Source organism: Luteibacter sp. OK325, from assembly GCF_003050935.1.
GTDB lineage: Bacteria > Pseudomonadota > Gammaproteobacteria > Xanthomonadales > Rhodanobacteraceae > Luteibacter.
On record NZ_QAOX01000006.1, the window covers coordinates 1 to 57,671 of the forward strand.

The 57,671-nt window shown below is 64.6% G+C and carries 40 protein-coding genes (1 of these 40 running past the window's edge); 11 read left to right on the top strand and 29 right to left on the bottom strand.

Annotated features, from left to right (window positions below; all coding sequences use genetic code 11):
* Window positions 1–235: 235 nt before the first annotated feature.
* From C8J98_RS13575 to C8J98_RS13590, 4 genes are all read right to left on the bottom strand, one after another.
* The gene (locus C8J98_RS13575) at window positions 236–3,247 is read right to left on the bottom strand and encodes a ligand-binding sensor domain-containing diguanylate cyclase (protein ID WP_158272705.1); all 3,012 of its coding nucleotides are present in this window, start codon (window positions 3,245–3,247) and stop codon (window positions 236–238) included.
* Between the two features lie 217 nt (window positions 3,248–3,464).
* The gene (locus C8J98_RS22535) at window positions 3,465–5,012 is read right to left on the bottom strand and encodes an EAL domain-containing protein (RefSeq protein WP_107913747.1); all 1,548 of its coding nucleotides are present in this window, start codon (window positions 5,010–5,012) and stop codon (window positions 3,465–3,467) included.
* A 117-nt stretch (window positions 5,013–5,129) separates the two neighbouring features.
* Entirely contained in the window at window positions 5,130–7,208 is a 2,079-nt protein-coding gene (locus C8J98_RS13585; protein ID WP_107913748.1) for a S9 family peptidase, read from the bottom strand.
* 262 nt (window positions 7,209–7,470) lie between these two features.
* A complete protein-coding gene (locus tag C8J98_RS13590) occupies window positions 7,471–7,770 on the bottom strand; it encodes a GNAT family N-acetyltransferase (RefSeq protein ID WP_107913749.1) in 300 nt (99 codons plus the stop codon).
* 116 nt (window positions 7,771–7,886) lie between these two features.
* Here C8J98_RS13590 and C8J98_RS13595 point away from each other — a divergent pair, with 116 nt between their 5' ends.
* The 4 genes from C8J98_RS13595 (at window position 7,887) to C8J98_RS13610 (ending at window position 11,541) form a co-directional block, all read left to right on the top strand.
* Window positions 7,887–8,312 carry an OsmC family protein gene (locus C8J98_RS13595; RefSeq protein WP_107913992.1) on the top strand — a complete coding sequence of 142 codons (426 nt, stop codon included), beginning with the start codon at window positions 7,887–7,889 and terminating at the stop codon, window positions 8,310–8,312.
* Between the two features lie 60 nt (window positions 8,313–8,372).
* The gene (locus tag C8J98_RS13600) at window positions 8,373–9,335 is read left to right on the top strand and encodes a CorA family divalent cation transporter (RefSeq protein WP_107913750.1); all 963 of its coding nucleotides are present in this window, start codon (window positions 8,373–8,375) and stop codon (window positions 9,333–9,335) included.
* 7 nt (window positions 9,336–9,342) lie between these two features.
* Entirely contained in the window at window positions 9,343–10,266 is a 924-nt protein-coding gene (locus tag C8J98_RS13605) for an oxygenase MpaB family protein (protein WP_107913751.1), read from the top strand.
* A 201-nt stretch (window positions 10,267–10,467) separates the two neighbouring features.
* Window positions 10,468–11,541: a GGDEF domain-containing protein gene (locus C8J98_RS13610; protein ID WP_107913752.1), complete on the top strand. Its 1,074-nt coding sequence runs from the start codon at window positions 10,468–10,470 to the stop codon at window positions 11,539–11,541.
* Window positions 11,542–11,645: 104 nt separating this feature from the next.
* Here the strand turns inward: C8J98_RS13610 and sodC are convergent, their stop codons facing one another.
* The 4 genes from sodC to C8J98_RS13630 all read right to left on the bottom strand — a co-directional run bounded on the left by sodC (window position 11,646) and on the right by C8J98_RS13630 (window position 15,710).
* Window positions 11,646–12,185, bottom strand: a complete 540-nt coding sequence (gene sodC, locus C8J98_RS13615) for a superoxide dismutase family protein (protein WP_107913753.1) — start codon at window positions 12,183–12,185, stop codon at window positions 11,646–11,648.
* A 162-nt stretch (window positions 12,186–12,347) separates the two neighbouring features.
* The gene (locus C8J98_RS13620; RefSeq protein ID WP_107913754.1) at window positions 12,348–13,052 is read right to left on the bottom strand and encodes a 16S rRNA pseudouridine(516) synthase; all 705 of its coding nucleotides are present in this window, start codon (window positions 13,050–13,052) and stop codon (window positions 12,348–12,350) included.
* Window positions 13,049–14,107, bottom strand: coding sequence for a methyltransferase (locus tag C8J98_RS13625; protein WP_107913755.1), 1,059 nt, complete (start codon window positions 14,105–14,107; stop codon window positions 13,049–13,051). Before C8J98_RS13625 ends, C8J98_RS13620 begins: the two co-directional genes overlap by 4 nt.
* 49 nt (window positions 14,108–14,156) lie before the next feature.
* Complete coding sequence (locus C8J98_RS13630; RefSeq protein ID WP_107913756.1) at window positions 14,157–15,710, bottom strand: YdiU family protein; 1,554 nt, start codon at window positions 15,708–15,710, stop codon at window positions 14,157–14,159.
* Window positions 15,711–15,780: 70 nt separating this feature from the next.
* Between C8J98_RS13630 and C8J98_RS13635 the strand changes: the two genes are divergently transcribed.
* Window positions 15,781–16,452, top strand: a complete 672-nt coding sequence (locus C8J98_RS13635) for a hypothetical protein (protein WP_158272706.1) — start codon at window positions 15,781–15,783, stop codon at window positions 16,450–16,452.
* Here the strand turns inward: C8J98_RS13635 and C8J98_RS13640 are convergent.
* From C8J98_RS13640 to C8J98_RS13720, 17 genes are all read right to left on the bottom strand, one after another.
* The gene (locus C8J98_RS13640; RefSeq protein WP_107913758.1) at window positions 16,437–18,128 is read right to left on the bottom strand and encodes an EAL domain-containing protein; all 1,692 of its coding nucleotides are present in this window, start codon (window positions 18,126–18,128) and stop codon (window positions 16,437–16,439) included. The two genes, C8J98_RS13635 and C8J98_RS13640, sit on opposite strands and share 16 nt — an antisense overlap.
* Window positions 18,129–18,215: 87 nt before the next feature.
* Window positions 18,216–20,495 carry a type II secretion system secretin GspD gene (gspD, locus tag C8J98_RS13645; protein WP_107913759.1) on the bottom strand — a complete coding sequence of 760 codons (2,280 nt, stop codon included), beginning with the start codon at window positions 20,493–20,495 and terminating at the stop codon, window positions 18,216–18,218.
* A 104-nt stretch (window positions 20,496–20,599) separates the two neighbouring features.
* Window positions 20,600–21,541, bottom strand: a complete 942-nt coding sequence (locus tag C8J98_RS13650) for a type II secretion system protein GspK (protein ID WP_158272707.1) — start codon at window positions 21,539–21,541, stop codon at window positions 20,600–20,602.
* Window positions 21,538–22,185 (bottom strand): prepilin-type N-terminal cleavage/methylation domain-containing protein, encoded by a 648-nt coding sequence (locus tag C8J98_RS13655; protein ID WP_107913761.1) that lies wholly within the window; start codon window positions 22,183–22,185, stop codon window positions 21,538–21,540. Before C8J98_RS13655 ends, C8J98_RS13650 begins: the two co-directional genes overlap by 4 nt.
* Window positions 22,182–22,619, bottom strand: coding sequence for a hypothetical protein (locus tag C8J98_RS13660; RefSeq protein ID WP_107913762.1), 438 nt, complete (start codon window positions 22,617–22,619; stop codon window positions 22,182–22,184). The genes C8J98_RS13655 and C8J98_RS13660 overlap by 4 nt, the downstream gene beginning before the upstream one ends.
* A gap of 123 nt (window positions 22,620–22,742) precedes the next feature.
* Entirely contained in the window at window positions 22,743–23,981 is a 1,239-nt protein-coding gene (locus C8J98_RS13665) for a substrate-binding domain-containing protein (protein WP_158272708.1), read from the bottom strand.
* A gap of 260 nt (window positions 23,982–24,241) precedes the next feature.
* The gene (locus tag C8J98_RS13670) at window positions 24,242–37,132 is read right to left on the bottom strand and encodes a filamentous haemagglutinin family protein (RefSeq protein WP_107913764.1); all 12,891 of its coding nucleotides are present in this window, start codon (window positions 37,130–37,132) and stop codon (window positions 24,242–24,244) included.
* Window positions 37,129–37,506: a hypothetical protein gene (locus C8J98_RS13675; RefSeq protein WP_107913765.1), complete on the bottom strand. Its 378-nt coding sequence runs from the start codon at window positions 37,504–37,506 to the stop codon at window positions 37,129–37,131. The genes C8J98_RS13670 and C8J98_RS13675 overlap by 4 nt, the downstream gene beginning before the upstream one ends.
* A gap of 201 nt (window positions 37,507–37,707) precedes the next feature.
* A complete protein-coding gene (locus C8J98_RS13680) occupies window positions 37,708–38,331 on the bottom strand; it encodes a DNA repair protein (RefSeq protein WP_107913766.1) in 624 nt (207 codons plus the stop codon).
* 9 nt (window positions 38,332–38,340) lie between these two features.
* Window positions 38,341–40,047, bottom strand: coding sequence for a putative porin (locus C8J98_RS13685; protein WP_199229920.1), 1,707 nt, complete (start codon window positions 40,045–40,047; stop codon window positions 38,341–38,343).
* A 56-nt stretch (window positions 40,048–40,103) separates the two neighbouring features.
* Window positions 40,104–40,784, bottom strand: a complete 681-nt coding sequence (locus tag C8J98_RS13690) for an energy transducer TonB (RefSeq protein WP_158272709.1) — start codon at window positions 40,782–40,784, stop codon at window positions 40,104–40,106.
* A 4-nt stretch (window positions 40,785–40,788) separates the two neighbouring features.
* Entirely contained in the window at window positions 40,789–41,196 is a 408-nt protein-coding gene (locus tag C8J98_RS13695; RefSeq protein ID WP_107913768.1) for a biopolymer transporter ExbD, read from the bottom strand.
* Between the two features lie 10 nt (window positions 41,197–41,206).
* Window positions 41,207–42,982 (bottom strand): MotA/TolQ/ExbB proton channel family protein, encoded by a 1,776-nt coding sequence (locus tag C8J98_RS13700; protein ID WP_199229921.1) that lies wholly within the window; start codon window positions 42,980–42,982, stop codon window positions 41,207–41,209.
* A gap of 36 nt (window positions 42,983–43,018) precedes the next feature.
* Entirely contained in the window at window positions 43,019–44,632 is a 1,614-nt protein-coding gene (locus tag C8J98_RS13705) for a ShlB/FhaC/HecB family hemolysin secretion/activation protein (protein ID WP_199229922.1), read from the bottom strand.
* A gap of 111 nt (window positions 44,633–44,743) precedes the next feature.
* Window positions 44,744–45,712 (bottom strand): DUF4880 domain-containing protein, encoded by a 969-nt coding sequence (locus tag C8J98_RS13710; protein WP_107913771.1) that lies wholly within the window; start codon window positions 45,710–45,712, stop codon window positions 44,744–44,746.
* Window positions 45,713–45,717: 5 nt separating this feature from the next.
* Window positions 45,718–46,242: an RNA polymerase sigma factor gene (locus tag C8J98_RS13715; RefSeq protein WP_107913994.1), complete on the bottom strand. Its 525-nt coding sequence runs from the start codon at window positions 46,240–46,242 to the stop codon at window positions 45,718–45,720.
* A 14-nt stretch (window positions 46,243–46,256) separates the two neighbouring features.
* Window positions 46,257–46,985 carry an STN domain-containing protein gene (locus tag C8J98_RS13720; RefSeq protein WP_107913772.1) on the bottom strand — a complete coding sequence of 243 codons (729 nt, stop codon included), beginning with the start codon at window positions 46,983–46,985 and terminating at the stop codon, window positions 46,257–46,259.
* 169 nt (window positions 46,986–47,154) lie between these two features.
* Between C8J98_RS13720 and C8J98_RS13725 the strand changes: the two genes are divergently transcribed.
* Entirely contained in the window at window positions 47,155–47,523 is a 369-nt protein-coding gene (locus tag C8J98_RS13725; RefSeq protein ID WP_107913773.1) for a hypothetical protein, read from the top strand.
* Window positions 47,524–47,703: 180 nt separating this feature from the next.
* On the opposite strand, the gene gspD (C8J98_RS13730) is transcribed toward C8J98_RS13725, so the two are convergent.
* Window positions 47,704–50,040 carry a type II secretion system secretin GspD gene (gene gspD, locus C8J98_RS13730; RefSeq protein WP_107913774.1) on the bottom strand — a complete coding sequence of 779 codons (2,337 nt, stop codon included), beginning with the start codon at window positions 50,038–50,040 and terminating at the stop codon, window positions 47,704–47,706.
* 251 nt (window positions 50,041–50,291) lie between these two features.
* On the bottom strand, window positions 50,292–51,707 hold the full coding sequence (gene gndA, locus C8J98_RS13735; RefSeq protein ID WP_107913775.1) for an NADP-dependent phosphogluconate dehydrogenase: 1,416 nt from the start codon (window positions 51,705–51,707) through the stop codon (window positions 50,292–50,294).
* 165 nt (window positions 51,708–51,872) lie between these two features.
* Here gndA and C8J98_RS13740 point away from each other — a divergent pair, with 165 nt between their 5' ends.
* From C8J98_RS13740 to ykgO, 4 genes are all read left to right on the top strand, one after another.
* Window positions 51,873–52,601: a CoA transferase subunit A gene (locus tag C8J98_RS13740; RefSeq protein WP_107913776.1), complete on the top strand. Its 729-nt coding sequence runs from the start codon at window positions 51,873–51,875 to the stop codon at window positions 52,599–52,601.
* A gap of 2 nt (window positions 52,602–52,603) precedes the next feature.
* Window positions 52,604–53,239 carry a CoA transferase subunit B gene (locus C8J98_RS13745; RefSeq protein WP_107913777.1) on the top strand — a complete coding sequence of 212 codons (636 nt, stop codon included), beginning with the start codon at window positions 52,604–52,606 and terminating at the stop codon, window positions 53,237–53,239.
* Between the two features lie 351 nt (window positions 53,240–53,590).
* Entirely contained in the window at window positions 53,591–54,505 is a 915-nt protein-coding gene (locus C8J98_RS13750) for a LysR substrate-binding domain-containing protein (protein WP_107913778.1), read from the top strand.
* An 88-nt stretch (window positions 54,506–54,593) separates the two neighbouring features.
* Window positions 54,594–54,719: a type B 50S ribosomal protein L36 gene (ykgO, locus tag C8J98_RS13755; RefSeq protein ID WP_029213509.1), complete on the top strand. Its 126-nt coding sequence runs from the start codon at window positions 54,594–54,596 to the stop codon at window positions 54,717–54,719.
* A 223-nt stretch (window positions 54,720–54,942) separates the two neighbouring features.
* On the opposite strand, the gene C8J98_RS13760 is transcribed toward ykgO, so the two are convergent.
* Window positions 54,943–56,766 (bottom strand): GGDEF domain-containing protein, encoded by a 1,824-nt coding sequence (locus C8J98_RS13760; protein WP_107913779.1) that lies wholly within the window; start codon window positions 56,764–56,766, stop codon window positions 54,943–54,945.
* Window positions 56,767–56,770: 4 nt separating this feature from the next.
* Entirely contained in the window at window positions 56,771–57,061 is a 291-nt protein-coding gene (locus C8J98_RS13765) for a hypothetical protein (RefSeq protein WP_107913780.1), read from the bottom strand.
* 380 nt (window positions 57,062–57,441) lie between these two features.
* Between C8J98_RS13765 and C8J98_RS13770 the strand changes: the two genes are divergently transcribed.
* Window positions 57,442–57,671, top strand: the beginning of a protein-coding gene (locus tag C8J98_RS13770; RefSeq protein WP_158272710.1) for a beta-propeller fold lactonase family protein. It continues 730 nt past the right edge of the window; 230 of the gene's 960 nt are visible here — the first part of the coding sequence; its start codon is at window positions 57,442–57,444; the stop codon falls past the right edge of the window.

Consider the following 57,671-nt stretch of genomic DNA (forward strand, 5'->3'; position numbering starts at 1 on the left):
CTGCACTCGCGGCTAAACGACATCCCGCCAGCGCTCTTCGAGCGCCTGGCGGCTCAGGCTCCTACGCAGGTGTCCAGAAAAGCTTGACCACTGCAGTTCTCTGTAGGAGCCAGCTCTCTGTGGGAGCCAGCTCTCTGTAGGAGCCAGCTCTCTGTGGGAGCCGATTCATCGGCGATGCCCGCGCAGCGGGCTGGGAAGAGCGTCGCCGCTGAAGCGGCTCCCACATAAAGCGGCGTTACAACCCAGCAATACGACTACGATTACGCCCGTCGTTCTTCGCCTCGTACAGCGCCTCATCCGCGCGCCCCAGCAATGAGTTCAACGACTCCGGCGAACGCCACATCGCCACGCCCGCACTCACCGTGATGCGAATCCGGTAGTCACCATGCACGATCACCAATGCCGCCAGCGCATGGCGAACCCGTTCGGTGATATCCAGCGCGTGCTCGGCCAGCGCGCCGGGCAGGCAGAGGATGAATTCCTCGCCGCCGAAACGCCCTGCGAGATCGTCGGCGCGACACATCGACGAGATTACCCGCATGGTCTCGCGGATCACCGTGTCGCCGGCCAGGTGGCCGAAGGTGTCGTTGACGGTCTTGAAGTCGTCGATATCCAGCAGCACCAGGCTGAAGGGAATACCGTCGTTGGCCGCGCCCTGGCGCACGCGTTCGGCCTGCTCGAGGAAGCGGCGGCGGTTGAGCGAACCGGTGAGTTCGTCGGTGCCGGCAAGATGGTCGAGCCGCTCGTTGGCAGCCTTGAGGTCGCGCGTACGCGCATCGACCTGCGCCTGCAGGAGTTCCGCACGGCGACGCAGGTAGAGCGTGCGCAGCGACACCAGGCCGAAGAAGGCGGCGACGGCCAGTGCCACCGCGGCCAGCAGGGTCCATGGACTTTCATACCAGCGCGGGGTCACGTCCACACGCACCGAGGTTTCCACCGTGCGCGCATCGAGTCCACGCATCGTCGCGCGCAGCCGCAAGGTGTACGTGCCACTGGCGAGGTTGGTGTAAATGGCGCTGGGCGGAATGCCGTGCGCCACCTCGTTCCAACCCGTGTCGGCGTCGTCCATGCGGTAGGCGTAGTGCGTTTCCATCGGCGCGCGGTAATCCAGCAGCGCGAAATCCACGCGCAGGTTACGACCGTCACCATCGATCGTGATCCGGCCGCCGTCTTCGGGTATGTCGGCCAGCGGCAGCGGCTTGTCGTTGATGCTCACGTGCGTGACCGCCATGCGTGGCGGCACGATCTGCGGCGCCACCCAGTACGGACGAATCACGGTCAGGCCACCGAGGCCGCCGAACATGAGCTCGCCGCCCGGCGCTTCCGCGGCGGCGCGGTGGATATAACTGGGAATGCGCAGGCCGTCGCGAATGCCCAGGTCGGACACACGGTGGCTGGCGGTGTCCACCATCGCCACGCCGTTGGCCATCGATGCCCACACGCGGTCGTCGTGGTCGATCAGCAGCGCGTTGATTTTGCTGTTGACCAGTCCCTCGCGTGCGCCGATCAGGCCGAACTGGAAGGGACCATGCGGGTGGAACTGGTCCAGGTAGGCGATGCCGCCGAACGTGCCCAACCACAGGCGATGGTGTGAATCGAACGCCATCGAGCCGGTGTAATCCTGCGGCAGGCTGTTCGGGTCGGCGAGGTCGTGATGAAGATTCACGAAGCCCGACTGGCCGTCGTAGGCAATGCTGATGCCACTGATGGTGGCGAACCACCATGCGTCCGGCATGCGCACGATGTGGCGTACCTGGTCGCCGACCAGACTGGCCGGATCGGCCGGGTCGTGGCGCATCTGGATGAGTTTGCCGGTGACCGTGTCGTACTTGAACAGTCCGTCGTAGCCGCCGATCAGGATCTCGTTGCCATCGCGCTGCATCGCCAGGATGAGCCGGCCGTCAAGACTGGGAATCATCGAGCTGCGCAGGGCGAAGGTCTCCGGATCGATGCGCGAGATGCCCTGCGCACCGGCCCAGATCGAGCCGTCGGGCGCGACCACGAAGGCCTGCACATCGCGCTCGGCCTGCTCGCCGCCCAGTTGCAGGTGGCGCATCGTGCCCTTGCCGAGGTCGAGCACATCGATACGGCCCATGCCCAGGCCGAGCCACACCCGTCCACGCGGATCGACGAAAACCGAATGCACGTTGGCGTTGGACAGCGTGTGCGGCTGTAGCGGCGATGGCAGTACGGAAAACACCTTGCGGCCGTTCGGATCGTAATGCGCCGCGCCGAGTTCGGTGGCCACCCAGATGTTGCCGGTGCTGTCCTGGAAAACGTCTCGCGTGATGTCGCCGGGCAGCGACGATGGCATGGCCGCGTCGTGGCTCAGGATGCGCAACTGATGGGTATTCAGGTCATAGGTGACCACGCCGGCACCGTCCGTCGCGGCCCAGAGCACGTGCTGCGGCGTCTCGTGGAACGCGCGCACCGTGCGCCGGCGAGCCATGCCGTTCTTGCCGGAGAAGCCGGGCACGAGTTGCCCATGGCCCTGGCCGTCGATATAGATGGCGCCGGACTGCCCACTACCTACCCACAGGCGTGACTGGCTGTCTTCGAACAGCGCCCAGACCTGGTCATGCAGGATTTCGTTGACCGCGGGATCTTCGGAAACCACGCGCTGGAAGCGCCCACCCGGATGGCGCACGAACAGGCCGTTGTCTGCGCCCGCCCAGAGGTTGCCTGCCTTGTCTTCGGTCACCACGAAGGTACGCGCCAGCATGTCCTTGGCGTCGCCGGGCTGACCGGACTCATGGGTGATCTTGCCGGTACCCACATCGACGCGGTCGATGCCGCCCTCGGTGGCGATCCAGAACACGTTGCGTTCGCGGGCGCGCGCAATCGAGAAGATCTTGCCGTTCGAGGTGCCACCCGCGCCGACCGGGTAGACATGGAAGCGCGTCGTCACCGGATCGAAGCGGACCAGGCCGCCCGCATTGGTGCCGATCAGCAGGCCGCCGTCCGCCAGGGGCATGAGGTCGCGCACATAGGCGTCGGGAAGCACGGCGCCGGCGTAGGCGTCGGGTTCCTGGCCGAACACCTGCATGCGGTAACCGTCGTAACGGGCCAGGCCGCCGAAGGTGCCGATCCAGATCACGCCGCGCGTGTCCTGCACGATCGCGGTGGTGGTCGAGTGCGGCAGCCCGTCCGCGACGCCGACGGTGTCGAACCACGCGGTTTCGTAGACGGCCCAGGGGTCGAGGCCGATGGTCGGTGTTGGAGGTATCGCCGCTGAAGCGGCTCCCACAGAAGCCGGCTCCTTTGTGGGAGCCTGGTCTTTTGTGGGAGCCTGGTCTTTTGTGGGAGCCGGCTGTGCCGGCGATGGGGATTGAGGCGACCTGGCTATCGCCGCTGAAGCGGCTCCCACGGGGGTTATCGCTGCCGCAAAGGCAATCGCCGCTGAAGCGGCTCCCACAACGACACGAGCGCTCAAGCGCGAGAAGCGGGGGCGGCGCGGCCGTGCGTCAGCCTGCATAGACCAACGTCGGATCGAGATAACGGCTGAACGCGGCGGGGGTCATCGGGCGGGCGAAGAAGAAGCCCTGTCCCACGTCGCAACCGAGCTCGCGCAGCCAGTCGGCCTGGGCTTCGGTTTCGACGCCCTCGGCAATCGTGCGCATGTTGAGTTTCTTGGCCAGGCCGACGATCGCTTCGGTGATCTCGCGATCGACGAGGTTGGAGTCGCTGCCGCGCACGAACGACTGGTCGATCTTGATCGTCCCGACGGGCAGCTCGCGCAGGTGGCCGAGGTTCCAGTAGCCCGCACCGAAATCGTCGATAAGCAGGTCGAAACCGTACGAACGCAGCTTGACCAACTGACGCAGGGTTTCCTCCGGCTCACGCATGGCCGTGGATTCGGTGAGCTCGAAGCGGATGCGCGTGGGATCGACGCCGTAGGAGCGCACCGTGCGGGCCAGTGTCTCGACGAAGGCCGGTCGGCTGAGCTCGTGCATCGACAGATTGATGGCGACATAGTCGACGTTGGTGCCGGCGGCATCCCACAGCTTGACCTGCGTGAGCACGGAGCGCAGCACGTATTCGCCCAGGCCGTGGATGAGACCCGAGCGCTCGGCGATCGCCACGAAGACCGAGGGCGGCACGTCGCCGCGCGTCGGATGGTGCCAGCGCGCCAGCGCCTCGACACCGGCCAGCGTGCCGTCGCGCAGGTTGCGCTTGGGCTGGTATTCCACGTCCAGTTCGCCGCGTTGCAGGGCCTCGCGCAGTTCCACGGTGAGGGCGAGCCGCTCGCGCGCCTGTTCCAGCATGCCCTCTTCGTAGAAGCGGAAATCGGCCTTGCCGGTTTCCTTCACGGCGTACATCGCGGCGTCGGCGTTGCGGATGAGGGTTTCGGCCACGTCGCCGTCGCGCGGCGCCACGGCAATGCCGATGCTCGGGCTCACGGCGACGAACTGGCCGGCGACGTTCACCGGCTGCGATACCAGGTCGAGCACTTTGCGGCAGACGCGAATGAGGTTCTCGAGGCCGCCGTAGGACTGCACGACCACGACGAACTCGTCGCCGCCGAAGCGCGACACCACGTCACGCTCACGCACGCTGCTGCGTAGCGAGCTGGCCACGGCGCGCAGAAAGGCATCGCCAGCCTCGTGGCCGAGGGTGTCATTGATCGACTTGAAGCCGTCGAGGTCGATGAACAGCACCGCCAGCGACGGGGTCTCCGCCGCGGCGAGCGCCTGCTCCAGTTCCTGCATCAGGTAGGCGCGATTGGGCAGCCCGGTAAGCGTGTCGTGGTAGGCGTGGAAGGTGAGCGCGCGGCGCGCCTGCTCGCGGGGATCGGTCAGGCGTGCGTTGAGCCGCCGCCGCTGCGTATACAGCCAGCCGATGACCAGGCCGGCCAGGGCGCTGACGACGATAAGGGCGACCAGCCAGCCGAGGCCGGCACCCACCGTGCTGAATCCCGAGCAGCGGTCGCCCTCGCCGGGCCCGATGAGGGACCAGCGAGCGCACTTCGCCATCGCCAGGTTCAGACCGGCGTCGCTACGATTTGTCAGCACGCCACGCTCCGGCCCTGCACAAGACGCTTCCCTTGGGAGTATCGGCCACCATCGCCCCCGACTTTAGTGTCGAAACCAGCCCGAATGATGATGGGTCGGCGGAAAAACGCAATCTGCCTACTTGCCGGTCGCGGGAAGGTAACGGTCGAACCAGGCCAGGGCCCGGGCCAGCACGTCGCGACGGCTGGCATCGCGAGCGAAACCATGCCCCTCACCGGGGTAGACCACCAGCGAGGTCGGCACGTTCTGGGCACGCAGCGCGTGCCAGAACTCGAACGACTGCGGCGCCGGCGTTTCGGCGTCGCGCTCACCGACCACGATCAGGGTCGGAGTGCGCACTTCCTTGATGAAGTTGATCGCCGAACTCTTCCCGTACACGCCCGGATCGTCGTACACCGAGGCGCCGAAGTACGGCTTCATCCACTGGTCGATCAGGTTCTGGCCGTAATAACTCTGCCAGTTCGAGATACCGGCACCAGCCACGGCGGCGCTGAAGCGATGCGTCTGGGTAACGGCGAACATGGTCATGAAGCCGCCATAGCTCCAGCCGGTGAGGCCGAGGCGCTTGTCGTCGACCGCATGGCTTTTTTCGATGGCATCGACGCCGGCGAGCACGTCGCGCAGGTCGCCGTAGCCGAAGTCCTTGCGGTTGGCCTGGACGAACGCTTCGCCCTGGCCGTAGCTGCCGCGCGGGTTGGGCATGAAGACGAAGTAGCCCAGTGCGGAGAGCGGCGCACCGCCATAACCCGCACCCGGCCAGCGCGGCGTCACGGCTGCCGCCGGACCACCGTGGATCGAGACGATCATGCCGTAGTGCTTCTTCGGGTTGTAGTTGGCCGGGTACAACAGCCAGCCCTGCACGTCGTGCCCTTCGTTCGTCCAGGTGATGGACTCGGCCTTGCCCCACGACGGCTTCAGGCCGGCGTTGAACGAGGTGATGGCTTCGGGTGCGGCCTTGCCGTCGAGGCTGGCGAGGTGCACTTCGTATGGTTTGTCGTAGGAGCTGGCGGTGAACGCGGCTTTGCTGGCGTCGCTGTTGAGCGACACGGACATCGACAGGCGACCATCGCCGATCGTCATCGGCAGTTCGAACAGCGTCGTCGCGGAGGCTTCACCATTGGCCGAAAGCGCGTAATGCGACACGCGGCTGGCGCCGGCGGCGGCTTCGGAAACGAGGAGTTCATCCGCGCCCGTCCAGGCGATCCAGGCCGGCGTGGTGGTGATGCCCGGCGTGACGTCGACCGGTGCGGCGCCACCGTTGCTCGAGACCGTCCAGATGTCGCCACCGGTGGAACCCTGGTCGCTCATCAGGCCGCCGATAAAGGCGATCCGCGAACCGTCCGGCGAGAAGCGCGGCACGGCCATCTGCAGGTCCTTGAGCGGACCGCTGAGCGTGGCGGTGTCGACCACGGTCACCGGCTTGCCCTTGGCCGTCGGCGCGGCGGGCTGCACGTAGAGCTTGGCCACCCACCAGTTGTTGTCGCCCGGCGGTTCGGCTGCCACGTAGGCGATGCGGCGGCTGTCCGGGGCAAAGGTGAATTCGTAGACGTGCAGGCCAGCCGGGCTCAGCGTGGTGACTGCGCCACCACTGGCCTCGACCATGGCCACCTGCTGGATCTCGATGCCTTCGACGCCGACTTCGCCGGTCTGTACTTTCGCCGCGGCCGTGGCGCTGGCCCGGCGGGTGGCATTGGGCACATAGAGGAAGGCGAGCGCCTTGCCGTCCGGACGCCACTCCAGGCCGTCGATGTAACCGGTGAGGTGGGTCAGGCGCTGCGGCGCGGCCTTGCCGGCGATATCGACGACGTTGATGTCGTTCTGCTTGCCCTCTTCCACGCCCGGCGCCTTGCCGGCGCAGTCGGAGAGGAAGGCCAGGTGCCGGGAATCGGGGGCCCAGATCACACCGATCTCGCTGCAGCCGCTCGACTTGGTGATGCGGCGCGCGTTGTGCCCGTCGGCATCGGCCACTTCGACCACCGGCTTGCCGTTGGTCTTAACGGCCCAGGCCAGGTGCTTGCCATCCGGTGACAGGGCTACGGATTCGACGGTGCGGACCTTGCCCAGCGAATCGAGGATCGCGGCGATGCGCGGATCATCCACGGTTTTCGTCGTGGCGCCGGCTTTCGCGGCAGTGTCGGCCTGGGCAACGCCCGCACAGGCAAGCGCCACGGCGGCGGCAATCCACTTCGTTCGCATAGGTGACCCTGAATCTGAATGGGGAGCGCGAAAACTAGCACGTCCGTTCAGGTTCCGGCGAGCCTCTGGTCAAGAGCGGGAGCATCGCGAGGAGCAGGAGCATCGCCGATGAATCGGCTCCCACAGGGAGCGGCCCTGTATGGGAGCCGAGTCATCCCTGTGTGGGAGCCGAGTCATCCCTGTGTGGGAGCCGAGTCATCCCTGTGTGGGAGCCGAGTCATCCCTGTGTGGGAGCCGATTCATCGGCGATAACCCGGTTACCTCAGGACCCAGATACCAACAAATGCGAATACTCCGGATTCCGCTTGAACCACGCTTCCGCATAAGCACAGGCCGGATCCACCTTCCAATGCTGCTTCTCGGCGGTTTCCACCGCGAACTTCGTCAGCAACGCCGCAATGCCCCGCCCACCCACCGGCGAGGGCACACCGGTATGCGTAATGCTCATGATCTTGCCCTGCAGCCGGTACTCCAGCTCGCAGTCATACCCGTCCACCTTGGCCACGAACAGCTCGTTCGCGGTGTCGTGACTGATTTCCAGCGGTTTCGACGTTTCGCTCATCGTTCTCTCCAATCAAGGCGGGCCGCCCCCTTCGCATTATGTGGATGCAGCGGCCGGTAACGTTCGAGGATCAGCATGCGCGCAATCGGCATTCCATCACCAGTGAGGAGAGCATCATGCAAAAGTGGGGATCAGCAGTATGGCAAGGCGGGATCAAGGACGGCCAGGGTGTCATTTCCAGTCAGACCGGCGTTCTCAAGGAAGCCCCGTACGGATTCAAGTCCCGTTTTGAGGACGGTCCCGGCACCAATCCCGAGGAACTGCTCGGCGCGGCGCATGCAGGCTGCTTCAGCATGGCGCTGTCCGGCCTGCTCAACGCCGCCGGCCTCACCGCCGACAAGATCGAGACCAAATCCACGATCACCCTGGAAAAAGACGGCGACGGCTTCACCATCACCAAAGCCCATCTCACCGTGAAGGCGAAGGTGCCCGGCACCGACCAGGCCGGCTTCGAAGCCATCGCCAAACAGGCCGAGCAAGGCTGCCCGGTATCGAAGGTACTCAAGGCCGCCATCACGATGGACGCGACCCTGGAAGGGTAAACTGCCCGCGCCGCCGGCCTGGCCGGCGGTGCTCCCGGGTAGCCAAGGACACCATCGCACGTGCTGATCATTCACGAACACGGCAATCGCACCGGCCCCGTCCAGTGGTCCACCGGGATGGGCAAGCCGCAAGCGCCGATCTGGATCGACCTGTTCGACCCCAACGAAGACGAACGCCGCTGCGCCGCCGAGATCACCGGGTTGCGCGTGCCCGAGCGTAGCGACATCGTGAACCTGGCCCTGTCCAGCCGTATCCGTACGGACGACGACGCCATGTACCTGTCCATTCCCTATTTCACCGACACCGCCAACGATCACTACCCCGGCCCGGTCGGCATCGTGGTGACCAACCACGTCTTGATGACGCTGCGTTTCGCCGAGTCGCCCGCGTTCAAGCTGGCCAGCGACAGCTGCCATGAGCATCGGTGGGAGTCCAGCGCCGACGTGCTGGCCACCCTGATCGAAGCCATCGTGAACCTCGCCGCGCAGCGCATGGAAGACGTCTCGGCCGAGCTGAAGAAACTCTCCGACCGCGTGTTCACGCCCGAGCGCCTCGGCACCCCGGTGCTGCGCGATTGCATGCTGGAGGTAGGCCGGCTCGAGGGCCTGCAGGCACGCAACCGCTCGTCGATGCTGGGCGTACAGCGCATCGTCTCGTTCGTGCGCGCCAAGAAACCGGAGTGGATGTCCGAGGACGTGGAAGTGCGCCTGCGCGTGGTCGACCACGACCTGCGTACGCTGGACGAGTTCGACGACCAGCTCACCAACAAACTGCAGTTCCTGCTCGATGCCACGCTCGGCTTCATCAGCACCGACCAGAACCACGTGATGAAAGTGCTGACCGTCGCCTCGGTCGCCACCATTCCGCCGATCATCCTGGCTGGCATCTGGGGCATGAACTTCAAGGACATGCCGGAGCTCAACTGGCCTTACGGCTATCCCATCGCGCTGGCGGTGATCATCATCAGCATGATCCTGCCCGTGCTCTTCTTTAAGTGGCGCGGCTGGTGGTCCGGGGACTGACGAACCGATGACAGCCTTCGCGCGCCTGCTTCGTCCCGCGTCCGCACCTATCCGGCGCTGGGTGCTCACCGCATTCCCGCGCCCACCTTCCGGCGGCATCGACTACGAGCATCCGGCAGGCGATCCCGGCCTGTTCGGTCCTTCCAGCGTCACCTGGCGCGTGCACTCGGAATTCTGCGGCATGCTCTCCGGCGGCCTCTGTGCGCTGTACCTGCAGCTGCTGCACCCGCGTGCCCTGGCCGGTGTCTGGGACCACTCCAACTTCCGCGAGGATCTGGTCGGCCGCCTGCGCCGGACCACCCACTTCGTCGGCGCCACGACGTATGCGCCCACGCGCGACGCGCAGGCCATGATCGAGCGCGTTCGCACGATCCACGGCCAGGTGCGTGGCGTGGACGAAGCCGGCCTGCCCTACTCCGCCGACGATCCGGACCTGCTTACCTGGGTGCACGTCAGCGAGATGTCGAGCTTCCTCGCCGGTTATCGCGCCTACGGCCCCATGACCGTGCCGGCCCATGTCGCCGACGCTTACCTGGACGAGACACGCCGCGTAGCCGAAGCCCTGGGTGCGCGCGACGTGCCGGGCTCGGTCGCCGACATGGACGCGTATATCGCGAAGGTGCTCCCGTCACTGGTGTTCGGCGAACGCTCGCGCGTGGTGCTCGAGGTGCTCCGCCAGCTGGACCTGCCGGTGCCGATGGCCGGCCTGTCGCGCGACCTGTTCCTGCACGCCGGCGCCGCCCTGCTTCCCGACTGGGCGGCGTCGCTGCTGCAGCGGTCGGACAATGACCTGCGCAAGGCGCGGTTGGCACGCGGCACGTTGCGCGGCATGGCGCCACTGTTCCGCCTCGCGCTCACTGAAGGCATCGATGTGCGCTCCTGCCGCCGGGTAGGCGTCGATCCCGGCCTGCTGTCGCACTGGCCGACGTAATCGAATGTCCTAGCTCATCCCATTACATCCGTGAAGGCCATAAAACGGAACCTGTTCTCACTTTCTTACATTGTTGCCGAATTTGTCCTAAAGTTTGCAGCCGCCGTGCCGCTATCAACATAGGAATACTCGGGGGAGGAAGGGGTCGGTGCCAGCCAGTTGCCTACATAGCGGACACCACGTCGCAGGAATCGCGCGGCCATGAGGTCGCCCTGGCATTCGCTTGCCGGCGGTCCGCCGGAATCACGCCTGCTCGCCTCCGTGGCCGAGTTCACCCACCATCGCGATATCGACGCGCTCGACCACAGCCTGGTGCTGTCGCTGGCCGAACTGGTGTCCGTAAGCAGCGTCACCCTGTGCAAGCGCGGCGAGAGCCTGCAACTACCGGTGGATTCCATCGTGGTCTGCTCGCGTAACGCCGAAGGCGCCTTCGTGGTCGAAGCGCTGGACCCCCTGCGCGACGGCGACCCGATCGACACCATCGTCTGCGCCATGGAAACCCTGGAAGCCATCAGCGATGTCACCGACGACGGCACCTGCCGGCTGGTGATCCCGATCCAGCGCGAGCACGCGGCCATCGGCGCGCTGATGCTCGAGGCCGAGGATTCGCTGGACGGCGTGCGCAGCATGGTCGAAGGCTATGCCCGCATCTACGGCAACTACATCGCCCTGCTCAACGAGAGCGAGCGCGACAAGCTCACCGGCTTGTATAACCGGCGCAGCTTCGAACAGCGCCTGCAACGCCTGCTGAAGCTGCAACGCCAGCGCGCCCGCGCCGCGGCTAAGGGCGAGGACGAGCGCCGCCTGCCCTTCGAGAGCGATGTCTCGCAGATCTGGCTGGCCATCCTGGACATCGACCACTTCAAGCGCATCAACGACACCTACGGTCATGTATACGGCGACGAGGTCATCCTGATGCTCGCCCAACAGATGCGTCACAGCTTCCGCCAGAGTGACGTGCTGTTCCGTTTCGGCGGTGAGGAATTCGTCATGCTCATCGCCGCGCAGGACGAACGCGTGGCGCACATGGCGCTGGACCGCTTCCGCCATTTCGTCGCGGAGCACGCGTTCCCGCAGGTGGGCCACGTAACCGTGAGCATCGGCTACGCGCGCATCACCGAGAACGACTACCCCGAAATCGTGCTCGACCGTGCGGACAAAGCGCTGTACTTCGCCAAGGAAAACGGTCGCAACAGCGTGCATGGGTACGAGGCACTGACCAAGCTCGGCGAGCTCGGCTCGGCCGTGGCACTAGGCAGCATCGACCTTTTTTGATGCTCCTAATGTGGGAGCCGATTCATCGGCGATCGGGTGCTTGCCGCAACCCGCCCCGCTGCCGCGGGGATCGCCGATGAATCGGCTCCTACAACATCCGACCCTTACTTGACCACGCCGCAGGCGATACGCGCACCGCCGCCGCCGAGCGGAGCTGGCTCGTCGGCGTAGTTGTCGCCGCCTGCGTGGATCATCAGCGCGTGGCCCTTAAGCGTGGCCAGGCTCTTGAGGTGCGGCGCGGTGACCGCCGTGGTGTCGGTGCCGTCCGCGCCAACGGTGATGCGCGGCAGGTCGCCTTCATGACCCATCGCTTCGGGGCCCTCGTGCTTACCGGTGTGCTGAGGGTCGAAGTGACCGCCGGCCGCGAGCGCGGCACCCTTCTTGCCATCCTTCTCGCCCGGATCGCAGCTGGCCTTCTCATGAAGGTGGAAGCCGTGGTCGCCCGGCGGCAGGCCCTTGAGGTCCGGGGTGAAGACGAGTCCACCGGACGATTGGGTGACGGTCACGGTACCCACGGAGGCGCCCGCCCCATCGGTGGTCACCAGGGTCATGGGGACGACGACACTCTTGTCGACGACGTTGCCCGCTGTGGCTGTACCGGCGAAGAGGCTGGCGATGGCAACGGCGATGGCGATCTTGGTCATGGGATGCTCCTTGGGGATCGGGTGGACTCTCCGATACTGCACCCGGTGTGCACAGAAGGTCCACAGGGAGAAGATCTGGGACCAGCTCTGTGTGGGAGCCGGCTATGCCGGCGATGGGCTCGAGGCAACCCGGCTATCGCCGCTGAAGCGGCTCCCACAACGTCACGGCTTTGCAAAGATTCTGGCGGTGTCTTCGGCGGTTAGCTGGCGCCATTCGCCGGAGGCGAGGCCTTCCAGCGTGAGGCCACCCAGGGCCACACGCTCGAGGGTTTCGACGTGGTTGCCGATGGCGGCGAACATGCGGCGTACCTGGTGGTAGCGGCCTTCGGTGAGCGACAGACGAATGTGGCGGGGTCCGAGTACCTCGAGGGCCGCCGGTTCCAGCGGATCGGTTTCGCCGTCGAGCATCAGCGTGCCGGCGGCGAAGGTAGCGGCTTCGTCGCCGCGCAGGTCGTCGGCGAGCGTGGCCTCGTAGACCTTGGCTACCGACGACTTCGGCGAAATAATCCGGTGCAGAAGCGGGCCGTCGTCGGTGAACAGCAACAGGCCCGAGGTCTCGCGGTCGAGCCGCCCCACCGTCGACAGCACCGGATTGCGAATGCCGTAGCGCGGCGGCAGCAATTCATACACGAGGCGACCGACGTCCTTGCGCGAGCAGGTGTAACCGGCAGGCTTGTTCAACATGACCAATATGCCCGCCGGCGGATCCAGCGGCTCGCCTTCGAAGCGCACATCGGCATGCTCGACCTTGTCGTCGGCATAGAGCACCTCGCCCGAGGCGTCGGTGACCAGGCCTTCGCGGAACATGGACGCGACCTGTTTGCGGCTGCCATAGCCGAGGTTCGCCAGCAGGCGCACGAGTTTCATCGACGAGGCTCCTTCGCTTCGATCACTTTGAACCCGTCGCGCTCGGCGACGGTACGAACATGGGTGAAGCACGCATCGAGCGTGGCTTCGTAGGCAAGATGCCGGTTGGCCACCATCCAGAAACGGCCCCGCGGCGACAACGCGCGTGCAGCGACCGCAATGAACGCGCGGCCCAGCTCAGGCTGGTCGGCGCGTCCCTGGTGGAAGGGCGGATTGGAAACGATGGCGTCGTAGCCACCGTCGATGCCATGGGTGACGTCATGCCACTCCACGCGGGTAGCGATGGACCGGCCGGACGCGGCAACGGCCGCGGCCACGTTCCGCCGGGCCGGTTCGATGGCGCGCCCTTCGGCCTCGTAGAGGTCCACCGCGGCGACGCCGGGATTCGTCGCGATGACCCGGCAGGCGAGATACCCGAAGCCGGCACCGAGATCGGCGACGCGCCCCGTGAAGTCAGCGGGCAAAACCGAATCAAGCAAGGCGGAGGCCATGTCGATACGGTCCCAGGCGAACAGGCCGCGGCGGCTGACGAAGCGACCCTCGTCGATCGGTAACGCGCCGTCCAGTGCCAGCCATGCGTCGAGCAACGACGGATCCGGCGTGGCGCCGTGACGCGTCCAGAACACCCGGCATTTGTGCTTGGAGAGGTTCGACACACCGCCGGCCAGCAGCGCGAGGTCGGCTTCGGCCGTCTTCGCGCCCTCGGCATTCGGTACGGCGGCGAGCACGACGCCATCGGACGTCACATGTGCCATCGCCTGCGCGAACAAGGCGCGCGACTCTTCGCGCTGGCGCGTGGGCAACACCATGATGACCTTGAAGCGGCCCTCCGGAATCTCCGCACTCACCGCAAACCCGGAGCGAGCCAGCGCGTCGGAAGCCGGCTTGAACGACTGCTGCAACACCCAGCCGGGGCGGCGCTGTTCCCGCAACACGAAGCCATCGCGCGCGCGCAGGATCAGCACATCGCCCGACGCCGGCCACGCGAGATCGCCCGTGGCGAACGGGACGAAAAGCGCTTCGAGAGCGGCATCGGAGGCGGAACCAGCGGACAACGCGAGGGCCTGAAGAAGATCCGGGCCGCCGATTCTACCCTGCCACCCGTCAGCTACTGCAGGAAAGCATGGAACAACCGACCCGGTCACGGGCCCACTCAGGGCGGCGACCGGCGAGGTGATCCCTGCCCGCCTGCTCGTCGTAGGGCTGGCGCAGGGTGTCCATGAGCTCGTGAAGCGGGGCGTAGTCGCCCTGCTCCGCGCTGTCGATCACCTGCTGCGCGAGGTAGTTACGCAGCACGTAGCGCGGGTTGCTCGCATGCATCAGGGCAAGGCGCTCCGAGGCCGGCGAGTCATCCGCACGCACCCGTTCCGCATAGCGCTGCAACCACGAAGCCAGCGCCTCCTGCGTCGCCACCCGCTTTTCTTCCTCGTAGTACGCCGCCCCGACGACACCCGGATGGGGCGCGTCGAGGTCGAGCAAGGCGAGGTCGCGGAAGAAGATCGTCATGTCCATGCCGCCGAGCGTGAGCAGGCCACGCAGGTCGGCGACCAGCGCCTCGTCGCCTTCGCGGGTGTTGACCAGGCCGAGCTTGGCCGCCGAGAACGCCGCGTCGGTGGCTTCGAACACCTCCACGTAGCGATCGAGGCCAGCCTGCAGCGCTTCGACGCCGGTAAATAACGGCGACAACGCCTGGGCCAGGCGTTGCAGGTTCCAGTAGGCCACGCGCGGCTGGTGGCCGAAGCGGTAGCGCTTGTGCGCACGGTCGGTGGTGTTCGGCGTCCAGTCCGGGTCGAAGTCGTCCACCCAGCCGTACGGGCCGTAGTCGATGGTCAGGCCGAGGATGGACATGTTGTCCGTGTTCATCACGCCGTGCACGAAGCCCACGCGCATCCAGTGCGCCATCAGGCGTGCGGTGCGCTCGCAGACCTCGGCGAAGAAGGCGGCGTACCGCCCTTCCCCGTCGAGGCCGGCAAAGGCCGGGTAATGCGTGGCGATGGTGAAGTCCGCCAGGCGGCGCAGCAGGTCCAGGTCGTTGCGGGCCGCCGGCAGCTCGAAGGAGCCGAAGCGGATGAACGAAGGCGCGACCCGGCAGACGATCGCCCCCTGCTCCAGGGCCGGGTGGCCGTCGTACATCACGTCGCGCAGCACTTCGTCGCCGGTCACCACCAGGGACAACGCGCGGGTCGTCGGCACGCCGAGATGATGCATGGCCTCGCTGCAGAGGAATTCGCGGATGGACGAGCGCAGCACGGCGCGGCCATCGGCCCCGCGCGAGTACGGCGTGCGGCCGGCACCCTTGAGCTGCAGCTCCTGGCGACCGTCGTGGGCGGTGAGCACCTCGCCCAGGCCGAGCGCGCGGCCGTCGCCCAGCTGCCCGGCCCAGTTGCCGAACTGGTGGCCGCCATAGGCCATGGCGTAACCGGTCATGCCCGGCCAGCGGGCATTGCCTGAGAACACGTCCGCAAAATCCGGCGCTTCGGGCGACACGCCCAGCATGGCCGCCACCTCCGCCGAGGCCGCGACCAGCCGCGGTGCGGCTACCGGCGTCGGTTCCACCCACGAGAACGCCGCGCCGGCGACCTGGCGGGGTCCGTTTGAAATTTCGGAGTCGGCCGGCAACTCACGGACGAAGGCATTGTCGAAACGCAGGTCTGTCATCGGGATCAGGGGTGGGACGTTGTTTCCAATATCCGGGCAATCATGGCGCATGCAAGGGCGTACGCAACTCGTGCAAACTAGCGCCCCCGCTCACCCCATCCTGGCCCTCATGCGTCCGACCCGCCTCCTGGCCATCCTGCTTGCCGCCGCCCTGGCTCCCGCCGTCGCGGCCAACCCCGTCAGCGTGCCCCGAAGCGACAAGACCCTGGTCGAGATCATCAACACGACCATGGGCACCCTGCCCAACGCCGTGGATGCCCTGTCCGGCAAGCTGCCCGGCGGCCTGCACGCCACGGCCGACGCACCGCCACTGATCGTGCGCAGCGTGCCCTTCGTCACCCGCGACGGCTATCGCGTCAGCGCCTTCGAGGCGCGCGGATTCAACGAGGGTGGCGACGTGCCGATGGTGCGCTTCACCTCGATCCAGCTGGAGCAACGGCCTTGCTTCGCGCGCAGCGAGCTGGCCGAGATGTTCCATGCGCCGGCCTCGGAAACCAACCTGCCCGCCGCGCCTTCCATGCTGCCCAACCGCTACATGGTCATGCAGATGCCCTGGGGGCGGCTTTCCTTCGGTAGTTCGCAGGAAAGTGGCGCCTGCATCATCGCCATCGTCGGCGATGCCACCGGCGGCACGATGGATGCGCGCACACCGCTGCCGTTACCCCAGCCGACCACGATGCCGGGCATGCCGGACCTCCGCCGCACCTGGCCGATGCCTGCGGACGCCTATCCGGCCGAATAAGCCGCCTGTGCTAGGGGCAGGGCTAGCGGAGCCGGGTATGGACCCATCACCCGGTCGATGCGGTCTTCGGCCACGGCCGGTGAGAACAGGAAACCCTGCAGTTCGTCGCAGCCGGCTTCGCTGAGGAAGGCCCGCTGCTGCTCGGTCTCCACGCCCTCGGCCACCACGCACAGGCCCAACGCGGCACCGAGGTTGGATACCGCCCGTACGATGGCCGCGGAATCGCCGGCCTGTGCAGCGTTCTGCACGAAGGAGCGGTCGATCTTGACCTTGTCCACGGCAAGGTCCTTGAGCAGGGTGAGGCTGGAATAGCCCGTACCGAAGTCATCCAGCGAAATACGCACGCCGATCCGACGCAGGTCCTTGAGCAGCCGCACCGCGGCGGTATCGGCGTTGACGATGGCCGTCTCGGTGATCTCCAGCTCCAGGCGTTTTGGCGACAGGCGCGTTTCGATCAGCACGCGCATGATCATCTCGGCAAAGTCGTCGTCGCGTAACTGCACCGCGCTCACGTTGACGGCGATGAACAGGTTATCGAGCTTCGCCATGCGGGCGCAGGCCGTGCGCAGCACCCATTCGCCCAACTGGCCGATCAGGCCGGTCTCTTCCGCCACCGCGATGAACTGCACTGGCGAGACCACGCCGAGCGTGGGATGCCGCCAGCGGGCCAGCGCTTCGAGGCCGACCACCGTGCCGTCGCAACTGCGGATCATCGGCTGGTAGTGACAGCTCAGGCCTTCGCCGGTAAGCAGGGCTTCAAGCAGCGCCTTCTCTATTTCGCGGCGATGGGCCAGCGCGGCGTCCAGCTCCTTCGTATAGACGACCAGGCGGTTACGTTTCTTCTTCGCCTCGTAAAGCGCGCTGTCCGCCTTGCGGGCCATTTCTCCCGCGGCCACGGCATCGGCGTCGATGAGGACCATGCCGATGGACGTGCCGATGAAGGTCGTGGTCGAGAGTACGTCGAAGGGCTCGCCGGCCAGGGTGAGGATGCGCTCGGCCAGTCCCTGCACGTCGAGCTCGCCATCGTGGTCGACCAGCAGGGCGAACTCGTCGCCGCCGATACGCGCCACGGTGTCTTCGGGGCCGACGACGCTGCGCAACCGCGCGCCGAACTGCACCAGCAGCTCGTCGCCGATCAGGTGACCGTAGGTGTCGTTGACCTTCTTGAAGCCGTCCATGTCCAGGTGGAACAGCGCGGCCTGCAGGCCGCCGCTGGCCGCGCGCCCGATGGCGGCGTCGAGCCGGCTGAACAAGGCCGTGCGATTGGCCAGTCCGGTCAGGGCGTCGTGGCAGGCCAGCCAGCGAACGTGGGCTTCGGACTCACGCAGTTCGGTGATGTCGGTGACCGAGGCCAGCACGTGAGGTGCGCCTTCCAGGTCGATGCGGGTCTTGCGCGTGAGCAAGGTGCGCACGTGGCCCTGTGGGTTGGTCACCGTTTCCTCGGTCTCGACCACCTGCTGGCTGCGCAGTACGGCGTCGTCACCGGCCTCGAAACGGGCGGCCTGCTCGGGCGGGAAGATCTCGGTGTCGGTCCGGCCGAGCACATCCTCGGCTTTCACGCCAAAGTATTCGCAGCCCATGCGGTTGACGAACACCCAGCGGTGCGCAGCATCGCGCACGAACATCGCCGTGGGCATCAGCTCCAGCACTGTGGACCAGCCGGCCAGATCCTGCATCAATCGAGTCTCCCCCCGTCAGGAACACGCGCCCACTGTGGGGCGCGGTCCGTGAGGTAGGTGTATGCACCCTCGGTCACCCCGCAGTCAAGGCGTGGCGGGCTGGCCCAGGGGCCGGAGCGACTCGAACTTGCGCTGGTACTCGTCGGTGACCTGCTTGGCCTCGTCGCCGTTGGTGATCACCCGGGGGGTGATCAGGACGATCAGCTCGGTACGGGTCCGCGTGCGGCTGGTGGTCCCGAACAGGCGGCCGACAATCGGCAACTGGTTGAGCCCGGGGATGCCGGTATCGGTCAGGGCGTCGTTCTGCTTGATCAGGCCGCCGAGCAGTACCGTCTGCCCGCTCTGCACGGCCACCTGGGTGGCGACCTCGCGCTGCTGGATCGGGAAGTTGCCCGTGGTGGTGTCCTTGATGCCCGGGCTGCTCACCACCTGGCTCACGTTGAGGTAAACCAGGCCACCTGGATTCACGCGCGGACGCACGTTGAGGATCACGCCAGTGTCCTTGTACTCCACCTGGCCGATCGTGTTGTCCGTGTTCGCGCCGGTATTGACGAAGGTCTGCGTGATCGGAATCTGGTCGCCCACTTCGATATGCGCTTTCTGGTTATTCAGCACCACCAGCGACGGTGCGGAGAGCACCTTGGTGTTTCCGTTCTGCTCCATCGCGTGCAGGGCGACGGAGATGTTGTTGTTGACGAACGAGTAGAAGAAGTTGTCGCCCGTCGCCAGGGTCGCACCACCGCCACCAAGCGCGTACTGATGCTTGTTACCGGGCTGGGTCGGTTGCCCGTTGGTCGTTCCGGTCAGGCCTTCGAGGTACCACTGCACGCCGAATTCGAGATCGCCCGAGAGCGTCACCTCGAGGATGCGCGTCTCGATCTGCACCTGCATCGGCACGGCGTCCAGCCGCTTGATCGCCTCTTCGATCTCGGTCCACTGCGCCGGACGGCAACGCACCATGAGCTGGTTGTTCGAGTCCACCGAGGTGATGCGCACGCCGTCGTCGGTGGTGGTCGAGGAGTGGCGGTTGCCCGAATCGCCCGAGCTGTCATCGGAGGAGCCCGAGCCTGCGCCGAAGCCCGAACTACCCGTGCTGCCGCCGAAACCCGTACTTGTGCCGGTACCTGACGACAAGCCGCCGGTCGTCGAGGAGCCGGTTGATGACGAACCGGTGTTGCCGAAGGCACCCGTGCTGCTACCGACGCCGGAACCGCCACGATTGCCCATATCGCTGTCGCCACCACCGAGCGTGCCGGAGCTCAGACCCGGGCCGACCTTGCCACCGCGATCGCCCGAGCGCCCGCCACCGGACCCGCTGCCATAGATGTCCGAAAGGTAGTCGGCCATGTCGGAGGCCTGCACATTACGCACGTCGTAGACGTACAGCTGCGGCTCGTTCCCACCGCCGCGATCGATGCGATCGATCCAGCTGCGCACTTCGTCGAGATAGGCCGGCTGCGGACTGAGCACGACGAGGGAGTTGGTCCGCTCGATCGGAATGAAGCGCAGCATGCCGGCCATCGGCGTATTGCCCTTGTCGCCGAAGATGCCTTCGAGCTTGGGCGTGAGGTCCTTCACCTGGGCACGCTGCAGGCTGAATACGCCCACGGACATGCCGCGCAACCAGTCCACGTCGAACGTGGCAACGGTGCGCTGGTAGTTGTCTAGTTCCGTCGGTGTGCCGGCCATGACCAGTACGTTGCGCGTCGGATCGGCGAGCAGTGTCGCGTCCGGGCGCGCGAAAGGCTTGATGAGTTTCTGCATCTCCGTCGCGGAGATGAAGTGCAGCGGGAACAGGCGTGCCTGGAGGCCGCCGGCCGGCGCGGACGCGCCGATGCTCGGCACGAGGTTGCCGGCGACGGCATCCTTCGCTGGCATGACCACGTAACGGCCGTTTGTGTGCACGAGCGCATTGCCCGTCCACGACAGCAGCGTCTCGAGGATCGGCAGGGCCTGCTCGGCCGTGACCGGCTGCGAGGTCGAGAAGGACACGTTGCCCTGCACGCCCGGCACGATCGAGTAGTTTTCATGCAGCAGGTCGCCGAGGATCGCCTTCACCACCGACTCGACCGGCTGATTTTCAAAATTGAAGGTCACCGTGCCCGCGCCTTCGGCGACCGGTTTCGGTTTGGCCAGGCCGACCGGCCTGATGAACTCGCCCGTGCCCGTTGTGACCTGCGGCGGCACATTGGTCGGTGCCGTCGGGTTGGTCGACGGCATGATGCGCGGCTTGGGCGCAGGTAGTTCGGTACCGGCCATGGCTTCGCGTTGCAACGCACCATCGTCGCTGGGCTGGGGCAGTGTGGAACAACCTGCCAGCGCAACCGCCAGCGCCGTGGCGCCGATCGTAAGAAAACGCGTCATGCAAGAACCATCATGGTCGTTGAAGCCTGCGAGATTGGAGGGTACGTGTTGCCAGCCCGTGACGCAGACTACCCATGGTTGCGACAGTTAGCCACTTCGGCCGGTCAACTCGACGGCCCATCCCGCCAGCGCAAGACGGTATACAGCCTCTCGTTAGCGCCGCGTTCCAGCCCAACCATCGGAAACTGCACCGTCGCCTCCACGGTGGTGCGGGAGCCATGGCCGTCGTCGGCATCAGCGCGGAATGTGATGGTGTTGCCCGGCACAGCGCCCCCGAGGGTGATACCGCCAGGAAGGTTCTGCAGAACAGTACCGGGTGGAGCACTGTCACGCGCAAGAACGACTTCGCGCGCACGGGCCGGGTCGAGGCCCCGCACCGCCGCCATGGCAAGGACAGGCGCGAAATCAGGCTCAGGCGCCGGTCGCCCGGACCAGATCGTGATCGCCGGCTCCACGGTGTTGTACAGCGCCGGATCCATGCCCGGTAACCCCTGCAGTTCCTCGATGGCAGCAAATGCCGTGTAACGCTTCGATGGGCTGCCGCCGGAGATCAGGAGCATCGACGGAGGCGACGTAACGTCGTCCGACACAGGGCTAGCCGTAGGGCCACGCCATGCCACTACGTGGCGTGTCAGCTCATCGGCACGCGCCTCCTGACAGCCCGCCGCGACAAAAAGGGCCCGAAGCACGCGAGGATCGGCGGTATTGATATCGACCTTTCCGGTTTCGTCGAGCATGCCCACGGTCACGTGCACATGATCGAACTCGAATGCCAATGACCTGCCATCGCCCGGCACGCTGATGTCTACTGACGGCGCCCCCCCAGTCTGCTCGAGCATGGCCTGCCGATGGTGCGATTCGGCCAGCACGATGGCCCGCATGATCCCCGCCTCCGCAGCGTAGCGCGCACGCTGCTGGCCGAGCGTGAAGCGCGTCTGCAACGCTTCGACACGAGCGATGCTCGCGAAGCCACCGACCAGGATGGCGAGCAAGGTGCACGCCCATAGCACGACAAGCAAGGCGACGCCTCGTTGCGCCTGCTTCATCGCGTCGACCCCAGCAATCGGCGAGCTGCTCCGCGCACGTTCACCGCATCGGGATCCTGCCGTGGCGCTACAAGCAACGGCGGCCATCCATCGCCACCCTCTTCCGGAACCACGCTGATTTCGACGGCACCCGGCAACACCATGGGTTCGTTCCAGTGATCCTTCCATACGGGAGAATCGCGATGTGCGTAGCGTATGTGCAGCGAGCGCACATGGGTGAGAAGGACATCTTGCGCGCCGGCAACAACGTTGGACTGGCTTCCCGGAAGCGGCGAGAGGCGCACCTCCAGCGAATGACCTTCCTCGCCATCGTCCGCAAGCGTGATTTCAATCACCTGCGGCCCCAACTTTCCAAGGTAACCGGGCAAGGTGGAGACGAAACGGACATGCGTGCCATCGCCATCGAAGACAACCGGCACGTCATCGTCGGTCATTTTCCATGGCAGTGCGGTCGCCGATGACAGTTGCCTGCGCAGAAATTCCCTGGCCCCACGTACCTCGTCGAGGCGCGCGATCACCGCGGAACCATGACCGACACTCAGCGTCGTCGACCGAACGCCCGAATAGACGCCGAGCAGCAGTATCGCCAGCAGGGCCAGGGCCGCGAGCACTTCCATCAGGCTGAACCCGCGTGTGGCATTCATGGGCCGGCCACCGATGTCGCGGACATGGGCCTGGGTTCATCCTGCAACCGCAACGTCGCGAAGTGCGCACTACGCCCCGCGCGTCCGTCGCGCCAGGTGATATCGAGATCGATGCGATACACGTGAAGGTCCGGGGACTGGCCCGGGAAGGCTTGCTGCGCAGAAACGATCATGCGCCATTGGTGACGCGTGTCGTACCAGCCGGTCTGCGTGCCATCATGCAACAGCTCCCGGCGCCCTGCGGTATCCAGCGTGGTGTCGGCCAGCATGGCGATGCGATTCAGTTCCCGCGCGCGCCCCGTCACCTCGGTGGCCGCTCCGGCCACATGCATGACGGCGCCAAACGCCAGTGCCAGCAGGAGGATCGCAGCGATCGTCTCGAGCAGGCTGAAGCCGCCTTCCGCATGCCGGCGAATGTTCGTTGAGCGGGCCATGGTGCGAGGCTTGCACCTCATTGTTTCAACTGCGAGTCGCAACATCGACAGTGGATATGACGATGCAAAGGGGCAGGCTTGTGCCCACCCCTTTGCCCATCCTTCCTGGACGAAAAGCGTGGATCAGTTGACGATGCAGCTGTCGACCTTGGTCTGGCTCAGGACGCCGGCGGCGTTGCTCAACCAGGCATAGCCCGTGGCAGCACGACCGATCTTGGTCACCGCCGTGCGGATCGCGGTGTTGTACGGCGAACCAAGCAGGGTGCGAACCGCAGCCGTATCGGTACCGTTACCCTGCTTGTTGCCGAGCAGGTTGGTGATGGCGATGATCGGATAGCCGGACGCCGGGTTGGCGTAGTCATCCGGACTCACCAGGCCGACGCAGGTACCCGTCACTGGCAGCGAGACCAGTACCGGACGGCCAGTGCCCGTAGCGGGCGCATCGGCGATAGCCTTGTCAAAAACCACGTTGACCGCAATCGCCGTCGGGCCGAAGCCGGTGAGCGGGTTGATGGTCGTTCCGGCCGTATTCGTCACGGAGGCAATCTTCACGCCACCCGGGACGCCATTGGCGACTTCAGCGTAGCCGATGGAGCCGTCCGTCGCGGCGACGGCAGCGGTCACGCCCGCGTTGCCGCTTGCGCCGACAGAGCTGGCGTACGCCGAGAAATACGACGAGGCGCCGGTGGCATAGGCCTGAAGCGTCTGGAAGCTCGTGGCCGGATGCGCGACGGTCGGGCAGACGGCAGTAAGGTGGTTCAGGAACGAAAACGACGTGCCGCTGCCATCGCTGCGGTAGGCGACGTTGATCGGACCGGTGACGGCGTTTGCAGTCAGGTCTTTCCAGTCAGTGATCCTGCCGGAGAAGACGCCGCAGATCTGGTCTTCGCTAAGCGTCAGCGCGTTGACGCCAGTCTTCTTGAAAGCGATGCCAACGGCACCGGCGATGGCCGGAAGCTGCGTCGGCTGCGTGCCCGTCCCATGGCCAAGCACATAGTTGTTGTATTCGGTCAGCGAAAGCGGAGCGTCCGAGCCAGCGAAGAACGCCTGGGTAAGGCCCACGCCGCCGAAGTTCGTCGGGGTGGTGCTGCCGCAGGTACCGTTGACCTGGAAGTTGGTGGGATCGTTACCGGCGAGAACCTTCTTGCCCGCGCCGCTGCCGGTCGGGCAGTAGGTGACCGGGTTGCCACCGTACGAGCCGAACAGCGAACCCGCAGCGGGCGTGATCGGCGAACCGGCCGGGTTCGTCGCGGAGCCGGTGTAACCGATGGCCGGCAGCGTGGCGCCACCGCCGACGAGCGTGGTGGCCGCGCTAGCGGCGGAAGCGAGGCACATGAAAATTGCGCCCGCAATGAACTTCATGCTGGTGTTTCCCATCGAAGAATCGCAACGCATGGTGTTACCCCTTTGCATAGAAGCCCCCCGGAGTGGAGGCCTTGCAAGCATCACCTTGCGTCGTTACCCCGTCGTGCCAATGCGGTGTCCGTGCGTATGACGGTTCGGTGATTTCGGCAAGCGCGAGTGTGTCGTGAATCACGCTCGAACTGAACGTTCATATCGGCTGTCATGAAACGCATAGGGAGGGCAACGCCCTCCCTATGTTCCACGCTTTGTTGCAGACATTACATCCGATGCAGAGCCTTCTGTTCCGCTTGCGTCAGTTGGCTCTTCGCATCAGCGCGACCAAGCACCTGCACCGGCGACCCGCTGTCATAGCCAGCTGCTGGCGACACGCTCGAGGTATTGTCACCGTCGCTCAGCACATGCACCGAGATCTCGGACGGGATCTTGTCACGCGCATCGGATTGCTGTTTGCGCGCCACATCTTCCGCGGCCTGCGTCGCGGCGGTGGCCGCGGCGCTCGCCGCATTCAATGCACCGATGTTGACAGCCGCTGTCACGGGAACACCAATCGAATCGCCCTTGACCTGGATGTTGTCGGCATTGGCCACGCGCGCTGCGGCGATGACCAGGTTACCGGAGACGCGGATACCTGCGTCGCCAGCATCGACCGTGCCGCGTGGTGCGATGAGGTAGGCGTTGCCGGGCGGCGCACCTTCAACCGTTTGTAGCGTGGCGATACCCGCACCGCTCACCTGGCCGCGTGCGTCGACGCGGCACCATGCATCGACATCACACAGGAAGGTCGGCGGAGGAACCTCACTGTTGGTCTTAGCACCCTGGCCGGCATTGATGTCGCCGTTGGAGCTCCAGATCGTGACATCGCCGCCTTGCTCGGTAAATACGCGGCTTTGCGCCAGCAGCAAGCTGCGGTCGGTGAAGACGTTGACGTTACCGGCCTCAAGGGTGAGCAGGCCCATGGTGTTGGGTCCGGCTATGACCTTGCCGTTCGCGTCGGTAATTTGCGAAGGCGCCGCTGTACTGCCGATAAGTGCCTGTCCACCGGGGCCGAGCAACGTGACGTCCCCACCCTGCTGCGTCTGGATGGTCGAGCTGCGTATATCCAGATCGCCGGTATCCACCGTGGCAGCCCCGCCGTTGAGCCCGCCCTGCCCTGCGCCGTTCGATGTATATCCGAGCGTACTCGGGAACATGCTGTCCAGCGCGGCGTAGCCACGAGCGTACTTGCCCGCGTACGGGCTCGATGGATTGTTGTAGTCCGTGCCTACCTGGGCAAGCAGCTTGAACAGGACCTTGTCGGCGAAGATACGCTGGACAATCTCAGGTTCCCCGGCGAACAAACCGAGGGCCTGGTCGTCGGTCAGCGGTGTCGTCACGTCGTCCGTGAGATGACCGGTGGCCGTGCGCTCACCCGCGATACGCTGCTCCATGAAGGCCACGAGGTCCGGCACCAGACTGGGCAAGCCATCGCCGCCATTGAGGTATTGCGCGAGGAAGCCCGCCGCGTCCACGCCCGGACCGACGCCGAAGTTCACCAGGATGTCCGCGCTTTCGTGCGGAAGGTAGGGATTGTAGGTGTTGCCGACGGCCTGGATGCCAGTGGGCGAACCCGCAAAAGAAGTTGACAAATCGGCCTGGCTTACGAAGGGACCGACGTCACGACCTGCGTCGACGACGAAGGTTCCGGGGCCACCGACCAGCAGCGCCGGCACTAAAGGTAACGCCCAGGAGTTTGGACCGATGACGTTACCGTTGGGGAAGAACGTGTCATAGATATCTCGACCCGCCGACACGCGCGTGATATCGGCCGCGCGTGTGTGTTGGCCGATAAGCGAAAGGTTGACGATGTCGCGGCCGGCGCGGATGTCGGCCTGTTTTGAGGGCATCAGTATCAAGGCGCTATAGGTTATGCCTGTGGCATCCGTAACACCGTTTGTAATATCGCCATTGAGCGCATAAATACGTACCGGTGTCGTGTCGTCGGCGTGCAGCGAGTCGGGCTCGTGGAATAGCGTATTATCGCCGATCACCGATAACCATCTTCCAGTGCCGCTCGGCGGGCCTTTCGGCTGAAGTGGTGATGTCATGCCGTCCGGCGATGAATCGATCAATCCAAAGTATGGATTGCCGTCGGCGAAAGTCGGCCCGGAAAGCCCGATATTGTCCTCCGCCAAAAGACTCAGGTTGCCCGTGGGAGACGGAAACAACGAGCCGCTCGTAAGGATATCGATACTTCCGCTTAAAGCGGAAAGAGCGACGTTCGCTGGAAGAATGGTTTCGCCGTTCACGCCGCCGCGACCGAAGAACACCTGATCCGGCGCCAGCAGGCTGCCGAAGGCGACATCGCCCGCAACCGATGCAGCGGCGAAGGACGATGTCGTCGAGTATCCCTGGTCGTCCGCATGCCCCGCGGGGAACAATTGATCGAGGGGGCCTTTTGCTGCATACGAAGGATCGTACACGCCGCCAATATCGGCTCCCTGGCGCGCGGTAACGGTGACCTGGGCGTCCTGAAGACCGAACAGTGTGGAGACAGGAGTCGTGTACTCAGACCCGGCGTTCGACTGGAAGCCTGAGTCGAAGCTAGCCAAGGACGGCGAAACCGCGATTGCCCCGTCGGCACGAACGTCTGCCGTACCCTTGGCAACGAAATAAGTCCCGCTAAGGATGTCTCCGCCGGCATGCACGGAGAGGTCGCCGCCGCCCACGGTCGTGATCGATTTGCCATCCGGATTCTTGTACCAGGTGGTCGGCAGTGAGACGGAAAGTTCGCTGATGTCACCCCCGGCGTCCACGTCCACGTTGCCACCGATACTCATCACGCCCTGATGGAAATTGCCGAAGTTGATGGACGAGCTCGATCCGTCGGCAGCGTTACCTGTCTGCATCCACTGCCACCAGTATTGCGCGACGGAATTCCCAGGTGGCGCCTTGGTCTGCGACCCATCAACGTCGACGACATTCTGGATACTGGTGATGTCGCCGCCGGCCTTCAGGTAGATGTCGCCGGCATGATCCGGGTTTACCAAACCGGTCACCAGCACGTCAGGAAGGGTCGCGATCCGGGGCAGCAGCGCCGCCCCTGGCAATTCCGAGGGGCGAAGGAGATCCACGCCCGTGCCCGCCGCTGTACCCTCAGCCGGCGCACCCGCGGTATAAATCGTCGCTGGGGCCGCCGCGTCGAGCCACTGGATATCGCCAGCAGAAACCATATCGATGTCGCCGGTGCCAGTGCGGATCGTGGTCGGCATGAATATCGTCTTGCCGGAGAACGGTCCGTTCTGGGTCACGACGGTGGGATCGGTCAGGGTGTCCTTTACCGCAAAGTGGCCGTCAAGCGTGATATTCGCCGTGGATGCCACGGACGTAGCCAGCGGATCGACGCTCCCCAGATCGGTGCCAGCGACAAAGCGGTACGACGTGCTCGATCCTCCAAGCAACGTGGCCGACGCCAGCGACGTCGCGTTACCGAATGTCGGCATATTGGAAGGCGAATTGTTGGGTGCAGGTTTACCAAATGTAACGGTTGGCGGAATTGAAGTATCGGCATCTTCATGCGGGGCGAACGGCGCGTAGAACAGCTGGCTGTTCGTGCCGTCGCTCAGGAGAAGATTCACCGTAAAGGTGTAGTTGCCATAGTTGTTGGAATCGAGGTACGTGCTGTAGTCGTGCGACCAGGTAGCGTAGTCCTTGCTAATCGGAAGGAGCAGAGGCGATGGGGTATCCCCCGATGCCTGAAACTCCGGAAAATTGAATAGCCAGTTCGCATACGCATTGGCATAGTCGTCATAGGTCGTATAGTTCGCCGGTGACGGAGCCGTCTGGTTGATCGCGTTTTGCGGGTTGTACGTGAGGAACCCCAGCGCGTTCTGCTGCACGTACGACGACGACCACCCGAAGTTCGTGATGCCGTTATCACCGAACGCGAAGATGTACTGCTTGTAGTTCGCGTAGTACTGGTCACTTTGATTCGACGGAGGAGCAATCAACGGCTGGTAGAACGGATCCTTGCTGATGTCGGCTACGCCACCGCCCGGCGTCTTGAACTCACTCGGGTCACCGTCGGCCAGGTTGATGGTTCCGTTCCAGGCGTTGTTCTGGTCGAGGTACAACTGAGCGTTCTGATACGCCGTCAATGCGGAGGCGTAAAGCGGGTTCGTGACGGGCGGAGGATTCGATTCCTTCGGCGCGAACGGCGCGTAGAACAGCTGGCTGTTCGTGCCGTCGCTCAGCAGAAAATTCACCGTAAAGGTGTAGTTGCCATAGTTGTTGGAATTGAGGTACGTGCTGTAGTCGTGCGACCAGGTAGTGTAGTCCTTGCTAATCGGAAGGAGCAGAGGCGATGGGGTATCCCCCGATGCCTGAAACTCCGGAAAATTGAATAGCCAGTTCGCATACGCATTGGCATAGTCGTCATAGGTCGTATAGTTCGCCGGTGACGGAGCCGTCTGGTTGATCGCGTTGTGCGGGTTGTACGTGAGGAACCCCAGCGCGTTCTGCTGCACGTACGACGACGACCAGCCGAAGTTCGTGACGCCGTTATCGCCGAACGCGAAGATGTACTGATTGTAGTTTGCGTAGTACTCATCCTGCTGACCCTTGGACGGCGCCGTCAGCGGCTGGTAAAACGGATCCTTGCTGATGTCGGCTACGCCACCGCCCGGCGTCTTGAACTCACTCGGGTCACCGTCGGCCAGGTTAATGGTTCCGTTCCAGGCGTTGTTCTGGTCGAGGTAAGCCTGCGCCACCTGGTATTCCGCGACCGCGGCGTCATACAGCGGGTCGCCAGGCGTCGTGTCGTTTAGTTGCGCACCATCGTTCTGCTGGTAGAAGCCGTCGGTGATGCTTGCCTTGAGGTCGAGGTTGCCAGCGGCGCGTACGGTGAGAATCGGCGCCTCACCGTTGTAGCGATAAGCCAACTGGGGCTTACCATCAGTGCCGGTCACGCCGGCACCGAGGTTCCAGTTGGTGACGACTTCGATATTGCCGCCGTTGGCGCCATCGATCGGATTGCGCAGCTCGATGCCTGGACGAACATTGATGTTGGCGATGCCATCGAAGCGGTTACCGAAGGTAAAGCCCGGCTGTTCCACGAAGCCCATCAGGGTGCCCGGGCCGTTCGCGGGATCGCCACCGGCGTACCCGTAGAAACCGGCGTGGTCGGTATTGATCGCGTCCGGCGTGAAGTAGTACTGGTCCATGTACGTCGCTTGCTGGGCAGCATCCGCCGGCGGCGGGAGGACATTGCCCTTGCCGTCGTTCCAGGTGCCCGCCATCATCGTCTTGCCGTCTTTCATGAACCAGCCGGCCGGATCGATGACACCGTCGAAGTGCTGCGCACCCGTAGAGCCATCCTTCGTGCTCCACACGGCGAACGGTTCGATGGTGACGTCACGCGCACCCTTGATCGACGCAGGATTGTCGATCGTGATCGGTACGTCCCCGTCGGCTAGCAGCGGTGCACGAATACTAAGCCTGCCGCCGGCGAAGGCGGTATCCGCTCCGCCGGAGACATTGATCTGGGCGCCGGCACCCACGTGCACGTACCCGGCATTCGCCCGATCGACGACCTCATAGCCATAGGTCGGATCGAGGCTGCCGTCGCTTGAGCCCGTCGTGCCCAGCACGACGTCACCGCCGCGCTGTTCCGGCGTGGTCACATGGGCATCGAGCGTGCCATTGATGTCCAGGCCCTTGAGAGCCCACACCTCGATGCGGCTGCCCGCCGGCGAACTGGCATCCACCGTGCCGTCGATGCGCGCATTGCCACCGTTGGCGTAGAGGTAAACCTTGTTCGACTTCAGCGTCGTGCCGGCGGACAGGGCCAGATCGCCCTGCCCGCTGGTGATGTCCACCAGGCCTGTCGAGCCGCTGGCGGCGACGAGGCCGGCCACGGTGTCGAGATCGAGCGCGCCACCCGTGCCGATGGTGAAGTATCCGCCGCGATAGCCTTGTGCCGCGTGGCCGTCGTAAGTGCCGCCAAGCAGCAGGGCGCCGCCCGCGACGGCCTTGAAGGTACCGGCATCGCCAGCTTCAGTGGCGCCGCCGTAGCGCATGGCGGCGCCACCATCGATAGCGATATCGCCGGTGGCAGTCAGCACCAGGTTGCCGCCCGGTGCGTACGCCGCCGTGTCGAAGAACTGCTTGGTCACACCACCGACATCAAGCGTCGTGCCGCTGGCCACATGGACGCCGCCCTGGGTTGCGTCCAGCGTCAAGCTGCCCGCCGCTGCCGTGAGGTTCATGCCATCGTCGATGCTGCCAGCGCGCAGGTTCAGAGCGCCGCCCAGACCATCGGTCGAGAGCGGTGCGCCCTGGGTGCCGTGCAGGCGCATGGCCCCGGTCGTGAGCAAGGTGGTTGCCGAACCGCTGTTCGCCACGAAAACCGGCGCGGACAGATCCACGGAGGCGGCGCCGAAGTCCACGCCACCCTGCCCGGCGGCAACGAGGCCGGACGTCGCCACGCCATCGAACGCGCCGAAACCGTGGAGCGATGCCGTGCCCTGGCCGAAGTCGATCTCCCCCGCACCGACACTCAAAGTGCCGCCACCTGCCAACGCGCTTCCGGCGGACGCGCCAAGCACGTTCGCAAAGGTGATGGTTCCCGCGTGCAGACTGACATCATGACCATCGCCCGTGAGCGCGCCAGCGCTCAGCACGAGACTGTTGTCGACGGAGACATCCTGCGCACCGACAAAATCGATGTTTCCACGACTACGCAGCGTGACCGAATCGGAGCTGCGCCACTGCGCCAGCGTCGCGGCGCCGATCACAAGGCCATCGTCCGGCGCCGTTGCACCGGCACCGACGAAGGCGATGCGACTGGCGGTGGCATCGATGTTCTTGCCGGTCAGCAACGCATTGTCGTCCACGCTCACACGACCGGTAGCGTCCAGTGAGAGGGCGTTCCCGCCATCGACGATCGCGCCCGCACCGATCGTCAGGGTGCCACCCGGCGAACCGGCGGCCAGACCCAGACGCGAGATGGGCGCCGCGCCGTTCTGCGAGACGCGTAGCAGTGAGCCGTTGCCGTCCACCGCCGCCACCGGCTTGCCGCTGGCATCCGTACCTGCGTCCTGACCAAACACCAATGGCTGGCTGGCCACCGGATTGCCCGCGCCACGTGCAGCGAGAACGCTGCCGTCCTCGAGCGTGATGCCATTGCCACCCGCGCCGGCAGCCAGCACGATCTCCTGACCGGCGAGCGGGTGGGCTGCGTCGTTCGACAGGAGGATGGAATCGGCCGTCACATCGACGTGATCGCCGTCGGTACCGCTGCTGCGTGTGCCACCGAGCAAGAGGCTACCGGCGCCAAGCGTGGTGAGCCCATCCGCGGCAATACCCAGGTAGCCGTCGCGCGCCGTTTCACCCGCGCCAAGCACCTGAATGGCCTGGCCTGCAATGTCGACCTGCGACGTACGACCACCCGCGCCCGGCGTCGCTTCGAGCGTCGCACCTAGGTCGAGCTCGTGCCCGGCACCGATCTGCAGGCGACCCGCATCGGCCGCCAGCGGCGGCGCCACCTGCCCTTTCTTCGTCGCGGCGGCATTGAAGAAGGTGTCGGCATCGGTGAGGCGATACTGCGAATACTGCTGCCAGGTCGCAGCCGACTGGACTACGAAGGTGGTGGTTCGTGCATCGTGCGCGCCCGTCAGCGCATCGCCGTAGTAACCACCCACGGAGTAGCCACCGTCGGCGAACGCCGCGGCACGACCAACGACAGCATCGCGCGAGGTCGTGTCCTGGTAGATGCGCATCGCACCCGGCAGGGTCGCGTACTGCGCCGGAAGCAGCGTGTAGTAGCCCGCGGCCAGGCCCGGCACGCCGGACAGGTACACCTGGCGACCCACGCCCGGCTGGACGACGCCGCTGGCGTCCATGGAAAGATCGGTCGCTGCCACCGCGCCGCGATAGCCCGGCAGGATGGCGTAAACGGTGGCGCCGTTCGGTGCCGTCGTAAGCAGGTCACGGGTACCCCCCGTGCCGGGGACGAACTCCGACCCCTGGAGATGACCACCACCGTCGAGGTCGATGGTTGCGCCCGCGTCGAGCGCCACGGAATCGCCGGCCACTTCAATCTGCTTCGCTGGCGGAGCGGTGACAGTCGTCGCTGGTAAACCGGGACGCAGGGTGTAACGCCAGTCGACGCCATCGATCGTGTTGCCGTACGGCACGGTAAGCCCGTCGAGCGATACGGACGTGATGCTGCCCGGCGCCAGATGCACGCTCTTGGTGCTTGCCAGTGCCGGGAGCCCGGACGCGAGTCCAAAGTCGCTTGCATCCGCTAGCGGATCCGTCGTTCCCAGGACAATGGTTCCCGAGGGAACGCGGATGGTGCCTTGCTGTTCGATGTGGTCGGCGCTGACGAGGAGCGCACCACCCGCAGAGAGCGGCGTGGTCGATGCGTTGCCCGAAGGAAGGAAAGTGATGCTCGTTTCCCGTGCATTGCCATCCGCGTCGGGTAGACCTGATGCATTCGCATTGATCGCGAAGCGATACCCGCTGGTCGGATACACCTGCCCCGCCGAGAAAACGAGGTCGCCCGTGCTGAACAGCATCCCGGGCGAGACCGTCAAGCCATCAGTCGACGCGTAGAGCGCCGGCAGCGTGAAGCGGAGATCGTCTTTGGCATTGAAGCTGGCCTGCCGCCAGCCTTGCAGGTTGACCATGCCGCCCATGTCGATGGTGGCCGCATTGACATCGAGGATGCCGTCGCCCGCCGCGGTAACGGGTGAAGCGCGAGTGCCGTAAGCCGCGGGCATGCCGGTGATATGCACGTACGGCGCGTCAATGGTGACCTGGCCGGCACCCTGCACGTAGCCCTTGGCGACATCCACGCTCGTCGCCGTCGCCGGCAACGCCTCGATGCCGAATGAATTGATAGCGACCTGCCGTCCGAGGTTGAGGTTAACGTCACCAGCAAAGCCGAGCGGAAGAACCACCTTGTCGCTTAATGGCTCACCGGCCCCCGGACCGAACTGCAGGCTGCTGATACCTGAGCCGTTGAGAACGTCGGCGGCGAACTCGAGCGTGCCGTCCGCGCCGGCAACACCGCCATCGAACACGTCACCCTGCGCAAAAGCCGGTTTGCGGTCGTACGACTGGCGCACGAGGATGCCCTTGGCTGTGACCAGAGCATTGGAATCGTTCTCGTCCATCCCGACGACCTGCAGCGAGCCGCCCTCGGCCGAGGGTCCGCCGCCATGGCCGTCGAGTGTCGCACCGATGTAAAGACCTGCAGAAGCGCCGAACACGATGCTTCCGGCGTCGCTCCACACCGCGGTGGGTTCCGCAGCACTTGTCGCACCGTTCAGACGCCGCGACGCGGTAGGCAAATCAAACGTATCCGCTGCACCGGAGACATCAATGCGGGCCCCATCATCGGCGACGACAAACGTTTCGTCGCCGCCAGTCAAGGTAACCGAGCCACCCGAAAGTACGTCACCCACCCTCGGTACAACACGCCCAGCCTGCCCGTTTGCGGGTGCGGCATGACTATTCACGAGGGAAATACCGCTTGCGTCGATCGTCGAGTCGCCACTGACGCGCACACGCGATGTCAATCCCGTATCGGCACCTGGAAAGTCACCTGGGGAAAGACTAGTGGCAGCGAGATTGATGGCGCCACCGTGCGCCGTCAAACTACCGTCGACCTCGACATTGTGCAACGCCGAAATATCGATGACGCCCCCCGCATCGACAGCGACAGCAGCACCTCTACCGACAGTAGCCGTTCCCGATACGCCAGGCACTATACGCGGGCCACTCGATGGGCGCGTGGTATCCACAGGCCAATTCAGGTAGTCGCCTGCACTTAGCGTGAGGCCCGGCGTCTGATCCGGTGAAGTGCCTCGTGTCGCCCAACGCTGCCAGTCATCGAGGAAGCCAACACCGGTAACGGCGGTGGTCGCCAAGAGGTCGGATCCGGTGGGTAATCCACGCAAGCCATCGACGTCGCCAAGCAGGTTCGCCGGCCGTACAACGACGTTCGTCCCATCGGCGACGGTGGCATCGGTGACCGAGTACAAATTGTACCGGCTGAAACCCTGCCCGGCGAAGAACTCAGGAGACAGCCATAGGCCATTAGGGAGCGCCATATCCGAAGGGTCGCCACCGATTTGAACCTGTGCGGCTCGCAACGTTAAAGCACCGCCTCCAGCAAAACCCCAACTGCGGAGCGTGCCGTCCAGCTCGACGCGACCGTGGTCGAACGATGCGGGTGGCGTCCCACCCGTCCACGCCGGTACGTTGACAGTGTGAAGATATGCCTGCAGTTCAATATTGCCACCGCGCCCCGCCGGAACGCCATGATCGAGGCTCACATTACCGTGCGTATCAACATAGCCGCCACCGGTCACATCGATCGTACTGCCGTGGGCCAGGATGATTGAGCCTGTGCCGTCGCTGAGGCCATTTTTGCTGGTTCCGAACGCGGTATACGTGGAAAGTGACACGTTGCCACCATCGGTCCAGCGGTCTCCCTGGATATGTCCGGCGTCCAGCCCGCTATCGTTAACCCACTGACCGCGCGCACTAAGCAGAGAACCGTCGTGAAGCGTGATGCCTGCGTCCAGAAACGGCGGCGTATTGAGGGGCTGGCCTGGTTCCACAGCCAGGCCCGCAGTGCTCGCAATGGAAATGTTCCCCGCTGGAGCCTCGATGCTGCCGTAGATGTCTACACGCGATCCAGTGATCGACACGCTACCGCCCGGCTGGAGCACAAGATGCGTTCCCGCCGTCTCCTCGAAAGACACCCCAGTTGCCAGGTTGACCGTGCTGAAGCCGGCCTTACCCAAAGTATCTGCGCTTATGACCATCCAGGGTGCATCGAGACCCTTCGCAACATCCAGGTCGCTCCAATCCGTATCGCGATCGAAGCCCGGCAAGAGTGACTCCAGCGTGCTCGATGTCTGCTGCAGACGAACACCTAGGCTTCGGTTGGTTCCGCCGACAGCTGACGCGCTCATATCAAACGCAAAGGTACCGCCGTCCGGCTGGGTGCCATCGACGGTCTGCTGTGTTCCAGGCGTTGCCTGTGCGGAGATATCACCATCGAGCGCGAGCCCCGTCTTCGCGTGCACGATCAGCGTACCGGCGTCGGCGCCCTTTACGAAGCCCTCTTCGTAGCGCCGCGAGCCACCCATGATGGGTGAGTTATAGGTTTCGTTGACGCCCCAGCGCGCGTGCGTGCTCGTGTACTGTCCGGCGAAGCCGACATAGTCGACGTTCGGATCAGCGGACGCAATGTTATAGATGCGCCCATCCGCACCGAGAAGATTCGGCGTGGTGATCCAGCCGGATTGATAGGCAAGATAGCCACCGTCCAAGGCTAGACGAGAACCCGTACGCGCGACGACCTCGAGGCCATCCAGTGTGATAGAGCCGCCACGCGTCAGCATCTGGTCGATGTCGCGCGGCATATTCTGCACATAGCCTGCCGCGTTGAGGATGGGACTGCCGATCCAATCCAGGCCGTCGGCACGCGTGCCCGACGCCGTGCTGTCCAGCATGACGTTCTTCTGGGTATACAGGAAGCTGTTACGCAGAAGTGGCGAATCGGCCAGTTCGTTCTGGCCGATTCGCGGGATGCTTACCAACAGAGCGGAGATCGGTAGCTCCACGTCGGCGAGGCCCGAAACATCTACCGTTGCGCCACTGTCTATGTAGACGCGGCCGTCATTAGCGACCTCGAGTGGACCACTATTGCCCACGGCGTGCAAAGACACGTTGCCGCCAGGGACTTCAATCAACGATCCGCTGTCGAGCGTGACGCGCGACCCGGAAACGTCGACGCTGCCGGGTACGAAGACTTTATCGGCATCGGTAGTCGACGTGGTGGTGGCACCGTCCTTTTCGGGCAGAACCGCGGTTACCGAACCTGCTCCGAACTCGACCGGACCGCTAGCAAAGCCTACCTTGCCCGTGATGCTAATGCTGCCGGGCCGTGAGATGCTCGTGGAGGTTACGAGGACTCCGTCCTGGTCTACGCGCGGACCTATCACCTTGATCGAGCCACGACGGGCCTGAATCAGGCCACTGTTCTCGACGCCATCGTCAGGACCGCTTGGCGTAAAACCGTTATTGACAAAGTTGAGGCTGCCGTCTGTCGTTACGTTATCCAGCTCCGTCGCCGATTGTAGAAGGACCTGGCCATCATCCGCCACGATCGCGCCACGATTGACGATCTTCGGTGCCGCGACCAAGACGAAGCCATCGGCTCCCGCGTTGATGGAGGCGCCTTTCTGCACGACTACGCCGACGCCACCGGGGGTCGAGGTATCGGCCAGCAACACAGGTTGGTTGCTCTTGTTTATATCAGCGATACCCGAGCTCAAGAACGTATCGTTACTTGTCTTCGTATCCTTCGAGAACAGATACATCGAACTCGCCATCAGCGAGTGCGTATTCACCTGCGCGCCCTGCCCGAAGATCACACCATTGCGGTTGAGCAGGTAAACCGTGCCTTCAGCCTTCATGCTGCCGAGGATCTGGCTCGGATTCGCCGACGGATCGTTAACACGGTTCAGCGCGATCCAGTCGTTACCGCCCCCGCTCAGGTTGCCAGCGCTCTGGTTGAAATAGAGTGTGGTATCCCGACCTACGTTAAAGCTATCCCAGGTCAGGATTGCCTTCTTCGCGGTCTGTTTCACTTCCACGGTGTGCTTGCCCGCGGCCACGGTATCCGTCGGATTGAGAGCGTTCTGCCACAGCGTAGGATCGGTGGCGATGCCCGCTGCGGGGTTCAGGCCGCCCGCCGCCATGCCGTTAGGCACGTTGGAGACCAGCTGGGCCGCGGCGCTCTGTGCGTCCTTCTGCGCCTGCATCTGCGCGGCGAGCGCCGAGGCTGCCGTATTGAGGTTCTGGATCGACTGCTGCACCCGCTGCTGCAGCAGCGCGCTACCCGGCGAGAAGCTGACGTTGTTGCCGTTGTTGGCACCGGCGGACGGTGCCGATGGCGGCGTGGCGCCCGGCTGCTTCGTCGCGAACCATGCCGGACTGAAGGCCGGGGGCGTGGTTGCCGCATGAGCGACACCGCCACCGAACAACGCCATGGCGATGAACTGGCACATGGCCTTTCGGCGGAATGTCGGTCGCGGCATGGGCGGCGCCAGGCGGCGGGTATCGGCAGCAGTGCGGGTACGTACGATCATGAGAAATCACCAATCATCGTTGCCACTTCATCATTGAGTTCGGGTAGTGCGGCGAGCTCCCTGAGCTCGTCGTCGCACAGCTCGCGCATCACCTCGCGGATCGCCAGGCGGCGTCCGTCATGCAGCCACGCGTTGAGCACGCTGGCGATCGCGCGGATCGTCGGCAGCGCGGTGTCGTCCTGTGTCGCCTTACGGTGTTTCAACCGGTCGTCGACGGCGTAGCGCACGCGGCCGCCGAGGAAGGCCGACGATTCGCCGAGCAGTTGCTCCAGCGTCTCGCGCGAGCAACGGTCGATCAGCATCTCGGCGGCCTTGTTCTGCCGGGCCGCATACAGTTGACGAAGCATTTCGGCAAGGGCGTGCAGGCAGCTCATGCCGCCCACCCGTGCGTCCACTTCGGCACGCGCGCGTGACGCTCGCGGCCGCGCTGCGCGGTATTCGGGTAAACATTTCGAATCATGGTCGGGATACACGGGCTGCCTCGCTGACCTGATGCATGAAAGAGAGACGTCCCTGTCGGTTGCGATGTCCTGAGCATTCCTTTGCGCCCCACCGCCGGGCTGACGGGTCCTGTTTCATTTCGTCGAAGAAACCTGGCTAGCACGCGGATCGAAGCGCTGCTCGTACAACTTGTCGCCGAACGACTGCGCTGCGTTCTCCAGCTTCACCCGCGACTTCGCCGCGAACGGTTGCCGCGAGCCGACGATGTCCGCCGTGCCGATGTTTTCGTAAGCGGCTATCACTTCCTTGCCGACCTGGTACATCTGCACGTTGCGCGCGGTGCAGGCGTCCACCTGCGAATGCGACAGATCCAGCTCCTTGGCCAGCCGTGAGCGCTCGGTTTCCGCCGTGCGCAGGGCAAGCGCCTGCGCATCGGCATCGGACTTGCCACGCTGGAGACTGGCCTCGGCCGCCTCGCGACGTTGGCGTTCGGCCGCCAGTTCGTGCGTGGTCTCCGGCGACACGGTCGGTGCCGCCTTGGTCGCGCGCGCGGCCTCGGCTTCCTGCTTTGCCGCGTCGCGCTCTTTCTCGAGCGCCGCTTTCTCGGCGGCCCAGGTGGACTGCTGGGCCTGGATTTCCTGCAACTGCGAGCGCGTTTCGCGCAGCTGGTCGCGCATGCGGCTTTCCAGGCTGGCGGTTTGTGCCTGCGCCGCGGGGAACACGGCAAGCAGGACCAGCGCGATGAGGGTGCGTTTCATATCGCCTCCTTAGAACCGGGCATTCATTTCAAGCTGGAACACGTCGATCGAGAGCGGCGGGCCGAACACTTCCTTGGCGTTGAAGTAGCGCAGGCTCAGCCACGCGTACTTGGAAATGCCGTAGCTGCCGCCGAGGATGAAGCCCTTGGCATTGGTGCCACCGAGGTGGAAGTCGGTATCGGTCAGGCCGTCGAGCGTGGCGTCCGGCTGCAGGTACTTGTAGGCCAGGCTCACGTTCCAGTCGCCCGAGGCCTGCGGGTTCACGTCACCGAGGGTAGCGCGCAGCATCCAGCCGACCGGGCCGCTCTTGTACGTGTTCTCGCTGAAGTCACCCGCACCGAAGTTGTTGACCAGGCGGTTCAGGCCGACATCCGGGCGGAACGCGTCCGCGCGGTGGTACGCCATGTTGCGGATGTAGTCGGCCTCGATGCGTAGCGGCGTATCGGCGACCTTGGTATCGAGCTGGGCGTTGGCGTCGGCGACGTGGTAGTCGTACACCAGGCCCACGTATTGCGGCTGTGCATAGCTGGACGGCGAGTTCGGGTCCGGCACGATGTCGCGGATCAGGAACAGCGAGTTGCCCTTCTGCATGAAGGCGGAGCGGCTCGTATCCGTGTCGCAGGCAGTCACGCCGAGGTAGATCGAGCACGGCGACGACAGCTGGCCCTGCATGTGATCGAAGCGGTAATAGGCCAGCGCGGCCTTCAGCTCGGTGTCTTCGTTGAACTTCCACTTCGCACCGAGCTGTGCGCCAGTCATCCACTTGTCGCGGCTGGCGTTCTTGAGGCCCTGCTGCGACGGGAAGTCGTCGGCCTGGTACTCGATCGGGAACATGCCGACGTTGGCGAAGGTGCTGAGCTGGTCGGTCATCGGCACGTTGAACTTGCCGACGATGCCGTCGAAGTTCAGGTCGTTCGAGTAGACCAGGTCCGTGCTCATGAACGGATTGGCCATGCGGCCGCCGACGACCTGTGCCCACTCGGTCGGCTTCCACGCCAGCCATGCCTGATCGAGCCAGACATCCTTCTTGGCAAAGCCGCCGCCGAGGGTCTGCGTGGTCGAGACCGGGTTGTTGTCGTTACCGGTACCGATGCGGATGCCGGCGGTGACGCCCTCGCCGAGATCCACGTTCACGCCAAGACGCGCGCGGATGCGCAGCGAGTTGGTGCGATTTTCCAGCGTGTTGAGCAACGGCGGCGGATTCGCACCGTTGAGGTCGTACGGACCGGTCTTGTTGAGCTGTGCGAAGTCCACGACTGGCGACGCGTTGCCCTTGTCGTAGTAATGGAACTCGTCACGCACACGCATGTCGCCGGCCCAGCTGATGCGGTCGAGCCATTCGGGCAGCTTGCCCGGCTCGGCCCAATGCTCGGTCCTGGCCTGGGCGACCACTTCCTGGCGCAGCTCGTCCTTGATCTGGTTTCGCACGACTTCCGGCACGTAGGTAACGCGCACCTGGCCCGGCGTGGTCGGCGCCGCGTTGGCGGTACCGGCGAGCTTCTGTGCCTGGGCGGCTTCGGCGTTTGCCTGGGCGATCAGGCCGTCCGCGTCCGACTGGGTGAGCACGCCGCGCTTCACCAGCAGGCGCACGAGGTTGATCGTGGCGTTGTCCGACGCGGCACTCTGTGCCTGGGCGGCGCCCGCGCATAGCGACAGCCCGATGGCGAGGGCCAGCATGGCTCGCGCGGGTCGATGGCGAGCCTTTCCGATGGTCATGCGAACTCTCCGAGGTTCCAAAGCGTGTGTTTCAAAAGGGGTTGGCGTGGCGGGCGTCATACGGGGCGCTTCCCTCGGATGGCCACGCGCACGGGAAAGTGCAGCGTCGCCGGCGGCACCACGTCGATGCGCGGCATCGCGCGCACGGCTTCGAGCAAAGCTTCATCGGTCTTGGCGTTACCGCTGCCGTTGACGATCTCGGCGCGGATCAGCTTCCCGTCGGCATCCAGCCAGACATCCGCGTGCACATCGAAGGCGAGGCGATTGACGCGGTCGTCGCGCTGCACGGCCTGCTGGATGGCATAGCCGAGGTACTGACCGTAGCTGCCGGTACCCGTGCCGTTGCCACCACCGGAACCGACCATGCCGCCGCCGTCACCGGCGCCGATATTGAAGTTGTCGCTACCGGACTGGGCGTCGCCGTTGATGGTGACGCTCTTGGGCGCGTCGTTACTGGGCTTGGGCGAGTCGGTCGGCTTCTGCGGGATGTCCTGCGGCTTGTCGATCGGCTTGATGTCGTCCTCGACCTTCTTCGGCTCCGGCGGCTTTTCCTTCGGCGGCGGAGGCGGTGGCGGCAAGGGTGTGATCGTGGCAATGCGCGGCGCCTCGCGACGTACGCCCACGCTGCTACCAGCGAAATGCCAGATCAGCACGCCGAGTAGTACAAGCACGGCGACACCGACCGCCGGACCGAGCCAGCGACGAGGTGTTCTTCGGCGGGAAGTAGACAAGGTCACGCGCTCATCCCTTCGGCGACTTGCCGGTGACCAGGCCGACCTGCGGCAGGTCCACGCGACGCAACAGATCCAGGATGTCCATCACCTTCTGGTACTGGACCGTGGAATCGCCCTTCACCACCACCGGGAAATCCGGGTTGATCGCCTTAAGCGAGCGAAGACGCTCTTCGAGTTCGCCGATCGTCACCGGATAGGCGTCGAGGAAGATCTGTCCCGATTCGGAAATCGTGATCGCCTTGGTCTGCGGCTTGGCCATGCTTACCGCGGCGCTGGCCTTGGGCAGGTTAACCTTGATGCCCTGTACCGACGCGGTGGTCATGATGATGAAGATCACGAGCAACACGTACGCCAGGTCGAGCATCGGCGTGATGTTGATGTCGTCGTACGGTTTTTCTTCGTCTTGCGCGCGCATGATCCGTTCCTCAGGCCGCGACGGCCGACGGGTGGGTGGCGCGCTGCTGTTCCGCCAGGCGAGTCACGAACTCGTCGACGAACACCTGCATGTTCGCGGTTACGTTCTTGTTGCGGATCAGAAGGTAGTTGTAGCCAAACAGCGCGGGGATCGCGACGAACAGGCCGGCGACGGTCGCCAGCAGCGCAGCGGCAATACCGGGCGCGATGGCGTTGACGTTGACATCGCCCGCCGCGGCGATCGCCGCGAAGGTAATCATGACGCCAACCACGGTACCGAGCAGGCCAAGGAAGGGGCCGCCCGAGATGGCGATGGTGAGCAATACCATCGACTTCGACAGCTTCTGGTTCTCGCGCACGAGTACCGAATCCATGGTGGCGCGGATCGCTTCGATGGATTCCGCGGCGATATGGTCGTGACCGTCCGCGTCGCGACGATTCCACACTTCAGCCGCGCCGACCTTGTACAGGCGATACAGCGAGGCGTCCTCCAGGCGGGCACCGGCCGGATCCTTCGAGAGTGCGAGGATGTTGCGGCCCTGCTGGCGGAACGCGTCGAGGAAGTCCTCGTTGGCGTTGGTCACGCGGTTCACGTAAGTCGCGCGCTGCCACATCACCACCCACGACAGCACGGCCATGATCATCAGGATGCCGATGATCGACCAGGCGTCCGCGGTGACCGACTTGACGATGATGCCGAAATAGCCGAAGCCCACGCCCGACTGCTTCTCGTCGGCGCCGTAGTTCAGCAGCTTCGATTCCGCTCCCTGGGTCTGCGCGTCCACCGCTATCAGCGAGGCCGGACGGGCGATGCGCGAAAGGCGCACTTCGTCCATCTGGCCGGTAAAGGGCACGAAGGTTTCGGTCTGGCCTGCGATGTCACCACCAAGCGTGGCCTGGCTGGTCATCGCCGGCAGCTTTGCGACGAGCTTGGCGTAAGGCTTGCCATCGACGTAGAGCTCGATGTCGTCGCCCGCGGCGGTCACGGCGAGGTGGGTCCAGGCGCCAGCCTTGATCGGCTCGCCAGCGGTGCTGGCGGCATCGCCGGTCTGCACGAAGGGCACGCCGTGGTCGAGGCCGATCAGAAGCTTCTGCTCACCCTGGCGACGGGCGTAGACCAGCGCGCGACCATCGGCCACGGTGTCCAGCTTGATCCAGGTGCTGAAGGTGAAGGTGCCGCCTTCGGCGACGTTCATCGACACGCTGCCCGGCAGCGTCACGATCTTCGAACCGTCGAAGCGAGCCGACTTGCCGATGATGCCGTCGATACCGGAGATGTCGTTGCCCACGGCGTTGTTACCGTAAGCGGTCGCATCGCGCGGCGGCGTGCCGGCAGGCTCTTCGAAGTGATAGACGGCGGCGTAGTCGGCATCGAACACCGCGCCGGCCTTCTCGCCACCCTGGGCCTTGGCGTTGCCGTAGTACATCCAGACCTGCTGCTGCGCGTCCGCAGCGACCTGCGGCACGTCCACCCAGATCAGCGCGACGCCGAGCACCGGATCGAAGCTCTCTATCTGGAAGTTCAGCGGGGTCTTGTCATCGGCGGCAACGAAACGGACATCCGCACCGGACTCCGAAACACCGTCGAAGGTGAAGTTGCCCGAGTGCAGGCGAACCAGCAGCGGCGTGCGACCGACCGCCGTGGTGACGTTGCCACCCTTCGCCGTCGTGTCGATGGTGATCGCCTTGCGGAAGGAGAAGTCCTGGTTCCACCACGAGGTGTCGGCATGAGCCGCCGGCACCCAGCCGAGGATCAGCAAGCAGGTCAGTAACAAGATTCGAGTCACGGTGATACCCCTGGAGTCTATGGTCCGACCTGCCGGTCAGAGATCCGCTTTGAGTGAGAAATGAATACGAGTGTCATGCGCACGCGTGGCCTGCCCGTTATTGAACGGATAGGCCACTTCGAACGAACCGGTGGCGATGTTGAAGATCTGGAAACGGGTACCGACGCCCACGCTCGAAAGGTCGTAGCTGTTCACGCGCGTGCTGCCGGCGTCCGGGTTGTTGGCATCGATCAGCTGGGGCAAGGCGTTCATCAGTGCCAGGTGCGCGGCGTCGGCAAAGGCATGGAAGCGCCAGTCGTTCACCCAACCGCCAATGTGCTGGGCGATGGATGGCGTGCGGAACTCGATGCTGCCGATCACGCCGTGGTCGGCGGTCTCTTCCGCTTCGAGGTAACCGCGCACGGTGCTGTCGCCGCCTGCCGCATACTGTTCACTGGAGACCAGCGACGAGGTCGAAAGCTGCAAACCCAATCGCCCCGCCAGACTGAAGCCGTTCTGGAAAAGCAGCGTGTGGCCGCCGTCGAACTTCATATAGAAGAAGTTCTGCCTGGCCTTGTAGCGCTGGTTGTCGAAAGCTGCCGAATCGCTGGCACCGGCACGAAAACCGAAGGTGCCGCTGATACCGATGCTGCTCGACGAGTGCTCGCCGACGGTCTGGCCCTGGTAACTGGCCACCAGCGGGATGTACGTGATCGGCGCCTTCGACGTATCGCCGCCGAGGCTGATGTTCTGGTCGAAATGCTTGCGCGTGACACCGAGCGAGAGCGACTGCGAGTACTCGCCATGGCTCGGCAGGCTGCGCACGAAGGTGAAGCCGAACGCGTTGCCCTTGCCCAGCACGGTCGTACCGCCGACGGCGTTAGCATTGCTATTGGACTTGTACGCGGAGGTCAACACACTCCAGTCGGCATCCAGCGGAATGAGGTAAGAACCAGACCAGACTTCGGCGGCACTCTGGTCCTGCGGGGCGACGATATAAGTGAGCGACGCCGACTGCCCCTTCTGGAACAGGTTGTCGTAGCGCAGGCTGCCGATGGTGCGCAGCTCCGGCGTGTTGACACTATGGTCGTTGTTGACCTCGAGGCTCGCGTGCATCGGCGCGCTGTCGGTCACCTTCAGCGTCACGTCCATCGTCTGCGGCAGCTTGCCCTGCGTCAGCACAGGCACCACCTGGGCGCCGCCGCGCTTGTTCACGTCGGTAAGCTGCTGTTGGGCGGCGGCAAAGTTCGGCACCTCGCCTTCGCTCAGTGCGGGTACCGAGTCGCGGATATCCTTGGGTGAATGATAGGTCGCGCCTTCCACACGCACCCTGCCCACGGTGTTCTCGGTGACCTGGAAACGGATGATGCCGCCCTTCACCTGCTGTGGCGGCAGGTCCACCACCACGGACTGGTAGCCGTGGGTCTGGTAGAGCTTCTGCAGCGCATCGCGCGCGCCGTTCACATCGTTCATGGACTTGCCGGGGCCGAGGAACGGATACACCGCCGTTTCGATATCCAGCGCTTGCAGTGTCGTGTTGCCGTCGACGACGTACTCGTTCACGTCGAACGCGGTCGGCGCGTCCTGCGCCATGGCGGCACCTGTCAGCGACAGCGAGATCGCCAGCGCCAGCGCGTGTGCGCCTCGCACCCATACTGCTCGTGTAGCCACGCGAAACTTCCCCTGATGTTCCATCTGCCCTAAGGACGCGTGGGCAGTGGTGGCACTGAACCGTTGTCACGAAAAATTCATGGGGCGAACGATGCCGACCCGGCGCGACGGTCAGCTCAACAACACCCAACCACCCGGAAGGTGGGTCGCGTGCGCGCCATAGGCGTCTTCGATCAGGCTGGCCACGTCGGCCATCTGGTCCAGGGTGAAACGCGCATGCACGCGGCGCTCGCCGAGCGCGCGGTCGGTTATGACGATGCGACCGGGGCGATAGCGATTGATGTCGGTGACGACGTCGGCAAGGGGCTGGTTGTCGTAGATCAGTACGCGATGCCTCCATGCGAGCGCGGTGTCGGGGTTCACGGCAACGGCGGCGCCGAGGCCATCGGCACCGAACGCAAGTTGTTGCGCGGGCTTGACCAGGGTCTTCGTCGCAGCACGCGCCAGCACGGCCTGCCCTTCCAGGCAGGTCACCGTGGAGACCCCGTCCACACAGCGCACGGCGAAGGACGCACCCGGGCCGGAGAGCACGCGCGCGTCTTCCAGTTCGACGACGAAGGGTGCGGTGTGCGACGGATCGATACGCACCACGGCCTCGCCAGTACGCAGGCGGACGCCGGTGATGGCGTTACCCGACGAACGCACGCCGATGTCCGTGGCGGTATTCATTTCCAGGACAACGCCCTGGGTCACGTCGACATGTCGCTGCTCGCCTACGGCCGTGCGCAGCGTCGCACCGGTACCCCGTTGCCCGCCCATATCCAGGCCATAGCGGGCGACGACCACGGCCGCGACGGAGGCCGTAATAGCGGTGCCAAGGAACGCGCGGCGACTTATGCGTATCGCGTGCTTCGGCGCCGTGCGTCCGCCGCGCGGGACGGACTGTTGACGCCGGGCGATGGCCGGACCGAGGTCGTGCCACATCTGCCGCGTTCGTGCGAAAGCTTCCGCGTGCTGCTCGCTCGACAGACACCAGCGACGGAAGGCTTCGCCATCCTCGCGGGTGGCCGTTCCCGAGGTGAGATGCACGAGCCAGGCCTGGGCCTGGCGCTCGTTATCCTTGAGGTTGGTCGTATCCATACCGGTCAAGACGCATCTCCGGCACCGGGACCGAACCGCTGTACCGATTTTCTTCCCACTTTTGTGGCACAGGTCTCAAGTGCCTTCTTCAGTTCCTTGCCCACCATGCGTACGGAAATGCCATGACGCGCGGCGATTTCCACCTGTGGCAGCTCGTCGATACGCGCCGCGATGAGGATCTCGCGCTGGCGTCGGGTGAGCGCGTCCAGGGCCAGGCCCAGCGCGGCGATGTCCTGCTGCGAGGAGAGCACGGTGGGCGGGTCCAGGTGATCGTCGACGCCCTGGATCAGGTCGTCCACCTCTTCACCGGTGAGCAGCCGGCCCGACGAACGGTGGTGATCCGCTGCCATGTTGAGCGCCATGCGGAACAGATACCCGGTGGGATGCGTGGCGCGTTCGGCATCGGGGTCGAGCCGCTCCACGCGAAGATAGGTTTCCTGCAGCACGTCGTCGACCAGATCGTCCGAACGCAGGCGACGACGCAGGCGGCGCCGGAAATCTTCGTAGTTGGCGAGGAACAGCCCGAGCATCGACGTGTCCAATGTCAGCTCTCCCACTCGCGCGATCCGGCGCAGCGATAGACGCCAGGGGCCGACGGGGTTAGCAGAACTGTCACAGGGCTGAAACGGTATGTCGACGCAGGTAAACGCAAACCGCGCAGCGCCGTGACCACGCGGGCGTCGCGACGAGGGTCGTCCGAGGGCGCCAGCGCAGAGACCTCGGTGATCGCGCCGGCCGTGTCGATCCACACCTGCAGGGCGAGGCGAAAGCTGCCCGGCCGCGTCGCCACGTGCGCGCAGAGTGCTGCTTCGATGGCCGCCTGGATCACGGCGGCTCCGCGCTCGTCGAGCGGCGGGACATCGTCATGCACCTGTGCCGCGGGCGCCATCGGCGCGTCCGCTTGGGTTGCCGGATCCGCAGTGACAGTGAAGGCGTTCATCGAGGCGAAATGGGCGTTGAGGCCCGTTCCCACGAGCAGAACACGCAATGCGTCGCGCGGATCGATCGTGCCATGGATACCGGGCGACGAACGTCCGGCGACGAGCGAGTCATCGAAGAGGACAGCAATACCCGTCGCTTCGCTGTAACCGCGAAGAGCGGTCGCGAGCGGCTGTGCGTCGATGTCGAAGCGCGTTGGCGCATGCGTTTCTGCCGACCCCTGTGATGCCTCCGCCGGAGTACGCATTTGCGCCGCGAGGGGCGGCGATGCGAACAGGATGGTGCACGCGACCAGCGCGAAAACGCAGCGTGTCACGGTCATTCCTTCGCGCATGGGCGTACGGGACGGGGACTTGTCTCGTCGGAAGGCTAGGCGCGGAAAATGACACAACCGCGCTGTTTTCATGACAGGAATCGTGACACCACCATGACAACGGCCACGCCACTTCCGCAGGGCCCGCCGCGCGTGGTATCCAACGCAGCGAAGACTCAGGGAATGATGTATGCGTATTCGGCAACTGGTGTTCGTACTGACGGCCGTGGCAACGTCTGGCGCGTTTGCGCAGGAGACGAAAGGCGTCGTGACCCTGCCCGGCGTGCATGCGTCGGCGACGCCCGGGTGCGTCGAGCATGATGATGCGAGTACGGCTGCCTTGTCTTATGCCTGCCTGAACCACCTCGTCGCCACCGATGTGTCGCCGGTACCCATGCCGGGCGACGCCGACATCACCAAACGCCCCTCGAACACCATCGGCCTCTACAACGCCAACAGCCTCAGCCACCGCATGGGCCCGAACCTCGGCACCTCGGTCCAACCCTACCGCCCCAAGATCACCTACCCCACCCCACTAGCAACTCCCCCCGCCCGGTAGGAGCCGCTTCAGCGGCGATAGGGTGCTCGCGGCAAACTGGCCCCATGTGGGAGCCGATTCATCGGCGATAGGGTGCTCGCGGCAAACCAGCCCCATGTGGGAGCCGCTTCAGCGGCGATAGGGTGCTCGCGACAAACTGGCCCGCTGCTGCGGGATCGCCGATGAATCGGCTCCTACAATTTAGGGGTGAAGGGGTACGGTGACAGCTGGCGCTGCAGTACGCGCCTTCGGTGCATCGCGATACGGCTGCAGCGATTCGAACTTCCGCTGGTACTCGTCGGTGACCTGCTTGGCCTCATCGCCATTGGTGATGACGCGCGGCGTGATCAGCACGATCAACTCCGTGCGGTTGCGACTGCGGTTGGTCGAGCCGAACAGACGACCGAAGACAGGAATGCGGTTGAGACCCGGTATACCCGTATCCGTCGTGCCTTCATCCTGTTTGATAAGACCACCGAGCAACACCGTCTGCCCGCTTTGCACCGCAACCTGCGTCGCCACCTCGCGCTGCTGGATCGGGAAGTTGCCTGTGGTCGTGTCCTTGGCACCGGGTGAGCTCACTACCTGGTTGATGTTGAGGTACACCAGGCCACCCGGATTCACTCGCGGGCGAACGTTGAGGATCACGCCGGTGTCCTTGTACTCCACCTGGCCGATCGTGTTGTCCGTGTTCGCGCCGGTGTTCACGAAGGTCTGCGTAATCGGAATCTGGTCGCCGATCTGGATGTGTGCCTTCTGGTTGTTAAGCACCACCAGTGATGGGGCGGATAAGGTCTTCGTGTTTCCGCTGGTCTCCATTGCATGGAGCGCCACGGAGATGTCGTTGTTGACGAAGGAATAGAAGAAGCTGTCCTTGCCGGGGCTGTATGAGGCACCGCCACTACCCAGGGCCCACTGCTGCTGGTTGCCCGGCTGGGTCGGCTGACCGTTGGTCGATCCCACCAGGCCTTCCAGGTACCACTGCACGCCGAACTGATAGTTGCCCGTAAGCGCGACTTCCAGGATGCGCGTCTCGATCTGCACCTGCAGCGGCACCGCATCGAGGCGCTTGATGGCCTGTTCGATCTCGGCCCACTGCGCGGGACGGCAACGCACCATCAGCTGGTTGTTCGAGTCCACCGAGGTGATGCGCACGCCTTCGTCGGTAGTGATGCCACCGCTATGCGAGCGGTGCGAGTTGTCGTCGTCACCGAAGCCGCTGCCGGCAAAACCGCTCTGTGAGCCGCCGCCGAACGACGAACCGCTGCCGCCGATACCGGAGGAAGACCCGTTGATGCCGTTGCCGCTGGTGGTGTTGAGGTAGCCACCGGACGACGAGGACGACGACGAACCGCTACCGAACGTGCCCGAGCTGTTGCCGAAACCGGAGCCGCCGCGGTTGGAATCGCTGTCGCCACCGAGCGTGCCGGAGCTCAGGCCCGGTCCGACCTTGCCACCGCGATCGCCCGAGCGACCGCCGCTGGAGCCACCGCCGTAGATATCCGAAAGGTAATCGGCCAGATCCGAGGCCTGCACGTTGCGCACGTCGTACACGTAGAGCTGGGCTTCGTTGCCGCCGCCGTGGTCGATACGGTCGATCCAGCTGCGCACTTCGTCCAGGTAAGCCGGCTGCGGGCTGATCACCACCAGCGAATTGGTCCGCTCGATGGGGATGAAGCGCAGCAGGCCTGCCATCGGCGTGTTGCCCTTGTCACCAAACAACTTGTCGAGCATGGGCGTGAGGTCCTTGACCTCCGCGCGCTGCAGACTGAACACACCGACGGACATGCCGCGCAACCAGTCGACGTCGAAGGTGGCCACGGTGCGCTGGTAGTTCTCCAGTTCGCTCGGTGTGCCGGCCATCACGATCACGTTGCGCGTGGGGTCGGCCAGGAGCACCGCATCGGCGCGCGCGAACGGCTTGATCAACTTCTGCATCTCGGTGGCCGAGATGAAGTGCAGCGGAAACAGGCGTGCCTGCAGGCCGCCGGCCGGCGCGGAGGCGCCGATGCTCGGCACGAGGTTGCCGGCGACGGCGTCCTTCGCGGGCATGACCACGTAGCGGCCATTGCTGTGCACGAGCGCATTGCCCGTCCACGACAGCAGGGTCTCGAGGATCGGCAGGGCCTGCTCGGCCGTGACCGGCTGCGAGGTCGAAAAGGACACGTTGCCCTGCACGCCCGGCACGATCGAATAGTTTTCATGCAGCAGGTCGCCGAGGATGGCCTTCACCACCGACTCGACCGGCTGGTTCTCGAAATTGAAGGTCACCGTGCCCGCGCCTTCGGCAACCGGCGTCGGCTTGGCCAGGCCCACGGCCTTGACGAACTCGCCCGTGCCGGTGGTGACTTCCGGCGGAGTCACGCCCGGCGTGGCCGGATTGGTGCTGGGGACCGCCACCGACCGGGGTGCGGGTTTTTCGGTGCCGGCCATGGCTTCGCGCTGGAGCGCGCCGTCGTCGCGCGGCTGAGGCAGCGTCGAGCATCCGGCCAGCGCCACCGCGAGCGCCACGGCGCCGGTCAGCTTACGTCTCAACATCAAACAACGTACTCCCTCGTTGGTCGCAAGAGGGCCGCCACATACGCGGCGGCCCTCTCGATTTCGCCAACTCTAAAGGGAGGCTCCCTATCAGCGCTAGTTCTTGCGTCTGAAGCCGCGACGCAAGTCCGATGTAGGAGCCGACTCATCGGCGATGTGGGAGCCGATTCATCGGCGATCCCGCGGCAGCGGGCCGGGTTATCGCGACCGGTTTTTCGCCGATGAATCGGCTCCTACACAAGGGCCGCGGGCTACTCCGCGGCCCACTCGGCATGGAAGCTGCCCTTCTCGTCCACCCGCTCGAAGGTATGCGCCCCGAAATAGTCGCGCTGGGCCTGGATGAGATTGGCCGGCAGCGTGTCGGCCCGGTAGCTGTCGTAGTAAGAAATGGCGGCGGCAAAACCGGGCACCGGCACACCGACCCGCACGGCCTCGGCGACCACTTCGCGCAGCGCCGTCTGGTAGTTCTGCACGATATCGCGGAAATACGGGTCCAGAAGCAGGTTTTTCAGGTTGCCGTCGTGCTTATAGGCGTCAGTGATCTTCTGCAAAAAGCGCGCACGGATGATGCAGCCGGCGCGGAAGATCTTCGCGATAGCGCCGTAGTCCAGCTTCCACTCGTTCTCGTCCGACGCCGCACGCAGCTGGGCAAAACCCTGGGCGTACGAAATGAGCTTGCTCATATAGAGGGCGCGGCGCACCGACTCCTTGAAGGCCGAACGGTCGCCAGAGAACTTCCCGGCCTTCGGACCCGCCAGCAGCTTGCTCGCCGCCACGCGCTCTTCCTTCATGGAGGACAGCCCGCGGGCGAACACCGACTCGGTGATCAGGGTAAGCGGCACGCCAAGGTCCAGTGCGCTCTGGCTCGTCCACTTGCCCGTACCCTTCTGCGCAGCCCGGTCGAGAATCATGTCGACGAGCATCTTTCCGCTCTTGTCGTCCTTCTTGCCGAAAATCTTCGAGGTGATCTCGATCAGGAAGCTGTCCAGCTCGCCTTCGTTCCATTCGCTATAGACGTCGGCCAGTTCCTGGTTGTCCAGGCCGAGGACGTGCTTGAGCACGGCGTAGCTCTCGGCGATGAGCTGCATGTCGCCGTATTCGATGCCGTTGTGCACCATTTTCACATAATGGCCCGCGCCCCCGGGGCCGATATAGGTGACACAGGGCTCGCCGTCCGGCGCCTTCGCGGCAATCTCGGTGAGGATCGGGGCAACCAGGTCATAAGCGTCACGCGGGCCACCGGGCATGATCGACGGACCCTTCAGCGCACCCTCCTCGCCACCGGACACGCCGGTGCCAATGAAGTGCAAGCCGTCTTTAGCCAGTTCCTCGCCACGGCGCACGGTGTCCTTGTAGTAGGTGTTGCCGCCGTCGATGAGGATGTCGCCCTTGTCCAGCAAGGGACGAAGCTGCTCGATCACGGCGTCGGTGCCCTTGCCGGCCTGCACCATGAGCAGGATGCGGCGCGGTTTCTCAAGCGAGTCGACGAATGCTTCCAGCGAGTATGTCGGGACGAGTTGCTTGTCCTTGCTCTCGGACATCACCTCGTCGGTCTTCTCCTTACTTCGATTGAAGATGGAAACGGCGTGCCCACGGCTTTCAATATTCCAGGCCAGGTTTCGGCCCATCACGGCCATGCCAATCACGCCAATCTTCTGCTTGCTCACGGGAACCTCCAGGTTGGAGAAATCACAACTTCTGGGTCGTATCCAACTTTGCTGCCCAGCACCATGGACCAGCGTGAACCTCCGACGTACCACGGGACGTGATGGCGCTCCGCTATGATGGTGGGCGAACCGGCGGCGGGACCGCCCGGATGGACTCGACAACGCATGAACCAGGTGAAGTCGCATTCGCGCGACAAACGTGTCGCCAGCGCCCGGGAGGCCCTGGCCGGCCTCGTGGCCGACGGACAGATCATCGCCGTGGGCGGCTTCGGCCTCTGCGGTATTCCCGAGCTTCTCATCGAGGCCCTGCGCGACTCCGGGGTCAAGGGCCTGACCGCCGTGTCGAACAACGCCGGTATCGACGGCGTCGGCCTCGGCCTGCTGCTGGCCACACGCCAGATCCGCAAGATGGTGTCCTCCTATGTGGGCGAGAACAAGGAGTTCGAGCGCCAGTTCCTCGCCGGCGAGCTCGAAGTCGAGTTCACTCCGCAGGGCACCCTGGCCGAGAAGCTGCGCGCCGGCGGCGCGGGCATCCCCGCCTTCTTTACCCGCACCGGTTATGGCACCCAGGTGGCCGAGGGCAAGGAAACCCGCGAGTTCGACGGCAACATGTACGTGATGGAGCGCTCGATCGTGGCCGACGTGGCGCTGGTGAAAGCGTGGAAGGCCGACCCTTCGGGCAACCTCGTTTACCGCAAGACCGCGCGCAACTTCAATCCGATGGCGGCGACGGCCGGCAAGGTCTGCATCGCCGAAGTCGAGATCATGGTGGAAGTCGGCGAGCTGGATCCGGACCAGGTCCACACGCCAGGTATCTACGTCGATCGCATCGTGCACAATCCCGCGCCGTCCAGGCGCATCGAACAGCGCACCGTGCGCGCACAGGGAGCCTGACCATGGCCTGGAATCGCGATCAGATGGCGCAGCGCGCCGCCCTGGAATTGAGCAACGGCGATTACGTGAACCTCGGCATCGGTCTGCCGACGCTGGTGGCCAATTTCCTCCCCGATGGCGTGGACGTGTGGCTGCAGTCCGAAAACGGTCTGCTCGGCATCGGCCCTTTTCCGAGCGAAGACGAAGTGGACGCTGACCTCATCAACGCCGGCAAGCAGACCGTCACCGCCCGTCCTGGTGCATCGTATTTTTCAAGCGCCGACTCCTTCGCGATGATTCGCGGTGGCCATATCGACATCTCGATCCTCGGCGCCATGCAGGTCACCGCCGAAGGCGACATCGCCAACTGGATGGTGCCCGGCAAGATGGTCAAGGGCATGGGCGGCGCGATGGACCTGGTCGCCGGCGTGAAGCGCGTGGTCGTGGTGATGGAACACACCGCGAAAGACGGCACGCCGAAGATCCTCACCGAATGCAGCCTGCCGCTCACCGGCAAGGGCGTGGTCGACCGCATCATCACCGACCTTGCCGTGTTCGATGTCACGCCCGACGGCCTCGAACTGATCGAGCTGGCCCCCGGCGTCGACGAAGGCCACGTACGCGCCAGCACCGAGTGCGCTTTCACCTCGAAGCTCTGACTTTGCGGCTCTTGCCTCGTGTGGGAGCCGATTTATCGGCGATTGGGTGCTGGCGACAACGCCGCACCCTGGCCCGCTGCCGCGGGATCGCCGATGAATCGGCTCCCACAATCGCCGATGAATCGGCTCCCACAATTTTGCCGGCCCAGAAATAAAGTCGCCCCGCAGAGGACGCCTCGGTATGGGCCTCGGGGGGGGAGGTAGGCCAGATACCGGTGTTTAGCGTCGATGCGGGGCGAGGGACCTACCGACCCAGGGGGAGGGTTGATTGGTAGGTCGAGGTGGATGATAGATTTCCTAGGAAATTCTGGCCAATATATCTTTCACCACTCACTTAGACGAAAATCGACTATGTTCGATCTGCGCCAGCTGCGCTACTTCGTGGAAGTGGCGGAAACCCTCAGCTTCACCCAGGCCGCCCAGCGCCTGCATATCTCGCAGCCTCCGCTATCGCAGCAGATCCTCGCCCTCGAGGCGGATCTCGGCGTGCGCCTTCTCGATCGCAACCGCCGCCGTGTGGCCCTGACCGAGCCAGGCCGGCTCTTCCTGCTCGAAGCCAAGGCTATCCTGGCGCGGGCGGAGAGCGCGCGAACCGTGGTGACCGAGGCGGCCGCCGGGTTCACCGGCCAGCTGAGGCTGGCCTATGCCGTCTCCGTATCATTCCACCGCGCGCTGCCGGAAACCTTGCTCCGCTTCACACAAGCGGCGCCTGGCGTCAGCCTGCACCTGGGGGAAATGCTCACCGGGGCCCAGTACGACGCCATTCTCAGCGGACAGATCGACGTGGGCCTGCTCCGTGCCCACCCGGAAGGCGTAGCCAACGCCCGCCAGCTCAATGTCGAGGTGATCGACCACGAGCCCCTGGTCATCGCCCTGCCCACCCGCCACCGCCTCGCCAGGCGCGAGTCGCTGCGCATGGAGGAACTTGCCAACGAGCGTTTCGTGGCACCGCCGCGCGCTCACGCGGCGACCCTGATCGACCGGCTGATGCTGCTGGCGAACAAGGCGAAGTTCCGCCCCAACGTTCGCCAGGAAGCCCAGCAGATCCCGTCCCTGCTGCCGCTGGTGGCTGCTGGCCTGGGCCTGGCACTAGTGCCGGGCTCGTTGCGTGCCGTCCACCTGGACGGCGTGGCCTTCGTACCTGTTGATGATCCCGAGGCCTACCTGTTGCTTGCGGTGGCCAGTCGCGTGGACAATACGTCTCCCGTGCTCGACAGCTTCCTTCGCACGGTGCGCGAGGCACGTACCGCACTTGGCCTCGCCTGAAAGGTCAATCTTTCCCGGCGCTTGCGTAACGCCGACCGGATCGCTACAATTCCGTTTTTCCTTGTCCTTAAAGTTTCAGGAGCTAGCCGTGAAGGTGCTTTCCTCTTTGAAGTCCGCGAAGTCGCGTCACCGTGACTGCAAAGTCGTTCGCCGTCGCGGCAAAGTGTTCGTGATCTGCAAGAGCAACCCCCGTTTCAAGGCTCGTCAGCGCTGATTTCAGCCGCGATGAGTGCAAAAAAGGCCGCGAAAGCGGCCTTTTTTTATGCCTGAAGTATGCCTATGCCTGATGTATGCCCCATACCTCAATGTGGGAGCCGCTTCAGCGGCGATAGCCAGTTCACCGCGATGCCATCGCCGGCATAGCCGGCTCCCACAAGGAGCCCGATATAGCCGGCTCCCACAAGGAGCCCGGGGCATAGCCGGCTCCTACAACGGCGTTACCCACGTGCCTCGGTCAGATACGGCGAATCCGGAATATCTCCCGTGTCGCCCATGAATACGCAATTGCGCCCTGCCCGCTTCGCGCGATAAAGCGCCGCATCCGCCACGACGAGCAACCGGTGCAGCTCGAAGCCGCACTGCAACGTGGACGAGACGCCGAAGCTCGCCGTCACCGCCAGTTCGGGACGCGCCTGTGTTGCCGAGGTCGCCGAGATCGACAGACGCAATTGTTCGGCGCGCGCTCGCGCCTGCGCGGGGCTGCAATCGGGCAGGAGGATCGCGAACTCTTCGCCACCGAGCCGGCCGAACACATCGCAGGCATGCAGTGCGCGGTGACAGACGTCGACGGCACGCTTGAGTACTTCGTCACCCACGGCGTGGCCGTAGGTATCGTTGACATTCTTGAAGTGATCCAGGTCGAACAGGATCACGCACAGGCCGCGGTCGGAGCGTGCGCCATAAGCGAGCACGCGGTCGGCCTGCTCCACGAAATGTTCGCGGTTGCAGATGCCGGTGAGGCCGTCGCGACGCGCGAGCTTCATGAAACGCATCTGTGAACGACGCAGCCAGAGCACCAGCCATGCGATGGCGAGCAGGCACAGGCCGAGGATGAAAATGTACAGACGTCCCGTCTCGACCTCCTTGCGGTCGAGCACGCCATTAAGGCGCAGGATCTCGTTCTGCTTGTTGAGCGCTTCGACCTCGGCCTTGCGCGCCACCAACTGCTGGTCGACGATCTGGAAAGCCAGGCTGCGCGCGCTCAGGTCGTTAAGGTAGGCCTTGTCGGCGGCCATGTACTGCTCGTGGTAACTGAGCGCCGCGGTTGCATTACCCAGGCGTTCCTCGACCTGGTAAAGCACTTCGTAGGCTGCACGCCGCGGATCGGTGAACTCGCCCTGGATAGAGTCGGCGAGTGCGGAAATGCCGTAGCGTCGGGCGTTCGGCAAGTCGCCCAGCTTGAGGTAAGCCTGCGCAAGGAGCCCATCGAACTCGGCAAGCGTGGTCGGGTAATGCAAGGCGCGAAGTGCGTCGCGATTAGCCACCAGGATCTTCACCGCTTCGTCCGGATGGCCATTGGCCACGTGGAATGCGGCGATGTCGGACCGCATGGCGTCGGCGAAGACTTCATCACCGCTTCCGACACAGGAGTCGATGGCGTTCTGGTAAATGGGATCGAGTGTGTGCAACCGGCCGCCTTCGCGGCGGGCACGCAGGAGATGTTGGGCCCCTTTGCAGATGGTCTCGCCCGGCGGCGGGTTGTCCATCATCTGCTGCGCATACGCCTCCGCCTGATCGAACTGCCCCGCAGTACTAAGCATCTGCGACGCTTCACCGAGCGCCTGGAAGCGGGCCTTGCGGTCGCGGATGGAGGGCAACATGTCTTGCAATTGGGTCAGCCGCGTGAAGGCCTCTTCGTAGCGATGACCGATACCGAGCAGGTTGATCAGCGTCGCCGTGGCGCGCGCGCGCAATACGTTGCTGCTCGATGTGTCCGCCACCGCGTCGAGCTCCGCCTTGCCCGTCCCGTAGTCGCCCACCCAGGTGGCCCGCCAACCGCGAAGGAAATGGAACAGCGACTTCTGCTCCCCGTCGAGTTCCGTCTCCCTCGCGCCGATCTCGTCGAGCAGCCGGGTGAACTGGCCGAGGTCGACGATCTTGATTGCGTCGGCCTGAGCCAGCATCGCGCCAAGATCGGCATGGTTCCCGGAAGCGGGGGACGGCATCGGCCCCGACAACCTGGGCGCCGCCAGCGTGATCGTTGCCGTGCTCGTGAAAACGAGCAGAGCGAGGATCAGGCCAAAGCGGACGCCGACATTCATGCGGTCAGTGCCGGAGAGCGGGAGCAGGCGGCTTGGGGCCACGACGTGGCGATTTCTTGCCTTCCTCGTCGTCCTCGTCCTCGTCGTCTTCTTCCTCTTCCGGCTCTTCCTTTTCCCGCTGGGGGCCAGGCATCTGGCCGATGAAGTAGATGTTCTGCTCCGCCTGGGCCTGAAGTGCCGTCACAGCCTCACCCATGCCTGCCTCGCTAACGAGGGCGGCAAGCGTCTCGGCGGACGCGTAGCGCAGCGACGCGTCTTGACCAAGACGCGCCAGAAATTCGATGACGCTCCCCATCCACTCATCCCGTGAGCACAGAGGACCAACCCCTGGCCCGAACTGGCGAATCCTCCCCTTGAGGCCGCCGTGCCGTGGATGATAGCGGTATGGGTCCCGGGGTTGAAGTAGGCCAGTCGGCTGGGATCGTTTGGCTGAAGCCCCTGCCACGGGCCTGCAATGTCCGGCGTAACCCCCGGGGAAACTCCCGGTAACGATGCTCCGATACCGTCACTCCGCTCAGCACGTAGCGGTGTGGGCAGGCTCCGAACCGGGTGGCAGGGGAGACACGCCATCCGCGCGCTGAAAACGATCGTCGATAAATGTCGAAGGCCGCCGCCCTCGACATAGCTTCATGGCGGGCGCGATGTTGCGCCGAAAATCAACTACTGAGGTATCGCATGATGAACAAGAACATGACGCGCTGCGCCCTTCCCCTCCTGATGGCGGTCGTGGCCCTGCCTGCTGCTGCATTCAACAAGAATGCCTATGTGGTGAACCAGGCCGACAATACGGTCTCGGTGATCGACACCACCAACAACAGGGTGACGGCTACGATTCCGGTGGGCGGCAACCCGCAGGGTATCGCCGTCAGCCCGAACGGTGCCGAGGTGTATGTCACCAATGGCAA

What these genes read in the sequence shown, in the direction of transcription:
- sodC (WP_107913753.1), bottom strand. Translation starts at nt 12,185, where the DNA reads ATGACCAAGATCGCCATCGCCGTTGCCATCGCCAGCCTCTTCGCCGGT.
- C8J98_RS13585 (WP_107913748.1), bottom strand. Translation starts at nt 7,208, where the DNA reads ATGCGAACGAAGTGGATTGCCGCCGCCGTGGCGCTTGCCTGTGCGGGC.
- C8J98_RS13715 (WP_107913994.1), bottom strand. Translation starts at nt 46,242, where the DNA reads ATGCTCGGGCTGTTCCTCGCCAACTACGAAGATTTCCGGCGCCGCCTG.
- C8J98_RS13745 (WP_107913777.1), top strand. Translation starts at nt 52,604, where the DNA reads ATGGCCTGGAATCGCGATCAGATGGCGCAGCGCGCCGCCCTGGAATTG.
- C8J98_RS13630 (WP_107913756.1), bottom strand. Translation starts at nt 15,710, where the DNA reads ATGACAGACCTGCGTTTCGACAATGCCTTCGTCCGTGAGTTGCCGGCC.
- C8J98_RS13670 (WP_107913764.1), bottom strand. Translation starts at nt 37,132, where the DNA reads ATGATCGTACGTACCCGCACTGCTGCCGATACCCGCCGCCTGGCGCCG.
- C8J98_RS13680 (WP_107913766.1), bottom strand. Translation starts at nt 38,331, where the DNA reads ATGAAACGCACCCTCATCGCGCTGGTCCTGCTTGCCGTGTTCCCCGCG.
- C8J98_RS13725 (WP_107913773.1), top strand. Translation starts at nt 47,155, where the DNA reads ATGCGTATTCGGCAACTGGTGTTCGTACTGACGGCCGTGGCAACGTCT.
- C8J98_RS13720 (WP_107913772.1), bottom strand. Translation starts at nt 46,985, where the DNA reads ATGCGCGAAGGAATGACCGTGACACGCTGCGTTTTCGCGCTGGTCGCG.
- gspD (WP_107913774.1), bottom strand. Translation starts at nt 50,040, where the DNA reads ATGTTGAGACGTAAGCTGACCGGCGCCGTGGCGCTCGCGGTGGCGCTG.
- C8J98_RS13710 (WP_107913771.1), bottom strand. Translation starts at nt 45,712, where the DNA reads ATGGATACGACCAACCTCAAGGATAACGAGCGCCAGGCCCAGGCCTGG.
- C8J98_RS13655 (WP_107913761.1), bottom strand. Translation starts at nt 22,185, where the DNA reads ATGAATGCCACACGCGGGTTCAGCCTGATGGAAGTGCTCGCGGCCCTG.
- C8J98_RS13605 (WP_107913751.1), top strand. Translation starts at nt 9,343, where the DNA reads ATGACAGCCTTCGCGCGCCTGCTTCGTCCCGCGTCCGCACCTATCCGG.
- C8J98_RS13685 (WP_199229920.1), bottom strand. Translation starts at nt 40,047, where the DNA reads ATGACCATCGGAAAGGCTCGCCATCGACCCGCGCGAGCCATGCTGGCC.
- C8J98_RS13595 (WP_107913992.1), top strand. Translation starts at nt 7,887, where the DNA reads ATGCAAAAGTGGGGATCAGCAGTATGGCAAGGCGGGATCAAGGACGGC.
- C8J98_RS13650 (WP_158272707.1), bottom strand. Translation starts at nt 21,541, where the DNA reads ATGAAGCAGGCGCAACGAGGCGTCGCCTTGCTTGTCGTGCTATGGGCG.
- C8J98_RS13590 (WP_107913749.1), bottom strand. Translation starts at nt 7,770, where the DNA reads ATGAGCGAAACGTCGAAACCGCTGGAAATCAGTCACGACACCGCGAAC.
- C8J98_RS13620 (WP_107913754.1), bottom strand. Translation starts at nt 13,052, where the DNA reads ATGAAACTCGTGCGCCTGCTGGCGAACCTCGGCTATGGCAGCCGCAAA.
- C8J98_RS13675 (WP_107913765.1), bottom strand. Translation starts at nt 37,506, where the DNA reads ATGAGCTGCCTGCACGCCCTTGCCGAAATGCTTCGTCAACTGTATGCG.
- C8J98_RS13660 (WP_107913762.1), bottom strand. Translation starts at nt 22,619, where the DNA reads ATGGCCCGCTCAACGAACATTCGCCGGCATGCGGAAGGCGGCTTCAGC.
- C8J98_RS13610 (WP_107913752.1), top strand. Translation starts at nt 10,468, where the DNA reads ATGAGGTCGCCCTGGCATTCGCTTGCCGGCGGTCCGCCGGAATCACGC.
- gspD (WP_107913759.1), bottom strand. Translation starts at nt 20,495, where the DNA reads ATGACGCGTTTTCTTACGATCGGCGCCACGGCGCTGGCGGTTGCGCTG.
- C8J98_RS13640 (WP_107913758.1), bottom strand. Translation starts at nt 18,128, where the DNA reads ATGCAGGATCTGGCCGGCTGGTCCACAGTGCTGGAGCTGATGCCCACG.
- C8J98_RS13765 (WP_107913780.1), bottom strand. Translation starts at nt 57,061, where the DNA reads ATGGGGAGCGTCATCGAATTTCTGGCGCGTCTTGGTCAAGACGCGTCG.
- C8J98_RS13740 (WP_107913776.1), top strand. Translation starts at nt 51,873, where the DNA reads ATGAACCAGGTGAAGTCGCATTCGCGCGACAAACGTGTCGCCAGCGCC.
- C8J98_RS13665 (WP_158272708.1), bottom strand. Translation starts at nt 23,981, where the DNA reads ATGAAGTTCATTGCGGGCGCAATTTTCATGTGCCTCGCTTCCGCCGCT.
- C8J98_RS13695 (WP_107913768.1), bottom strand. Translation starts at nt 41,196, where the DNA reads ATGCGCGCGCAAGACGAAGAAAAACCGTACGACGACATCAACATCACG.
- C8J98_RS13760 (WP_107913779.1), bottom strand. Translation starts at nt 56,766, where the DNA reads ATGAATGTCGGCGTCCGCTTTGGCCTGATCCTCGCTCTGCTCGTTTTC.
- C8J98_RS13750 (WP_107913778.1), top strand. Translation starts at nt 53,591, where the DNA reads ATGTTCGATCTGCGCCAGCTGCGCTACTTCGTGGAAGTGGCGGAAACC.